At 51.0% G+C, this 57,004-nt stretch carries 60 protein-coding genes and 1 tRNA gene (2 of these 61 running past the window's edge); 8 read left to right on the top strand and 53 right to left on the bottom strand.

The annotated features are described in order from the left end of the window. Both GCD22_RS17450 and GCD22_RS17445 read right to left on the bottom strand, forming a co-directional pair. Positions 1–1,251: the 5' portion of an FdhF/YdeP family oxidoreductase gene (locus GCD22_RS17450; RefSeq protein ID WP_031573573.1), read on the bottom strand. The gene continues 1,017 nt to the left of window position 1, outside the view; the window shows 1,251 of its 2,268 coding nt (coding positions 1–1,251); its start codon is at positions 1,249–1,251; its stop codon lies off the left edge, out of view. Positions 1,252–1,281: 30 nt separating this feature from the next. After that, positions 1,282–2,163 (bottom strand): NAD(P)-dependent oxidoreductase, encoded by an 882-nt coding sequence (locus GCD22_RS17445; RefSeq protein WP_031573576.1) that lies wholly within the window; start codon positions 2,161–2,163, stop codon positions 1,282–1,284. Between the two features lie 190 nt (positions 2,164–2,353). Between GCD22_RS17445 and GCD22_RS17440 the strand changes: the two genes are divergently transcribed. Further along, positions 2,354–2,557 (top strand): cold-shock protein, encoded by a 204-nt coding sequence (locus GCD22_RS17440; protein WP_010642828.1) that lies wholly within the window; start codon positions 2,354–2,356, stop codon positions 2,555–2,557. A gap of 105 nt (positions 2,558–2,662) precedes the next feature. On the opposite strand, the gene GCD22_RS17435 is transcribed toward GCD22_RS17440, so the two are convergent. The 13 genes from GCD22_RS17435 to GCD22_RS17375 all read right to left on the bottom strand — a co-directional run bounded on the left by GCD22_RS17435 (position 2,663) and on the right by GCD22_RS17375 (position 19,046). Further along, positions 2,663–3,601, bottom strand: coding sequence for an NAD-dependent epimerase/dehydratase family protein (locus GCD22_RS17435; RefSeq protein ID WP_065974764.1), 939 nt, complete (start codon positions 3,599–3,601; stop codon positions 2,663–2,665). 20 nt (positions 3,602–3,621) lie between these two features. Then, positions 3,622–4,581: an HlyD family secretion protein gene (locus GCD22_RS17430; RefSeq protein WP_077273630.1), complete on the bottom strand. Its 960-nt coding sequence runs from the start codon at positions 4,579–4,581 to the stop codon at positions 3,622–3,624. Positions 4,582–4,624: 43 nt separating this feature from the next. Beyond that, a complete protein-coding gene (locus tag GCD22_RS17425) occupies positions 4,625–4,807 on the bottom strand; it encodes a hypothetical protein (RefSeq protein WP_153940885.1) in 183 nt (60 codons plus the stop codon). A 19-nt stretch (positions 4,808–4,826) separates the two neighbouring features. Continuing rightward, positions 4,827–6,041 carry an ISL3-like element ISAtc1 family transposase gene (locus tag GCD22_RS17420; RefSeq protein ID WP_012387019.1) on the bottom strand — a complete coding sequence of 405 codons (1,215 nt, stop codon included), beginning with the start codon at positions 6,039–6,041 and terminating at the stop codon, positions 4,827–4,829. Positions 6,042–6,096: 55 nt separating this feature from the next. Further along, on the bottom strand, positions 6,097–8,100 hold the full coding sequence (locus tag GCD22_RS17415; protein WP_153940884.1) for a TolC family protein: 2,004 nt from the start codon (positions 8,098–8,100) through the stop codon (positions 6,097–6,099). 1 nt (position 8,101) lies between these two features. After that, positions 8,102–9,427 carry a glycosyltransferase family 2 protein gene (locus GCD22_RS17410; protein ID WP_065974761.1) on the bottom strand — a complete coding sequence of 442 codons (1,326 nt, stop codon included), beginning with the start codon at positions 9,425–9,427 and terminating at the stop codon, positions 8,102–8,104. Further along, entirely contained in the window at positions 9,417–10,508 is a 1,092-nt protein-coding gene (locus GCD22_RS17405; RefSeq protein WP_170286760.1) for a TackOD1 domain-containing metal-binding protein, read from the bottom strand. The genes GCD22_RS17410 and GCD22_RS17405 overlap by 11 nt, the downstream gene beginning before the upstream one ends. 57 nt (positions 10,509–10,565) lie before the next feature. Next, positions 10,566–10,859, bottom strand: a complete 294-nt coding sequence (locus GCD22_RS17400; protein WP_153940882.1) for a hypothetical protein — start codon at positions 10,857–10,859, stop codon at positions 10,566–10,568. A gap of 2,337 nt (positions 10,860–13,196) precedes the next feature. Then, positions 13,197–15,827 (bottom strand): DUF3854 domain-containing protein, encoded by a 2,631-nt coding sequence (locus tag GCD22_RS17395; protein WP_153940881.1) that lies wholly within the window; start codon positions 15,825–15,827, stop codon positions 13,197–13,199. Position 15,828: 1 nt separating this feature from the next. After that, positions 15,829–16,572, bottom strand: a complete 744-nt coding sequence (locus GCD22_RS17390) for a hypothetical protein (protein ID WP_140391108.1) — start codon at positions 16,570–16,572, stop codon at positions 15,829–15,831. A gap of 545 nt (positions 16,573–17,117) precedes the next feature. Then, the gene (locus GCD22_RS17385; protein WP_031576126.1) at positions 17,118–17,606 is read right to left on the bottom strand and encodes a hypothetical protein; all 489 of its coding nucleotides are present in this window, start codon (positions 17,604–17,606) and stop codon (positions 17,118–17,120) included. A gap of 457 nt (positions 17,607–18,063) precedes the next feature. Then, positions 18,064–18,357, bottom strand: coding sequence for an integration host factor subunit alpha (locus GCD22_RS17380; RefSeq protein WP_031576128.1), 294 nt, complete (start codon positions 18,355–18,357; stop codon positions 18,064–18,066). After that, positions 18,354–19,046: a hypothetical protein gene (locus tag GCD22_RS17375; RefSeq protein ID WP_031576130.1), complete on the bottom strand. Its 693-nt coding sequence runs from the start codon at positions 19,044–19,046 to the stop codon at positions 18,354–18,356. Before GCD22_RS17375 ends, GCD22_RS17380 begins: the two co-directional genes overlap by 4 nt. Before the next feature lie 92 nt (positions 19,047–19,138). Between GCD22_RS17375 and GCD22_RS17370 the strand changes: the two genes are divergently transcribed. Continuing rightward, complete coding sequence (locus GCD22_RS17370) at positions 19,139–19,780, top strand: SOS response-associated peptidase (protein ID WP_031576132.1); 642 nt, start codon at positions 19,139–19,141, stop codon at positions 19,778–19,780. An 86-nt stretch (positions 19,781–19,866) separates the two neighbouring features. Next, on the top strand, positions 19,867–20,766 hold the full coding sequence (locus GCD22_RS17365; RefSeq protein ID WP_081577487.1) for a glycosyltransferase family 2 protein: 900 nt from the start codon (positions 19,867–19,869) through the stop codon (positions 20,764–20,766). Here the strand turns inward: GCD22_RS17365 and GCD22_RS17360 are convergent. Then, positions 20,759–22,051 (bottom strand): flippase, encoded by a 1,293-nt coding sequence (locus GCD22_RS17360; RefSeq protein ID WP_031573914.1) that lies wholly within the window; start codon positions 22,049–22,051, stop codon positions 20,759–20,761. The two genes, GCD22_RS17365 and GCD22_RS17360, sit on opposite strands and share 8 nt — an antisense overlap. 62 nt (positions 22,052–22,113) lie before the next feature. On the opposite strand from GCD22_RS17360, the gene GCD22_RS17355 reads away from it, so the two are divergent. Both GCD22_RS17355 and GCD22_RS17350 read left to right on the top strand, forming a co-directional pair. Further along, complete coding sequence (locus GCD22_RS17355; RefSeq protein ID WP_031573912.1) at positions 22,114–22,965, top strand: glycosyltransferase family 2 protein; 852 nt, start codon at positions 22,114–22,116, stop codon at positions 22,963–22,965. Positions 22,966–23,110: 145 nt separating this feature from the next. Next, positions 23,111–24,325: an ISL3 family transposase gene (locus GCD22_RS17350; RefSeq protein ID WP_065973572.1), complete on the top strand. Its 1,215-nt coding sequence runs from the start codon at positions 23,111–23,113 to the stop codon at positions 24,323–24,325. On the opposite strand, the gene GCD22_RS17345 is transcribed toward GCD22_RS17350, so the two are convergent. From GCD22_RS17345 to GCD22_RS17275, 16 genes are all read right to left on the bottom strand, one after another. Next, positions 24,314–25,021 (bottom strand): hypothetical protein, encoded by a 708-nt coding sequence (locus GCD22_RS17345; protein ID WP_153940880.1) that lies wholly within the window; start codon positions 25,019–25,021, stop codon positions 24,314–24,316. The two genes, GCD22_RS17350 and GCD22_RS17345, sit on opposite strands and share 12 nt — an antisense overlap. Continuing rightward, positions 25,018–25,368, bottom strand: a complete 351-nt coding sequence (locus GCD22_RS17340; protein ID WP_031573903.1) for a YbjQ family protein — start codon at positions 25,366–25,368, stop codon at positions 25,018–25,020. Before GCD22_RS17340 ends, GCD22_RS17345 begins: the two co-directional genes overlap by 4 nt. Next, on the bottom strand, positions 25,352–25,660 hold the full coding sequence (locus GCD22_RS17335; protein ID WP_051690687.1) for a TraR/DksA C4-type zinc finger protein: 309 nt from the start codon (positions 25,658–25,660) through the stop codon (positions 25,352–25,354). The genes GCD22_RS17340 and GCD22_RS17335 overlap by 17 nt, the downstream gene beginning before the upstream one ends. 48 nt (positions 25,661–25,708) lie before the next feature. After that, positions 25,709–26,062 carry a hypothetical protein gene (locus tag GCD22_RS17330; RefSeq protein WP_031573896.1) on the bottom strand — a complete coding sequence of 118 codons (354 nt, stop codon included), beginning with the start codon at positions 26,060–26,062 and terminating at the stop codon, positions 25,709–25,711. An 11-nt stretch (positions 26,063–26,073) separates the two neighbouring features. Further along, complete coding sequence (locus GCD22_RS17325) at positions 26,074–26,349, bottom strand: HU family DNA-binding protein (protein WP_031573893.1); 276 nt, start codon at positions 26,347–26,349, stop codon at positions 26,074–26,076. Between the two features lie 221 nt (positions 26,350–26,570). After that, positions 26,571–27,125 carry a site-specific integrase gene (locus GCD22_RS18660; RefSeq protein WP_226852407.1) on the bottom strand — a complete coding sequence of 185 codons (555 nt, stop codon included), beginning with the start codon at positions 27,123–27,125 and terminating at the stop codon, positions 26,571–26,573. A gap of 39 nt (positions 27,126–27,164) precedes the next feature. Continuing rightward, entirely contained in the window at positions 27,165–27,569 is a 405-nt protein-coding gene (locus GCD22_RS18655; protein WP_226852408.1) for a hypothetical protein, read from the bottom strand. A 125-nt stretch (positions 27,570–27,694) separates the two neighbouring features. Then, positions 27,695–27,771: transfer RNA gene (locus GCD22_RS17315), tRNA-Met, on the bottom strand. Between the two features lie 142 nt (positions 27,772–27,913). Then, a complete protein-coding gene (locus GCD22_RS17310; protein ID WP_176212034.1) occupies positions 27,914–28,348 on the bottom strand; it encodes a hypothetical protein in 435 nt (144 codons plus the stop codon). A gap of 281 nt (positions 28,349–28,629) precedes the next feature. Then, positions 28,630–29,064: a DUF6691 family protein gene (locus GCD22_RS17305; RefSeq protein ID WP_031573887.1), complete on the bottom strand. Its 435-nt coding sequence runs from the start codon at positions 29,062–29,064 to the stop codon at positions 28,630–28,632. After that, positions 29,064–29,489 carry a YeeE/YedE family protein gene (locus GCD22_RS17300; RefSeq protein WP_024893174.1) on the bottom strand — a complete coding sequence of 142 codons (426 nt, stop codon included), beginning with the start codon at positions 29,487–29,489 and terminating at the stop codon, positions 29,064–29,066. The genes GCD22_RS17305 and GCD22_RS17300 overlap by 1 nt, the downstream gene beginning before the upstream one ends. Positions 29,490–29,519: 30 nt before the next feature. Beyond that, positions 29,520–30,383 carry an MBL fold metallo-hydrolase gene (locus GCD22_RS17295; RefSeq protein WP_031573884.1) on the bottom strand — a complete coding sequence of 288 codons (864 nt, stop codon included), beginning with the start codon at positions 30,381–30,383 and terminating at the stop codon, positions 29,520–29,522. Between the two features lie 105 nt (positions 30,384–30,488). After that, on the bottom strand, positions 30,489–31,265 hold the full coding sequence (locus GCD22_RS17290; protein WP_031573881.1) for an ABC transporter permease: 777 nt from the start codon (positions 31,263–31,265) through the stop codon (positions 30,489–30,491). Beyond that, positions 31,265–32,197, bottom strand: coding sequence for an ATP-binding cassette domain-containing protein (locus GCD22_RS17285; protein ID WP_035211004.1), 933 nt, complete (start codon positions 32,195–32,197; stop codon positions 31,265–31,267). Before GCD22_RS17285 ends, GCD22_RS17290 begins: the two co-directional genes overlap by 1 nt. Continuing rightward, positions 32,175–32,909, bottom strand: a complete 735-nt coding sequence (locus tag GCD22_RS17280) for an alpha/beta hydrolase (RefSeq protein ID WP_031573876.1) — start codon at positions 32,907–32,909, stop codon at positions 32,175–32,177. Before GCD22_RS17280 ends, GCD22_RS17285 begins: the two co-directional genes overlap by 23 nt. Then, positions 32,909–33,226: a (2Fe-2S) ferredoxin domain-containing protein gene (locus GCD22_RS17275; RefSeq protein ID WP_024893179.1), complete on the bottom strand. Its 318-nt coding sequence runs from the start codon at positions 33,224–33,226 to the stop codon at positions 32,909–32,911. The genes GCD22_RS17280 and GCD22_RS17275 overlap by 1 nt, the downstream gene beginning before the upstream one ends. Positions 33,227–33,298: 72 nt before the next feature. Between GCD22_RS17275 and coq7 the strand changes: the two genes are divergently transcribed. Then, positions 33,299–33,925, top strand: coding sequence for a 2-polyprenyl-3-methyl-6-methoxy-1,4-benzoquinone monooxygenase (coq7, locus tag GCD22_RS17270; protein ID WP_031573872.1), 627 nt, complete (start codon positions 33,299–33,301; stop codon positions 33,923–33,925). A gap of 13 nt (positions 33,926–33,938) precedes the next feature. Here the strand turns inward: coq7 and GCD22_RS17265 are convergent, their stop codons facing one another. The 17 genes from GCD22_RS17265 to GCD22_RS17185 form a co-directional block, all read right to left on the bottom strand. After that, on the bottom strand, positions 33,939–34,424 hold the full coding sequence (locus GCD22_RS17265) for an RrF2 family transcriptional regulator (protein WP_153940879.1): 486 nt from the start codon (positions 34,422–34,424) through the stop codon (positions 33,939–33,941). A 10-nt stretch (positions 34,425–34,434) separates the two neighbouring features. After that, on the bottom strand, positions 34,435–34,860 hold the full coding sequence (locus GCD22_RS17260; protein ID WP_010641088.1) for an OsmC family protein: 426 nt from the start codon (positions 34,858–34,860) through the stop codon (positions 34,435–34,437). Positions 34,861–34,897: 37 nt separating this feature from the next. Next, on the bottom strand, positions 34,898–35,710 hold the full coding sequence (gene trpC, locus GCD22_RS17255; protein WP_031573869.1) for an indole-3-glycerol phosphate synthase TrpC: 813 nt from the start codon (positions 35,708–35,710) through the stop codon (positions 34,898–34,900). A 9-nt stretch (positions 35,711–35,719) separates the two neighbouring features. Continuing rightward, positions 35,720–36,730 (bottom strand): anthranilate phosphoribosyltransferase, encoded by a 1,011-nt coding sequence (trpD, locus tag GCD22_RS17250; protein WP_024893182.1) that lies wholly within the window; start codon positions 36,728–36,730, stop codon positions 35,720–35,722. Then, positions 36,727–37,302, bottom strand: coding sequence for an anthranilate synthase component II (locus GCD22_RS17245; RefSeq protein ID WP_031573865.1), 576 nt, complete (start codon positions 37,300–37,302; stop codon positions 36,727–36,729). The genes trpD and GCD22_RS17245 overlap by 4 nt, the downstream gene beginning before the upstream one ends. Positions 37,303–37,385: 83 nt before the next feature. Next, on the bottom strand, positions 37,386–37,805 hold the full coding sequence (locus GCD22_RS17240) for a type II toxin-antitoxin system VapC family toxin (protein ID WP_024893184.1): 420 nt from the start codon (positions 37,803–37,805) through the stop codon (positions 37,386–37,388). Continuing rightward, a complete protein-coding gene (locus GCD22_RS17235) occupies positions 37,792–38,049 on the bottom strand; it encodes an AbrB/MazE/SpoVT family DNA-binding domain-containing protein (protein WP_031573862.1) in 258 nt (85 codons plus the stop codon). Before GCD22_RS17235 ends, GCD22_RS17240 begins: the two co-directional genes overlap by 14 nt. An 87-nt stretch (positions 38,050–38,136) precedes the next feature. After that, positions 38,137–39,657, bottom strand: coding sequence for an anthranilate synthase component I (gene trpE / locus GCD22_RS17230; protein WP_031573860.1), 1,521 nt, complete (start codon positions 39,655–39,657; stop codon positions 38,137–38,139). A 105-nt stretch (positions 39,658–39,762) separates the two neighbouring features. Then, entirely contained in the window at positions 39,763–40,449 is a 687-nt protein-coding gene (locus GCD22_RS17225; RefSeq protein WP_031573857.1) for a phosphoglycolate phosphatase, read from the bottom strand. Next, positions 40,450–41,112, bottom strand: a complete 663-nt coding sequence (gene rpe / locus GCD22_RS17220; protein WP_010642498.1) for a ribulose-phosphate 3-epimerase — start codon at positions 41,110–41,112, stop codon at positions 40,450–40,452. A 63-nt stretch (positions 41,113–41,175) separates the two neighbouring features. Then, complete coding sequence (gene fba / locus GCD22_RS17215; protein ID WP_010642497.1) at positions 41,176–42,246, bottom strand: class II fructose-bisphosphate aldolase; 1,071 nt, start codon at positions 42,244–42,246, stop codon at positions 41,176–41,178. Between the two features lie 100 nt (positions 42,247–42,346). Continuing rightward, complete coding sequence (pyk, locus tag GCD22_RS17210; protein WP_031573854.1) at positions 42,347–43,786, bottom strand: pyruvate kinase; 1,440 nt, start codon at positions 43,784–43,786, stop codon at positions 42,347–42,349. After that, positions 43,783–44,988, bottom strand: a complete 1,206-nt coding sequence (locus tag GCD22_RS17205; protein ID WP_031573851.1) for a phosphoglycerate kinase — start codon at positions 44,986–44,988, stop codon at positions 43,783–43,785. Before GCD22_RS17205 ends, pyk begins: the two co-directional genes overlap by 4 nt. 27 nt (positions 44,989–45,015) lie before the next feature. Beyond that, entirely contained in the window at positions 45,016–46,023 is a 1,008-nt protein-coding gene (gene gap / locus GCD22_RS17200) for a type I glyceraldehyde-3-phosphate dehydrogenase (protein ID WP_010642491.1), read from the bottom strand. 30 nt (positions 46,024–46,053) lie between these two features. Then, entirely contained in the window at positions 46,054–48,051 is a 1,998-nt protein-coding gene (tkt, locus tag GCD22_RS17195) for a transketolase (protein WP_031573849.1), read from the bottom strand. Positions 48,052–48,078: 27 nt separating this feature from the next. Further along, positions 48,079–49,023 carry a class II fructose-bisphosphatase gene (gene glpX / locus GCD22_RS17190; protein ID WP_031573847.1) on the bottom strand — a complete coding sequence of 315 codons (945 nt, stop codon included), beginning with the start codon at positions 49,021–49,023 and terminating at the stop codon, positions 48,079–48,081. A 58-nt stretch (positions 49,024–49,081) separates the two neighbouring features. After that, complete coding sequence (locus GCD22_RS17185) at positions 49,082–49,915, bottom strand: inositol monophosphatase family protein (protein WP_031573845.1); 834 nt, start codon at positions 49,913–49,915, stop codon at positions 49,082–49,084. 79 nt (positions 49,916–49,994) lie between these two features. Here GCD22_RS17185 and GCD22_RS17180 point away from each other — a divergent pair, with 79 nt between their 5' ends. Beyond that, a complete protein-coding gene (locus GCD22_RS17180; protein WP_031573843.1) occupies positions 49,995–50,723 on the top strand; it encodes a 16S rRNA (uracil(1498)-N(3))-methyltransferase in 729 nt (242 codons plus the stop codon). Between the two features lie 3 nt (positions 50,724–50,726). Here the strand turns inward: GCD22_RS17180 and corA are convergent, their stop codons facing one another. From corA to ppk2, 3 genes are all read right to left on the bottom strand, one after another. Further along, positions 50,727–51,692 carry a magnesium/cobalt transporter CorA gene (gene corA, locus GCD22_RS17175; RefSeq protein WP_031573842.1) on the bottom strand — a complete coding sequence of 322 codons (966 nt, stop codon included), beginning with the start codon at positions 51,690–51,692 and terminating at the stop codon, positions 50,727–50,729. A 122-nt stretch (positions 51,693–51,814) separates the two neighbouring features. Then, a complete protein-coding gene (locus GCD22_RS17170) occupies positions 51,815–53,296 on the bottom strand; it encodes an MFS transporter (RefSeq protein WP_035211000.1) in 1,482 nt (493 codons plus the stop codon). A gap of 24 nt (positions 53,297–53,320) precedes the next feature. Then, positions 53,321–54,499 (bottom strand): polyphosphate kinase 2, encoded by a 1,179-nt coding sequence (gene ppk2 / locus GCD22_RS17165; protein ID WP_140391107.1) that lies wholly within the window; start codon positions 54,497–54,499, stop codon positions 53,321–53,323. 201 nt (positions 54,500–54,700) lie between these two features. Here ppk2 and ispH point away from each other — a divergent pair, with 201 nt between their 5' ends. Beyond that, a complete protein-coding gene (gene ispH / locus GCD22_RS17160) occupies positions 54,701–55,675 on the top strand; it encodes a 4-hydroxy-3-methylbut-2-enyl diphosphate reductase (RefSeq protein ID WP_029316446.1) in 975 nt (324 codons plus the stop codon). Here ispH and GCD22_RS17155 read toward each other — a convergent pair. Further along, on the bottom strand, positions 55,672–57,004 hold the 3' portion of the coding sequence (locus GCD22_RS17155; protein WP_031573835.1) for a DNA recombination protein RmuC. The gene runs 167 nt beyond the window's last position; only the last 1,333 of its 1,500 coding nucleotides appear in the window; the start codon falls outside the window, past its right edge; its stop codon occupies positions 55,672–55,674. The genes ispH and GCD22_RS17155 overlap by 4 nt on opposite strands.

The raw sequence follows: 57,004 nt of genomic DNA, 5'->3' as shown, positions 1-57,004 counted from the left end.
ATCCAGAAAATCGGCAGCGGGACGTTCCCATATCCCCATGGTGCGATCACCCTGAACATTACTGTGTCCGCGAATGGGGCAGGCTCCCGCTCCGGGCTTACCGATATTCCCTTTGAGGAGAAGCACATTGACCAGCATCTGAATGGTAGCCACGGCATGCTTGTGTTGGGTGATGCCCATGCCCCAGGTGATGATACTGGCTTTGCCCGAATCATAAATTTTACCGATTTCCATAAAATCGGCATGGCTGAGACCGCTTTCCGACTCAATTTCTGCCCAGGGGGTATCCAGGGTAATTTTTTTCAGAGCAGTGAAACCCTCAGTATGCGTATCAATAAAATCCTCATCCAGAGAGCCTTGCTCCAACAGATAACGCACTATGCCGAGGGCAATGGCATAGTCGCCGCCAATGCGGGGCTGATAGTAATGGGTAGCGATTTCGGTCCCATGATTGGTGAGCATCTCGCCGGGATCCTGAGGGTTAACAAAACGCTGCAGGCCACGTTCCCGAAGCGGATTGAAAACCAGAATCCGGCAGCCACGTTTGGCCGCATCTCGCAAGGTGCCGAGCATGCGCGGGTGATTGGTGCCGGGATTATGGCCAAAGAGGAGCAGTGTATCGGCGTGGTCAAAGTCTTCCAGGGTGACGGTACCTTTGCCAATACCAATAGACTCAGGCATTCCGAGACTGGTAGGTTCGTGACACATGTTGGAGCAGTCCGGCATGTTGTTGGTACCAAACTCACGGACAAAAAGCTGATAGAGAAAAGCAGCTTCGTTGGAAGTTCTGCCGGACGTATAAAAAATAGCCTGGTGGGGGGAGTCGAGCACCTGCAGGTGATGGGCTATCTGGGCAAATGCCTGCTCCCAGGAAACGGGTTGATAATGGTCGCTGGCGGCATCATAGATCATCGGTTCGGTCAGGCGGCCGAATTCTTCCAGATCATAATCACTTTGCTGGGCAAGCCAGCTCACGGAATGCCGGGCAAAAAAATCCGCTGTTACGCGTTTGCTGGTGGCTTCGGCAGCAACCGCCTTGACGCCGTTTTCACAAAATTCAAAGGTGGAGTGGGCATCGGGATCAGGCCAGGCGCAGCCCGGACAATCAAAACCTTCGGCCTGATTGGACTTCAGCAGCAGGGCTGTACCTTCCGAGAGAATACCTTGCTGGCGCAGGCTCTGCATGGAAGCACGAAGTGCTCCCCAGCCTCCTGCTGGTTGATGATAAGGACGAAATTTCAGTTCAGACATGGTTTTCTCCTTGTGAAGCATCACCGATATTCAGGACAGAAGACCGGCATCCTGCGCGGCCAATGCCCCTACGGCAGACCAGTCACGGGTGGTGCCGCCTTCGGCAGCGAGACGAATAAAGCGATCACGCAGGAGGCTTGCAAGAGGCAGTGGAACATCCAGATGTTCCGCTGCTGCCAGAACCAGACGCATATCTTTCTGGCCCAGCGGCGCGGCAAATCCTGGCGGCGTAAATTTCCGGTCGGCAATCAGTGCGCCATAATTTTTGTAGAGGGGCACATTGAACAGGCTGGAGGTCAGCAAATCCAGATAGGCATGGCGGTCTACTCCCCCTTTTTCCACCAGTGCCATGGCTTCACCCAGCGACTCAATGACCGAAGCTATCAAAAAATTACCACTGAGTTTGACCAGATTGGCCTTTTCCGGCGCATCTGCCACCACAAAACTACGTTGACCCATCACATCAAAAAGGTTTTGCAGGCGGGAGATGATCTCCGGCTTTCCTGCCAAGGCCAGGAACAGCTTGCCGGCAGCCGCCGCATCGGGCCTTCCGAAAACCGGGGCGGCCAGATACTCCTGCCCGGCTCGGGCATGGGCTGCGGCCAGCTGCGCTGAAAGGCTGACACTGATGGTGCTGCAGGACACATGCACGGCCCCTGTCCGCAAATGCGTTATCAGGCCGTTTTCCTCCAGAACCAGAGATGTTACGGCTGGATCATCGGCGAGCATGGTGAATACAACATCGGCATCGGCAAGATCCTGAAGGTTACCGGCGGCTTTTGCGCCCTGATCAACAAGCGCCTGTATTTTCTCGGGAGTGCGGTTAAATACCTTCAGATTTACTCCGGAAGTGAGCAGTCTGGCTGCCATTCCCGAGCCCATCTGCCCCAGTCCTACGAAACCCACTTGCATGGTGACCTCCTCGTTTTGCATCTGCTACATACCGGACGGTTGGTTCTAACCTTAGTCAGAATCCCTGTTTTCGTCAACATTGAATGATTTGGCGCGAAATTTTTGCGAAATGCCTTGCATGTCTCAAGAATAGTCCCTATGCTCGCTCATGGACACGTGGTCCGAATTTACGCAATAGGAAGTGCATCAAATGGCAACAGGTACAGTAAAGTGGTTCAACGATAGTAAAGGTTTCGGTTTCATTACTCCTGAAGATGGCAAAGAAGATGTATTCGTACATCACTCCGCCATTCAGGGCAGCGGCTTCAAGACCCTGGCAGAAGGCGCACGTGTATCGTTCAACAGTGTTCGCGGCCCCAAAGGCATGCAGGCTGAGGACGTGCGCGAGATCTAATCCCTAGCGGATGATCATCGCCCAGGGCGCCGCAATTGCGGCGCTTTTTTTTTTGGGCTCGTGAAATTAGGCTCAGGGCGCGCATGGCACCCAGCACTGCGTATGTCAGATAACCCTGGCCAGCAATAAATCCTGAATACCTTCAGATAGAGACCAGGACGGTTGGCATAAGTCCTTGCGCATTTGCTCGTTATCCGCAATGGAACGGAGGATGTCTCCTTCTACGGGTGGAACCCATTCAATACGGGATGGCGCATTGACAAGTTCTTGGATGGTTTTTGCCAGATTGAGAATAGTAGTCGCTTCTCCTCGGGCAATGTTAATGCTTCCCTGCACCCTTCCTGTTAGAGCCGCCACGTTGGCCTGAGCAACATCTTTTACATGAATGAAATCACGTTCCTGGTTGCCATCACCACGGATGGTCAGTGTCTGCCGGGATAGCGCCTGGGCCACAAAACGGGAAATCACCCCACTATAGGGGGATTGGGGATCCTGCCGGGGGCCATAAACATTAAAATAACGTAAGCCTAAATGCGAAAGTTGATGCATACGGCCATAGAGGTCTGCATATAACTCGTTCGTATATTTTTCCATTCCATAAGGAGAAATTGGCAAAGCTGGTTCATCTTCATTCAGAGGCAGTTTTGTGGGGTTGCCATACACGGCTGCCGAAGAGGCGTACACAAAGCGCGCTTGGTGTTTCCGCGCCTCTTCGAGAACACCAACATAAGCCAGAATATTCTGCTGACAGGAAAAAACAGGATCCTCCTGACTTCTGATGACGGAAACCTGGGCGGCGAGATGTAATATGTGGGTCACCCCTTCACAGGCGCTATGCAGTAGTGTGCGATCAGTCATGTCGCCCAATATAAAATCCAGGCGTTCATGGCTTGCGGGTAAGTTATCCCTTTTCCCGGTGGAGAGATTATCCAGGACACGGACGTGATAACCTTCAGAAAGCAGAAGTTCAACCGTGTGGGAGCCGATGAAGCCGGCACCACCAATAACAAGCATTATTGTAGGCTCTATGCTGAGCGTATCCATCCATTCTCCCGAATTTTAAGTTATGGCCAAGCCTGAAAATTTACCTTTACGGGCATATCCTTCACAACATCATGCAATTGTAATGGGTGCTTAAGACGGAGTTTTATCCGTAATGTATTTCCTCGCGTCGAGGAAAACACAGAAAACTGAGGGGGCAATCTACTCGCTTCAGCTGAAACACTCATAACGACACCCGGAATATGTTGTCCATTACTAAAAATAATGGTTGCAGGTGTGCCAGGATGTGCATAGCGTATGTCTTTTGGGCTAAGAAATGCCTCGATCCATGGCTGACTATGGCTAAGTAGAGTCAATATTGGGGTATCATGGGACACCCATTGGCCTGGATAGACAAGTGGACGGATAACCTGTCCAGTAAAAGGTGCCCTGGATGCCTCCGTGACCTGTGGAAGGACAGAAGTTTGCGCAGCCAATCGCTCCAAAGCTGCTTTGGATTGATCAGCCGATGATTCAGCGGATAAAAGTTGCTCTTGAGCCTCAGTAAGGTCCGCTGTCGTAGCTGCACCCTCATCCAAAAGTTTTTTTAAGGCCTTAACTTTGTTCTGCCGTATAACAACCACTCTTGCCTGCAGATTCAGCGCTGTCTGCAAGGATCGTAGAGCACTTTTGGAAATTCTATTGCTTCTGGAAGCTGCAATCGTATCATTCTGTTCATAGGGTTGGATACGGCATAAGGCTTCTCCGCTCTTTACGGTTGCTCCACTAGGTAAAACAAATAAAACATGCCCAGCGGTACCTGCAGTGATAGTGACTTGCTGCATTTGCACAAAACCTGGAGCGCTCACGACCAGTAAATCGTGGATAAACTGAATACCGTAGTATACTGGTAGGGCTAGCACGGCGAGCACAATAAGATACCATCGCCAACGTGGTACATGACGCCTAGAAGCTGCATACCGCACCGATAGATCGTTACTAGAATCGGGAGTTGCAGGTGGCATATCAAAACTGATTTTCAAAGGGTTATCCTCATCGAAGTGAAGCTTCGCGAAGCTGTTTCAGTCAAGGTTTTGCTTTGTAAAAATCTTCCCATGATTGTATATCTATGCCGTCAAAGTTTGGGAATGCATTAAGTGAACGTGATAAGTTTTGCCAATGAGTCATCGCAGCACTTTGTCCCTGTGGATATAGACTTTCAACCGCTGGAAGACCGGGTTCAATACTTTGCACGATACTGATAGACAAATTTGGGTTCCTCGTCATTTCAAGTGGGTAGCCTGAGATCCAGCTTGCCCAGGATCAGGTAGGCCATGTTGATAAAGTTCTTGTGCGTGCGGTAACCCCGAGCCTTGGCCTTGGCGGATTGAATGAGGCTGTTGAAACCTTCCAGAATTCCATTGGTGATCTGGCTCTCGAACCATCGGAGCACGCCATCCCAGTGATTCATGATGGTGTAGGCGACCCTGACGATAGGCGGCAGATCGCTGGTTCTGGCGTTTTCCAACCAGGCTTTCAAGAGGGTAGCCCCCTGGTGGCGATTCTTGATCGTGAAGATGTCCTGAAAGGTCAGGCGGAACTGGTAGGCCTGCGCCGTCTTGAGGTTCTGGTCTTTGAGCAATTCCTGCAGCTTTTCTTTCTGCTTCATTTTGAGGTTGCAATCGTTCTTGAGCCAAAGCCAGCGGGTCTTTTTGAGATTTGGCTGGGTGAGGACTTCCCCCTTGCGCACGTCGTCTACGGCCTCGTTGACGAGCTTCATGAGGTGAAAACGATCGAAAGTGATCTCCGCATTGGGCAGGTGCTCGGCAGCCCCTTTCTGGAAGGCCGGCGAGAGGTCCATGCTCACATCGGTGATCGCTTCCGCGCTACCACCATGGGCCTGTAGATCTGCGGAGAATTTCTCAAAGGTCTTGGCATCCTTGCCGGGAGTAGCGAACAAGAGTCGCCGGGCATTCAGATCCACGAAGAGCGTGATGTAGTCATGTCCATGCCGACTGCTGGTTTCATCGACGCCGACGGCATGGACATTGGCCATATCCACCGCAGCACGAGCTTCGGGCACATAATGGTCAATCACTCGCCACAGGAGCTTGTCGGTCTCACCGACCATGCGAGCTGCCGTCAATACCGGCATCTCCCGCACCAGGGTCATGATCAGCGCTTCAAAGAGCAGGGTGAAACGCGAGCCTTCCCGCGCCCAGGGAACAGATATCTGATGCACTCCATGCTCCTGGCACTTCACACGAGGTACACGGGCATGGAGATAGGCTTCATGCTGGAAGAAATCCATGTGCCGCCAGGTATGGTCACGGGTATCATGTACCGGACACTCCTCACCACAGACGGAGCAAGCAAAGCGACTACCTTTGGGAAAGTTGATGTGCAGATCCAGGCGTTTCTCCTCCACCGTGAAAGTCACATGATCCACCAACCACGGCGGAACCAATCCTAACGCGAGAGAAAACAGCTCTTCAGGGACCATCAGCTAACTCCTATTCAGGGCACGACCGCTCCACAGCATTCTACCCCCTACCCACTCAATCTGACGAAGAGCCCAAATTTGAATATTTTTGTAGTATTGGTATCACAATCTGTTTAACACGATTCGGATTGCTTATATAAATCATTATCGCAGCATTACTAAGTCCTGCTCCTATCAACTGATTGATTAGATTTTTATTTTTGAATTCTTTATAATTAATAGTCAAAGTGATAGGTCGTCCAGTTTCACTGTGAATCACAGCTATAGTTTTGATAATCCCAGATTTCCAGATATTTTGTTTATTCTTCGGAAGTTGACTGCGTTCAACATCAAGGTCTACACCATCGAAACCAAGTGCATAAATTGCCGGTAACCATTGCATTAATTTTCTGCGTCCATTTGCTGTAACTAAATCAGGCTCACCAATCAACCAATTCACAGTAATTCCCATATCTTTGGCTTTTTCCAAAAAATTTGCCAGTCCTGGTAATTTATGTAGCTCCATAATAGTTTGCATCTGCGAGGGAGTAAAAGATAATTCAACCCGTCTTGTTTGGTATAGAAATTTTTCATTATTGTGCCACTCACGAATAAAATCTGCAGCGTTCCAAGTGTACCATCCATAAATTTTAGCACTTCTATTGCTTATGGTTTTAATTGGCTTGTGACCAAGATATAGGGCAGCTTGGACTACTTTTTTCCAATTATGTTTCAGTGAATTAAGCGCGCTGTTTACATTATTATTTTGTATGTTTTCTAGTTGAATATTGGACGTTTCCGATTGTTCTTTGTCTATTAGTTTATTTGCAGATAACTTTCCCTCGAAATTTTCAGCATGAATAATGTTTTTTGCTAATAATTCTTGACTATAGCTGTAGTTTATTGCTGCTTGATAGAGCAAGTAAGTTTTTTTTAAGTCTTTCTCTATGGCGTCATCAGGAATTGCCTGAGCGCGAAGATGGGCTATCTGCCAAGCTGAAAATGCGGCTTCCAATTGTCGCCATGACGCTATTGTGTCCATGTCACTTTTTTGTACGTTATTTAAGGCTATTTGTGTATCCTGATTTGCTTTTAGTTGAGCTTTTCTTAAAGATAACTGCGCCTGATCGATCAATGCAGCTTTCTCGCGATGAATTACAGAACGTTCATGCAGGATATCTATAGGCATATCGACTTGTACACCAATGGTCGTAGCAAAGCCTGAAGGTACACCAATGCCTTTTGTGAGTGATTGTGAAAGTATAAGGTTTCCATTTATCCCTTCCCAATTTAGCTTTTCAGCAGAATTTTCTGAGGCAGCTAGTACAGCCTCAGCACTTTTCACGGAAGCAGCACTTTGAGCGGCACTTGAAAGCACCTTTTCAAAATCTGTTGGAGGAGAAACAGTCGGGGCTTGTGGCTGATAAGTGGTGAGGGTTTTTCCAGTGAGTTCCTGCAAAACTAACAGGGCCTCACTTTTTTCGGCTTCGTTTTTGATCAGTTCCCTCTTTGCAATGTCGAACATTGAATCAAAATCTAGTTGCCTTGATTTAAGTAAGTAATGCTCTTTTAATCTATAGGAAAGAATTTTTTTTGCGTTATCCTTCCTTGACAAAAATGAATTGTCAAATTGAATTCGCTCTTCGGCGTAATATAGTTGTGCATTAGCAGTAAAAAGAAGATTTAAAACGTCCCCCTCAATTCTCTTGTGATTTATCTGAGCTAGTTTAAGTGAAAGTTCAGTGTTCATTACCTTCTTTTCTAGTTTCTCTGCGGAGCCCAATAATGGTAGAGTCAATCCTAATTGCATATTTGCAGACTGATATGTGAGAGTGGATGTATTAGAAATTACCGCACGGTTATTTCCAAAACCTGATCCCAAAAAAAGATTTAAACCTTGATTGGCTTGGTCAATTTTTAATTGCTGTTGCAAAACGTCTATGTCTGCTTTGGCAAGCTGATTATCAATAGCCGAATAGTTTGCCCAATGAACAAGATCATCCACTGTTACTTCGGCAGAAGCTGGAGTGCAGATTACCAGGAGCCACATCATAATTAATCTAATTGGCAGTGTTTTCATGTTAGAATTTTGTTTTACGTAATACCCACCATGGTGCCATGGCAGAATCATAATGAGTACCAATAAATATTTCTTGGATGATTGCAAATGCACTGTTGACTCTGGTAATGAATGCAAAAAATGGATATAATAATAAAAATGGTAAGTATTTTATATCTTGACTAATGCGTTCTGATATCCCAATGATGTAAAAAATGAATAGTATTAATAGTGCAATAAGGTATACGCAGTATATAAACATGAGAAGGCCTACTATTACCCCTGTATCAAATAATATGAAAAGTGCTACAGTATAAAAAGTGATTATGAAGGGCATTAATATCTGCTGGATTAATCCGGAGTATAAGATAAAAAAGAAATTCTTCCAGCCTAATAGTTTTGGACGAATATTGTAACGATATTTTCGTATAAAAATATAAAAAAGATCACCGTCCCATCGCCATCGCTGTTTGATGAAATCTTTAAAAGTCACTGGTACATCCGTATGGCCTATAGCCATCGGATCGAAAACTATTCTTAAACGGCTATGCCGACCAAAGTGCTGCTTAATTCGCAGCGTCATATCCAGATCTTCCGCAGTACCAGCATCCCAACCTCCAGTTATTCGAATAAAAGATGTGCGAAAAACTCCAAAAGCGCCAGATATATTATTGACTACATCGAATTCGGAAAGTCCAGTTTTTCCCGCTGCGATGGAAAGCATGTATTCGATATTTTGAAATATGGTTGTCAGTGATTTATCTCTGTTGCGTACACGTAAACAACCAGCTACACCAATCACATTCGGATCGTCAAAATGCTGCGTAGCATTTTGTATCATATCATTATCAAAAGAGGTATCGCCGTCTAAAGCCATTATTATTTCCCCGGTGGCAAACATCAGGCCTGTATTCAGAGACGATACGCGTCCACCTCGTTGCCACTTCGGTATCACCTGTAGGCGTCTATTTGGTAATTTGTTTACCTCTTGTATGCAACTAAGGGCTGCGCTTAGAGTGTTAGCATTTTGCAGTGCGCCATCAATAACAGGAATTATTTGAATGAATCCAGGATATTCTTGATATGCGAGAGAAAGAATGGTTTTTATAACATCTCTTCCTTCTGAGTAGCAAGTGATTGTGCATGATACAGAAGGATATTTTTCACGCCATAATACTGGGCGAGTCTTAGCCAGAGTGTAACGAATTATTCCAATTAATACAAGTAGGTACAGTGGAAGTTCAAGTATGATTGCGAACGGAAAAAACTTTAATGCGAGATTCAGTCCGGAACCGTGCTTCGTTGTATCCATCAATCGCATAAATGTCCATACCGCTTCAGCCCACATGCTTTTGTACTTTTTTGCTGAGTTTTGCCATAACATCATTTACCGTAGTCTTAGGTATGATATCTTGTGGACATTGTAGTGAATGTATTTCCGCCTGAATATTTGATTGTTGGGGTATATTTAACGTAGATAATATGCCTTTAAGCCTATTCGCAAAGCCTTCTGCTGATGACATAGGTAAAAATATCCATAATCCATATTCACCAAACCGAGTTGCCAGGTCAGAATCTCGTTGCAATTCACTAATTCTCAATGATATTTCATCAAATAATGCATATGCACGCAATGCTCCAATCTGTTCGATGATTTCTTGAGCGTTTTGAATGTTAAAAAGTACAAGCCCAAAGCCTATATCTGGATGGCGTTCTTGGATGCTGAGTGACCATGCGATTGTTTGGCGAAAATAAGCACCTACTACATAGTTTGAAGTCTTCACATTGGTGAAGCTTTCGTTGGAGGCTCCTGAGCGAAGTAGCATCCGGCCTTGTACTGATAGTACTAGGGTCGATATATCATGGGGAATCAGTTGTTCAGGAAGATTTTCTGATCCACAATCCAAGCAATTCGCTCTGATCTTAGGCTCGATAAATATATGATGGCAACTTTGACACGCGTATTGAGTCAGTGGCCGATCATAGTCTACACCGATGTGTCGGAGTCTGGTGTTACATTGAGGACAAAGCATTCCACTGGGTGACTGAAAGTCTGTTTCCGGACCGACATGCCCGCAAGTAAAGCAGTGTAGAGCTGCTGTTTTGTGAATTTCTATACTTTCGCATTGTGGGCAAACATCAATAAAGTGCGGGTGTGCGCTTCCGCAATGCGGGCATTCTCTGGTTCGATCCAGCAATGTTCTTGGAATTAGCGTTTGCCTTTTAAGTAGATCGATTAGTACGATGTCTGCTAATTCTTCTGTTTTTGAAAGAACGTCTATCACAGGATATCGGTACAGTCGCTTGCTGTTTCGATCGAGTACCGGTCGAAGCTCAGACTGCTCACGAATATATTGGTAGAGCATTATTTTTTCATCAGTCTGCAGGGCTTGCGGGTCAAGCTTGAGGCTTATAAGTAATTCTTGCATTTGCTGTGCAGAACTCATCGCTTCAACAAGTGTTTTATGACCATCTAACAGAGGATTCTAGTTGTTGGTGTTATCTGTATATACAGGATGGACCCAGTACTGAGACTGACGGATATGCGAAACGGCCTTGTTTTGTTCAGCTTCAGAAAGCCCCTGTAACAAGAAGCCGAATAGATTGATATTCCCTTCAACTACAGCGGTCTGGTCTGTGACATGAATTACGTTTTCTGGAAGCTGGCCCGGCTTGTCGGGGCTGATCAGTACCAAAAAAAAGCGTTTTGAAGTTGGAAAGGAAGTCATACTCGAAACTGACTCATCTGAAGCTGTCATTTTGGTTTCAGGGGATTTCATAGGCTAATATCCATTGGACACAGCGAATAAAAATTCGAAGCATGGAAGCAACATCTAGTTTTCTCTTGAAAACTATACACGATTTTCATGGTAATTTCTATGGGTTATATAACTAGCAACTCAGTGGATAACGCCCATAAAATCAAAAGGATGATTACAGTAAAATGTAACAAGATAAGAAAAAAGCTCAGACCGAGGTCTAAGCCTTTGTAATATTTGGTGGCGCTTCAGGGATTCGAACCCCGGACACGCGGATTATGATTGCGCTGTAGCCCGTTTTTGGATCAACAACATACCAGATAAAAAATAATAAAAACAGTTAGATAAGCGTTATGTTATTCCCTGGTATCCCCTGCGATTCCCGTTTTTGGTGTGGTGCAATTACGGTGCAAAAATGACCTGCTGAGTACCGGCCCGCGATGGACCACCCGCCATTCTGCTGCTGTCATTGTCATGGTGAATCCTCTTCTGCCGTTACACGGTAACGAGATATTGCAATCTTACAGCGTAATGCGCAAGTCACCGTTACAGTCACCACCGTGCCGGATCGGGGCTGGGATGCTGCAGGACCACCATAACGCAGGGGTGATGCCCATAACGCATCCGCCATGATTAAAAATCTACATCTTTTGAACCCATCCTTTATCTGGCGTTCCTTTTAATTATTCAAAACAAAATAATAGAGATATAACTTTATTGGTAGGATAGTTTTAGTAAGAGGGATCGTGCTTGTGGGGATAACGCATCGGCGCGGGTGAAGGATCGTTCGAGTGTCGCTCATGGTGTAGTGCCGCAAACAATGCCGTGTAAAGACCCTAAATCTGCCCTGTGGGGCAATTTCTCGGCATTGGTGCTGCTATCCTGCCACCACCAGATTTGGCACCGTCTTATGCAGGCGGCTTGGGCGGCAGGCCTTTGTGTATTTTTCCAACCCTCACTGTCCGTTATAGAAGTTTTTTGGTTAAAAAAGTTCGTGAACGGTGTTTCTTGCCGTTGATGATTTGTTCTAAGCTGCTGATTTATAAGGGCGTAACCGGTGTAACCGGTTGTAACCAGCCTTGGTTACACTTTTTGGTCTCGCAAGGTACTGATTACATCTGAAAAAATAGTCACGAGTTCGAGTGTAACCAGTGTAACCAGAATACAATACCCATATACTATCATTTCACAGGATAAAATAGAGAATGAGAAACAATAGCAAATGAGAATTATTCTCTATCTTTTTTCCTCGCGTACGTATATATATTTCTGGTTACACTGGTTACACGGATATAGAGAGAAGAAAAGGCTAACAAAATCAACGAGGCAGAGAAATAAAAAGTGTAACCAAGGCTGGTTACAACCGGTTACACTGGTTACAGCCCAATAAAACAACAACTTACGGACACTCAATTTTCATAATTGCCGTTCACGAAATTTTTTTGGTGGTAAAAACTTCGATAAAGAAAAATTAGGATTGAAACCGAACCCGATATGCTGAACCGAAGCAAGCACTGGAACATACCCGATAAGGCCCTAAATTTGCCCTGTAGCGCAATTTCTCGGCAAGGGTGCTGATTACACCACCTTACCACTACCAGATTTGGCACCGTCTTATGCAAGCGGTTTTTGCAGGGCCTTGACGCATCGCAGAGGTGCAAGTTTGGTGAGCACCCCGTACTTCTTTGATGGCGTAACGAAATCGGCTGCGGCCTTGTTGCTTGTGCGGGTTTGTGCGGATTGTGCGGAACACCCGCACAGTATTTATATTGAATTATCAATGATGTGCGGATTGTGCGAATGTGCGGGCAGATATACGGATATATATACTGAAACAGAAGATAGAGAATGATAACCATTATCAATCTTATCGAAACGCGTAACTTGTGTATTTTTCGCCGCACATCCGCACAACTATACTAAAAATGGAAAACATATAATAAAATCATATGGTTTTAAGGCAAAAAAGTGTGCAAAACAATCCGCACAATTCCGCACAATCCGCACACCAATAAAATCAGTCGGTTACAGATAAAGTATGCTGCAACTATGTGTTTTCAGGATAGAGTGTGCCATAACCATTTCTATCCAATGTCAGGATATCGTTACGGTAACAGAACGTTTTGCGGGATCGTTCAAGCGCCGCTCATGGCGTAATGCCACCAACCTACCGTAAAGGCTCTATATTTGCCCTCTGGCGCATTTTCTGACGCAGGTTATTATCAAGCCACCCGAATAAATGAGGTGCCCTAGAAAGCGGCGCTGCCTTGCTGCCATCATGGGACAGTTCCCAACGGTATGCGGACATAAAAAGGCCGCCTCTTCAATCGGCGGCCATATAAACCAAAGGACGTTCAGCTAGTTGATGGTATGTGCCGTGTCAAAGCTGTTCGGACGCATGGGCATCGTGGCTTTGTTATCAGGCTGTAGGGCAAGGTGCCTCGCGGGGACCATAACACAGTGGGTGGACATCCCGTTGATACGCACGGTCTTGTCCCAGGTGGAACCCGGAACGTCCTTCAAACCGCCAGCCCACGCACCATTTTTGTTATACCGTGACCCCTTGAGCAAGTCGGTCAATCCGCTGTGCTTATGGGCGATGGCAAGACATAAATTTCCATCATTTTCCCATACCCTCAGCCCCACCAGCCCCAAGGCGCGGATTTCATCGCTGTTTGTGCCGCCATTCACCAGATTGCTTACCAGTCCACCAATGGAATGGGTTTCACGGTTAATATGTTCTCTGCCATTTTCATCGCATTCGTGATATTCGACCGGAATGTTTTTGGTGAGCAGGGTGTTCAATATGATCTCGTGTTCCGCCGTGCCCTGACGCATTTCGTCCAGTTGCGGCTGCAAACAGATAATCATGACTTTCAGAACCGTCAGTATCTGTTCATCCGTCTGTATTTTCGGGTTGGAAATCATGCTGGCGGCAATGACAGTACCAAAGGTTTCCGCTTCACGAGAATCCCCATTACCGGCATACGTGTTCCAGTTCTTCAGCGCCAAGTCATAGATGTGCTGAAACCTGCCCCAACGCTGAATCGTGCCCCAGAAAAAGATGGCGGATTCCTCTGGTGTCAGGTTTTCCGGTGGCTGACCGGTTGCACCCACGCGCGGGGATAGCTTGACCATTACGATCCGGCTGCGGTCGGCGGGTTCCAGTGCGGGTTCTGCGATACTCGCAGCCATCACTGAAGTCATGATGCGGAACTCGATGCCCTTTTGGTCTGCCGTTCCCTTGAAAACGGTGCTGGAAGCCGAATAAGCTGCACGCATGAGCTTCAGCACTTGTTCGATGGCCGAAAGAAGCTTCTGCCCGTTTTCCGTATTTTCTTTTTCCAGCTCGTCGATGATGAATGCGAAACAGGAATTTTGCAGAAATTGGCGCATACCCGCTTCGGTCATACTTGAACCCATGTCCGTATGCTTCAGGTAACCGATGAGCATATGTGCCAAGTACGACAGTAGTCGGGATTTGCCGCTGCCTCGCGGACCTACGACCCACATGTGCGGACGACGTTCCAGCAAGCCAAGATATACCACCATGGTCATCCAACCCATGACTAAGGATGGACCCATAGGGAAATTCTTGAGTCTGTCGTCCATGACTACCGGCTTTTCAAACGACCACGTACCTAAATCCCGATAAATCTTGGCGCAAACACGGGCGTACTCATCATCCGTGACGATGTGTTCCGGCGGCGGTGGCGGGGTGGCGGCACCGCCATTCACATATAATTCCCTGCGGTTTTCATCAATGCGGTCAATGGTGGAACCATCCTGCAAATACACCGCGTTATGCGTATTGATGACAATTTCACGTTTATCCGGCGACCAGACACCTGTACCGAAAATCCGATCACCACCGTGGAACGCGCCCTTGTTGGCACAAATGGACGCAATTTCCATAGACGCCTTTTTAACGTCAAATTCAACGGTGTCATGGACCATCTTGGTGAATTTCTGTTCCAGCCAGGACCTGCCGCAGATACCCGCCAGTGTCGCTGCATTGTTGAGGCTGGCTAAACTGGTTTTAATCAGACAGTTCTGCGGAATAGACCAGAGAGCCACCGTCAGACCGTCATTCGACATGCCCAAGGGGATGTAACCGCCTTCGCCATCCCCTGCAGTCGCCCGTTCACAGACCGTTTCAATCTGCTTAATCAGGTCATCTGTCTGACCATTCTGGATGGCGTCATCCAGACCTTGCTTTTCAACCACAACGAGCTTACCGCCTTTGGGTCCGGTCGTCGTGGAAAAGGCAGGATAACACCATGTATAAGCTACCCGCAGACCCGCTATGGATTGCTTGATTAAATTGGCAAACCGGAAAGCTTGATTGAATACGTCCCTATTGCGGACTTTCTTACCCCGATTAAGTGGTTCGTACTTGGCCGCTTCTTCTTCGTCAGAAGGCATTTGCTTGGTACTCACGGGGTAACCGTCAGAGTCAAACATGACCACGACATAGAAAATCTGCATGGAATCGTTCAGAGGCACCAGAAAATTGCGAATTTCCTTGGACAGCTTATCGCGATCTTCCGAGTCCCGATACATCGTAATGCCGGGGATGGCTACGCAAGGGATACCCGCTTTGCAGGCTGCTGCTGCTTTCTTTTCGCCTTCCGTGATGACCACCACTTTGGTGTCCAGACGTGAATTCATCAAAGCCATGTGGAACCGTTCTGGGATATACAAGTGCGCTTTGGAACCTGCCGGTGAGAGATATTTCCCAATTTCGCTGCCCGGTTCAATATCCAGTAACCGGAAGCGCTCGTAGGGGATACCGGAATCAATGAGCGGACTGCCATCGTAGTTGAAATACGGTATGGAATAACCACCACGACAAGGCAAGGCGTTTTCCAAGCCTATGCGCTGCTTCAATGCAGGCATACCCAATGGTTCTGCTTTCAATTCCTCTGCGGTCAAACCGGAATGGGCTAAATCGTCGTGCATAAAACTTTGCAATGCTTCATCTACCATGTCACACCCCCTTACCGCGAACAGCGGCTATCTGGGCGGATGTGGCAATCCTTGGACGGCCCCTCTTGCCGGTGGGCTTTCTTGGGGGTTTCATGCCACCGACAGGGAAGCTATTCAGCCATGCGATGACATCCCGAAGATGGTAGCGGGGACCGCGACAACCGGGGATGAAGACGGCGGGGGGTAGTGCAGACTGGGGCTTGTTCTGAAGCGTTTTAGGGCTAACCTGTAGCAGTACAGCCAGATCATGGACCGTGCAGAGTAAAGGCAGAGACGCAGGCGGTTCACCACCAGCACTATCGTCGGAACTACTGCTGGCTGACTTTTTATGACCACCAGCTTTGCGACCAGACTGACGACCGGCGGATTGCTGTTTGTGAGCATGGGTGACCAAATCTATGCCAATGGCACCCATTTCATGTAGACAATTGGGGCGTTTACCAAAGTGTCGGAATGCTTTTGCATAGGATAGCTTGGTTTCGTGCCACGCGTTGTCATACAGGGATTGCTTGGCTTTGTTACCCGTAAAGGAAGCCCACATTTCACCCATAATGCAGGCAGTGAAAACCAATATACCAAATGCGGCAACCATATCCGCAAGAAAGGATATGTCATGACCGGCGGTGCCGAGGATGCTGTTTGCCACACAAGCCAATAAACCCATGGTGAGCGTAACTACAGCCGATGGAACGATTATTTTTGCGCAAATTTTAGCCCATGCGCCGGGCATGTTTGTGTCTTTCATGTTCGTTGTCCCATTTAACAAGGTCAGCTACTTAATGGATGCCTCGGATGTGCTCACCCTTACAGGTGAACCCATCCGTGTCTGGCCCGTGGGACAACTCGCTTGGGCAGCGAAGAATCCGGGGACCAGCCGGGGCGGACCAGAGCACATCCGAGGCATCCGCCGTGTGGATGTTTTTCGCACCCACGTGTGGGTATAGGATGACGGGAAAGGGGATAGCACATTTCTAACCCGTTTTGGTTCAAAAACATCCTACATCAACACCTTTGACATGAATTAATTTCATAGGTTCCACTCATTTTATCCCTGATGAAAAATGTAACTATATGTTTTATTTAGATGACAAAACTTTTTACAGGATATTTTTTCATGTATAGCCATTTTTGCCAGAAAAACGCTTTTCGGCGTTTTTTGGTCCCTATCAGTGGGTACAGACTGGCTGCCAACTGGCACCAGTTTATGCCCAGTCACAAAGACGCGTCTTGATGGATACATACTGACACCACCCTATATCCAGATCATATCCAGCGATGGAACAATGCAAATCACAAGTGATTCAGGCGACGCTTCAGTTCCTTGATGAGCGGCGCGCTGTTCATCCGTAGTTCCAGATTGTCGGGTTGGCCCAGTACCCTCGACACGGCAAGGCATAAATCCCTATGGCCCATCAATGCCACATCAACAGGTAGCAAAGAACCATCCAGCGCACTCTGTGCCATCGTTTTCCGCTTCTGCCGATACCGCCTTGCTTTTTCGGTAGGGGTCAGTACATGGTCGGCATACAGCCTTGGACGGCCCGCTTTACGTTTTGGGGTGGGGGTATCAACAACAGGCTGGACCAAAGAGGGCCGTTCCATAACAGGTGCAGGCAGGTATGTGGGTTCCGGCTGACCTACAGGTTCCGGTGGCCTTATTGGCTGGCCACGTTCCGGTCGGGTTGATACCGGCTGTTCCGGCTTGCGCAGGGGTTCCCGCGTTACAGGTTTTAAGTTGAGTTCATCCAAACCCAGTCCTGCCAATAGGGATTTTTTCATGGCATTCATCCTCACAAATCTCATCACGGCTTATTCCGTCATGATTGGTATAGCCGAACCATATGGGGTATAGCTTTATTGGGTGATGGCCGACTATTTTGAGGTGACTTGATTGGGTAGCGGCAGACTATTCAGAGTTAACATTATTAGGTGGCGGCCTACTATTCAGGGTTGGCCTTATTAGGTGATCGTTTACCATTCAGGCGCAGACTTATTAAGTGATGGCCACTATTCATGTACGGCTTTAATTGGGTGGTGGCCGACTATTTATTAAGGATGGCGTAACCAAATGAATTGGTTCCGGTAGATGAAAAATGGTTGGTTAGCGTCGCTATATATTTAGTGATTATTGTTTTAATGGGATAAGGTGAACGCCAGATAAAGTAACGCATCAAAAGCTGTAGCTTTTTTATTGGTGCGAATGGCCAGCAGGGACAGCAGGAACCACCAAAATGGTTTATCCCGCGACAGGGTTGCTATCACGTTCCTTGACCTTCCGGCTGGCTTTAAATAGCACCACCCGCCTAGCCGCAATCTCGAAAGGTTCACCGGTCTTGGGGTTTCGGCCCTCTCTGGCAACCTTATCCCGTAACGTGAAATTCCCAAAGCCAGACAACTTCACGTCTTCACCAGAGGCCAGCATTTCCCGTATCGTATCAAACAAACTATTCACCAGTTCCAAGCTGGTTAGACGGGTCAGCCCCATTTCATCCATTAAAGAATAAGCTATTTCTGCTTTTGTAACGGTCATAGTTCTTTCATCACCTTATTCATTGCGCGTTGTGCCGAGGCCAGTTCTTTCAACAGATAGTCGTGGGCGTTTATGTGTATCTGGCAATCCTGAATCACTTCCCGATATACATCCACAAAGTCCATCATCATGTCTTTGCGCCGATCTTTCTTGGTCCGAATGAACTGCGCATCATAGTAACCCAGCAGTGATATGGCAAAACGACTCACCATGAGCATGGCGGCATTGGTAGCATATTCTGCCATGAATTCCGGTCCAAAGCTGTTTGGAGAAAGAATAAATTCATCCGTTGGAAGCATTGCATCCAGTTTTTGAATCAGCTTGTGCGTGGTCTTAGCTTGTTGATCTAGCCCATCTACGGATTCCTGATCCATGCGTTCTGGGTGTCTCTGCGCTTCATAGATCAGTACATTGGCCGCATCTATCAGGGTATCCAGCCCCTGGACGGTCCACAGGAACTGGGCGCTGGGTGCGGCTTCCAGATTCACATCAGACCGTGCATCCGAAGGCGCGAGGTACAGGCCACCCGCTTGAATAATCTTTTCAAGCACGTCTACGGGTCGGCCATCAATGTCTTGTATCAGCAGCGCCTCACCAATGGCGGCATGATGACCATTGGCGCGACCGCCTTTCTTGCGGGCTGATTTGGCGGACTTACCGCCTGCGGGGAATGGGTGGACATTGCTCATTGCGGGAATCTATCACGATGCAGCTTCCCAGAAAATCCTGATGATCAAAATCATGTACCATAATTTAACTAAACCGCATTTCTGAGGTGCCTATGTGTGGCCGTTATGCTTTGGAACCCCGCAAACTGAACCACATCATCAGGGAATTGGCTCTACCTCTACCTGGCTTCGATGCGCACTTTAATATCAGCCCCGGCCAGAATGTGCCGATTATCCGGGATGTCGGTGCTGGCCCTGAATGGATTACAGCGCGATGGGGACTGATTCCGCATTGGGCCAAAGAAGCCAAGGCCACCTACAGCACTTTCAACGCCAGAGTCGAAACCGCCAGCCAGAAGCCCACTTTTCGGGATTCATGGAAGCATCGACGCTGCATCATACCCGCCACGGGTTTTTATGAATGGCAAACCGGTGAATCCGGCAAAAAACAGCCGTGGTATCTGGGTAGCGTAGATGGTCAAGCGCTGGCTTTTGCCGGTTTATGGGACCACTGGACCGATGGGGATTCTACGCTGGATAGTTGCAGCATTCTGGTAGGCCCACCAGAACCTGCCGTTTCCGGTATCCATGACCGCAGTCCTGTCCTGTTGGGGGATGCGGCATTGTCTTTATGGATCAGTCCTGCCTTGAAGGTGGCTGACATTCCCAAGGTGTTTGCCTTGCCGCATGCTGAATTGAAAGCGCAGCGGGTGGAAAGGGTGTCAGATGATGGGTTGCATCTGCTGATGAACTGACGCTAAGGGGCTTCTGTGATATAACCACCCAACAAACAACAAGCATCAGATACCTGCTCAACAATATCCTCAATGAGAACGAACAGATGAGAACAAAAGAAAACACTTTGGTTAGCGTCGTACTTCCAACTTTTAACAGGGGGCACATAATTGAATTATCAATTAGAAGTGTTTTGGCGCAAACATACAATAATCTTGAGGTAATTGTAATTGACGATGCCTCTACAGATGATACAGAAAAGAAAATAGAGGAACTAAACGATTCCAGAATAAAATATCTCAAATTGAAAGAAAATGTGGGTGCTTCTGCTGCAAGAAATAAAGGAATTAGTTTGGCTAGGGGAATTTTTGTTGCATTTCAGGATAGTGATGACATTTGGTTTCCCAAAAAAATTGAAAGACAAATTGACTCATATAACGATATGTATAACCGGTATAAAACTGTAGCTGGCTGTTTTTGTAGATACATCAAAATTTCAGGTAATAACGGAACAAATGTTGTACCATTAAGTAGCGATCTATTGGCAAACGATGGGAATTATCACGAGAAATTACTAAATCGCAACTTAATTGGAACCCCGACACTTTTAGCAAAAAAAGAAGCTCTTGATAAAGTGGGTGGATTTGATTCATCACTATCAACAGATGAAGATTGGGATTTGGCATTGAAGCTTACAAAATTATACCGCTTTGCTTTAACTGATGAAATCCTAGTCTGCTCTTTAACGTCAAGCGATGGCGTGAACACCAAACCCAGATCAGAGAGCATTTTAAAGATAATTCAAAACAATATAGACTCTTTTGATAAAAATAAAAAATGTTATTCTCTACAAATAAGAACTGCAGCTATAGATTGTTTGATGAGAAACAACATATCAGAAGCTATAAAGCTGGCGAAGAGATCATTAATGATCAGGCCATCGGTGAAATCACTACTGATTTTTCTTGTGCCCAATATTTATATTAAAATTAAGAAATTTAAATAATAAACATACCAATACCGTACTTTTTATTGATATACACTGCTAAAGCAATATTTACAATAACCATACTAATTCCAGTGGAAAAAGCAGCACCAACGTATCCATAATCAGGGATCAGCATCAGATTTAGGAAAACATTAACTACAGATTCTATCATCAATCCTATGAATAAAACTTTACTTTTCTGGGTCATGCTTAGAAATGGACCTACTGCGCCTACAGAGGCATTGAAGAGCCGAGCCACAACCAGAATAACCATGACTTGGCCCGCTTCTATATATGAAGTACCAAAAGTAATTTGTAGTATAAGGCTTCTCATTGGGATCAATATGATAGAAATAGATAAAGCCAAAACAAATGCAATTCGACTTATAGACTTGCATTTTATTTTTAAATCATCCGTGTTTCCTGAAAAATAAGCTTTCGACAACAATGGCTGATAAACAACAGCGAGAGAACCTAAGCCAATTACAAGCACCGAAGCCATCTTCACGCCAACCTGATAAATGGCGGTATAATCAGACCCCTTAATTATACCCAAGAGTACCATATCAATTTGCGAATTTATTGAAAATGCAAGACCAGCCCCTAACAATGGGAAAGCTTCAGAAAGCCAAAACTTCCATGGCATTTCAAAAACATTAGCACTGGATTTCAAATTAATTATAGATCGCAACTGAATCGACTGAATAACAATAGACAATATTGTGGTCACCATTAAAATAATCAATACAATTGAGGTGTCTAGCTTTATATTGATTATCAAAATAACAAAAATTGATAAAAGAAACAGTAAAGAACTAATTAAAACAACTTTTGCAGAGCGTAAAGACTCTGATATGCCGTTTTGGACCGATATCAATAAATTATTTATTTGCACCACAAAAAGAAGAAAAATTGATATTAAAATTAGACCGCTTGAAGCTTTGATCTTAATTATAGAAAAAGAACCATCCATCAGAACAAAGAAAGCACATCCAACTAAAACTGTGCCTATTGTCAGCATAATAAAAGCTGCTATGATAATTTTTTTTACTTCTGAATTTAATTTATTACTATAAAATCTTGCAATCTCTCTGATTAGCAAAGTAGGCATTCCAAAAGAAGCTATAACGCTCGTTAGGCCAACTAACGATAGAATATATACATACAGACCATATGCAGGGGCGTTTAAATTACGTGCTAAAATTACCAACGAAAAAAGGTTTGTTGCTGTGGTGCCAATGGAAAATAAAAATTGGTATGAAATCTTTTTTGTTTCATCTTTTAAGAGACCTTTTATTGACATAATCCTAGAAACCTATATGCTTCAAAAGCATTCTAAATGAATTTTAACTATAAGGTTTACTTATGAGGCCAAAAGTATTTACTATAATTCTTAACTGGAACGGACATCATGATACCATGACCTGTCTCAATTCAATAAAAAAATCTACATACACTGACAATCAGGTAGTTGTAATTGATAATGGTTCCTCAGATGAGTCCATCAAAGCTATTGAGCATTTTGATGATTTCTATATTTTGATTAAAACTGGGGTTAATCTCGGTTTCTCTGGTGGGTGTAACGTTGGCATTAAATATGCCCTAGAACAACATGCTGAATATATCTGGCTGCTAAACAATGATACGGAAGTAGATTCTAATGCATTGCATGAGATGGTCAGTAAAGCAGAGTCTGATACTAGAATAGGGGTTGTCGGCAGCGTCATTCATGACATGGGCACAATCAATCACATACAGGCTTGGGGTGGTGGTTGGGTGAGCAAACTAACGGGACGAGCTGGACATTATTTTACTGTAAATGATGAACCTCACATTGATTATATTACGGGGACCAGCATGCTTTTAAGGGCCTCTGCAGTGAATGATGTCGGGTTATTTGATGAAAAGTCCTTTTTTATGTATTGGGAAGATGTCGATTTATGCTGTCGCCTTCGTAAAGCAGGATGGAAACTGGCTGTTGCGAATAATTCTAAAATATTTCATAAAAAGTCAGCATCTGTAGGCAACAACAGTCCACTTCTGGATTATTATTACAATACATCTGCCATTAGATTTTATCTTAAAAATTATAAAAATCCATTTATTCCGATTTTAGTTGGAACTTCAGGAAGGCTGCTCAAACGTGTATTGAGTCGAGATAAAAAACGGATTGTAAGTACCTTGAAAGGAAGTTGGGTAGGACTTACCAAGCGTTAATTCTCGTACTCGAAAGAAAGAGCTCATAAGGCGATTGATGATTCACTGTTCATACCATATTGAAGTAAAATCGGCTCTTCGTCAGATCGAGTGGGTAGGGTTTACAATGCAGCGGAGCAGTTGTGTCCCGAATAGGAGTTAGCTGATGGTCCCAGAAGAGCTGTTTTCTCTCGCGTTAGGGTTGGTACCGCCGTGGTTGGTGGACGATGTGACCTTCCAAGTGGAGGAGAAGCGCCTGGATCTGCACATCAACTTTCCCAAGGGCAGTCGCTTTGCTTGCCCCGTCTGTGGTGAGGAGTGTCCGGTACATGACACCCGTGAACATACTTGGCGGCACATGGATTTCTTTCAGCATGAAGCCTATCTCCACGCCCGCGTACCCCGTGTGATGTGCCCGGAACATGGGGTGCATCAGATCCCTGTTCCCTGGGCGCGGGAAGGCTCGCGTTTCACCCTGCTCTTTGAAGCGCTGATCATGACCCTGGTGCGGGAGATGCCGGTATTGACAGTAGCCCGCCTGATCGGCGAGACCGACACGCTCCTGTGGCGGGTGATTGACCACTATGTGCCCGAAGCCCGTACCAGAGTGGATATGGCCCATGTCCATGCCGTCGGCGTCGATGAAACCAGCAGTCGGCGCGGCCATGACTACATCACGCTCTTCGTAGATCTGGAAGCTAGGCGACTGCTGTTTGCCACCCCCGGTAAGGACGTCTCCACTTTTGCGCGATTTGCCACAGACCTTGAAGCCCATGGGGGCAGCGCAGAAGCTGTCACGGACGTCAGCATGGACTTGTCTCCCGCCTTCCAGAAAGGGGCTAAAGAGCATCTTCCCAACGCCCAGGTGACCTTTGATCGTTTCCACCTCATGAAGCTCGTCAACGAGGCCGTGGACGCGGTACGCAGGAGCGAAGCATTTACCCAGCCAGACCTCAAAAAGACCCGCTGGCTCTGGCTCAAGAATGAACGGAAACTCAAGGTGAAGCAGAAAGAAAAGCTGCAGGCATTACTCAAAGACCAGAACCTCAAGACGGCGCAGGCCTACCAATTCCGCCTGACCTTTCAGGACATCTTCACGATCAAGAATCGCCATCAGGGTGCTACCCTCTTGAAAGCCTGGTTGGAAAACGCCAAGACCAGCGATCTGCCGCCTATCGTCAAGGTTGCCTACACCATCATGAATCATTGGGATGGTGTGCTCCACTGGTTTGAGAGCCAGATCACCAATGGAATTCTGGAAGGTTTTAACAGCCTCATTCAATCCGCCAAGGCGAAAGCTCGGGGTTACCGTACCCACAAGAACTTTATCAATATGGCCTACCTGATCTTGGGTAAGCTGGATCTCAGGCTACCCACTTGAAATGACGAGGAACCGTAAAATCGTTTCTGAAATATCAGGCACTTTCCCAGTCGAGAATCCATCGTAGAAATGATCACGATACTTTCTGTGAGTGGTGTGGAAAATTTTACCAAAAAAGTCCTCAAACTCTACATAAATAACCAGAGAACTAGATCTTACAACATCTGTCGCCCGTAAATTACTGGTATTGCCTAGTAAGGGTAACGGGACAGAGTAACCATACTTGCTAGTAACAAAAAAGCTTCCATGCGCGTCAATAGGTCCGTAATTACAACGAAACTCATCTTTTTCTGGAAATCGCCTCAGAATCACAGACACATTCTTTGCGGGACCAAGTCCAACATTTTCTAAAGTACCATTTATAGATAATACCGGACCTACTGAGGCATTCAGGTAAGGCTCAAGATCGCCAAAAATATCATCACAAATATGGCCCATCCTAAGACTAGTCGGTTTTATATAACACAAAGGACGTAGATTTTCTTGATGGTGGCGCTCTTCGCTTTCAACAAGCGTTTTATTACTCTCGACTAATTCATGTGTTTCCGCCACGAGTTGCGCGTTTTGTTTAAGTGCATTCTCGGTAGATTTTGCCATCCTATAGGTGAAGTAAGCCAACACGCCTGTGAAAATTGCCAGCAATACCGTCACCCCCGGTAATAACCACGTCTGCAATAAATTTGTATGGTTGCTCACAGCACTTCCACCACCACCGCCGTCCCATAGGCCGTGACCTCATCCATGGCCTGCCCCTGTCCCGCGTCAAACTCACCAGAATCGAAGCGCATCCCCAGTACGGCATTGGCCCCAAGAGAACGGGCATGTTCGGCCAGCTGTTCAAGGGCATCATCACGGGTTTGGGCAATCATTTTGAGATAACCACCCTGTTTTCGGCCAAAGACGGCACGGATACCACCCAGAAGATTACCAACGATATTGCGGGACCGGACACCCGTACCGTAGACCGGCCCGATGACCCGAACCACGCGCATACCGGGGCAGTCGTTGATGGTGAGGATGAGGACATTATTTTCCACCATCATTTCCTTCATCGTTCATCACACGTCCAGCACCACCCCGCACTTGAGTCAATTTGTTAAAGCGTTCCCTTTTGGCAGCACATCTTACGCAGCGAACAGCCTGTACCGCCTGTATCCGTTCGGGGGGAATGATATCGGCACAATCCAGACAGTAGCGATTCCCCTGAGCGTCTTCGTCAGGTTCTTCGTGGGGCACCAAGGCTTTACGTTGTCTCGCCAAGGCGTCCATTAGGTGTTCTTCCGTATTCTTTGCGCCTACATCTGCTTCATCAGCCAAACGTTCACCCAGATTCATAATCGACCATGCTTGATTGAGAATAGGCGATTTTGCCTATAATCGTGCTTACCCAACTTTGGATCGTCGACCCCGTCTGGCTTTTCCGTGCTCTTCCAGCAAGGCTTCACCACGCACCGAGAGGTCGGCTGCATCAGCGGAATCCGCCAGCACCTTCTCAATGGCCGCAATGTAGTGCCGATGATCCCATTCTGGGGCAACGACCTTCGCAGCCCGTCCAAAGCGTTTTTCAAGCTCAAGGTTTCTTTTCTGCACGGCAGGGGTTTGCATGATCTTTTTCTTGGCGGACTCAATCTTGGCGAGCGCAGCCCGCTGACGTTCAAGAATTTCCGTCTGTTTCTTTTCCAAATCTGCCAGCCGTTCCTCTGCGGTACGACGAATACGTTTTTTCACTTCTGTCATGGCCTATTCCTCTAACTGTTCACTTTGTCTGCAAATTCTTTACCTGCCTTAAACTTTACACTCTTTTTGGCGGGAATATCGATTTCCTGTCCAGTCGCCGGATTGCGACCTTTACGGGCGGGTTTTTCCACGACCTCAAAGGTACAGAAACCCCGAAAGACAATCTTTCCGGCTGACGGCAATTCCGCTTCCAGCGTATGCCGAAAAGCCTGAAAAAACTTCTCGGCATCTGTTTTGGACATTTCACCGTGACGTGCCAGTGCGGATATAAATTCGGATTTGTTCATGGATGTCATCCTTTGGATGTAATAATTAGAAACAACTTAGACGGTAAAAGCCTAGTCTGCAATTCATGGTTTTTACACAGGCCCAAGACTTTTTCAAGAGGATAAACTACAAACCCCTCACAGCATCCACCAATACCTTACCCGAAATATGCGTGTACCGCTTCATCATTTGGGTGGATTTATGCCCCATAATCGCCTTCATAGTCATGATGGCTTATCCGTCACCCCAACAGCTTAACCAAATCTTCCGGTTTCAGGTGAGTGTACCTTTTCAGCATTTGCATGTCTTTGTGGCCGGTAATGGCCGACACTTGCATGAGGCCAAGTCCTTTCTCAAAAAAGCGGCTGGTACCCTCATGGCGCAGGTCATGGAAAGTCAGGCCTTCAATGCCTGCCTTTTTGACGGCTTTAATGTAGCTGGCGCGTAAGCCTTCCTGTGTGTAGGTCCATACCTTGCCGTCCAAGTTGCGTGGCAAGTCACGTAATATCTGAGTGGCTTTAGTGGTCAGCGGAACAATACGCTTCTCACCATTTTTGGTGTCTTCCAAGGTAACGGTCTGGCGCTTCAGGTCCACCTTGTCCCAAGTCATGCCCATGATTTCCCCTTGGCGCATAGCGGTTTCTGTGGCGACAACCACAATGGATGCCAATTCGGGGTTCATGGCTTGGCAAGTGTCCAGCAATCGGGTTTCTTCATCGCCCACAAGCCGCCGGTCGCGCCCTTGGGGCAGTCTGGGCTTGCGCACCAATTCCACCGGATTGGTGAGGGCTTCCATGCCCCATTCCTTGCGGGCGATGGTGAACAGATGGGATAGTTAGGGCCAGATACAGTCGGATAGTGTTGGGGGCCTTTCCTTCGGCTTCCATATCCCGTATGACCGCAGCAACATCCTTACCACGGATAGACGCCAGAAACATCTTAGCGATAGGTTTGGCCTGCCATTGGCGTAGTCGAACCAGTTCTTGTCGAGGGGTTTCTTGGACGGGACTATTTCTTCCGCATAACGGTCAAGGGCTTCCATTAGGGTCGTGCTTTCGCTTTCCGAGCGGTCGCGCCAGACGCCCCGCAGCATCTCACTTTCCGCCACCGTCGCCCAAGCATCTGCTTCCTTCCTTGTCCGAAAGGTCTTGTACTGTGCAGGGAATCCTTTTTTGCGAATGGCAACCTGCCAGCCGATATGCTCGCCTTCCCGGTTATAACTCGGTGTGATGGATGCCATACAGCCCCCCGCAATGAACACCTGACGAGAGGGTAAACCAGATCAGACTGTGGTGCAAATACGGTGCAAATTCAAGCAGGCAAAGAAAAAAGATGCTAGACGTAAGCCTAACATCTTGATTTTATTGGTGGCGCTTCAGGGATTCGAACCCCGGACACGCGGATTATGATTCCGCTGCTCTAACCGACTGAGCTAAAGCGCCAATAGCAGCAAATTAAAGCGTTTGCAGTCGCTGTTGTCAAGTTAACAATAGCGAACGAAGCAGGAAAATTCTCCATCCCGATGACCCGGTGCAGTCTTTTTATAATTCGCAATTAATTGATTTTAAATTGTTTAAAATATATTTACTGGTGGGTTGGATCAGGATCCCCGGCTTGTAACTGTTTTGCGAGCGCATCCAGTTTTTGCAGGGCAGGTATGACCGGTTTCTGTAGTTGCTGCAGGTTCGCTTCAGGAAGTTTTACCGGGCAAGTTGCTGATATCCAGCGACCTTGTTGAGTGAAGTGATCGCCGAGTTCAGGAGAGGAGGAAAAAGTCAGTCTGCCGGAACCCGACATGATGGCGCGGTGCAGGACACTACGATTGTCACTGAAAATCATGGTGATATTTTGTGTTGCCGTACCGTTGGGGAGATTTTGAAAACTGTGGAGATGCACCGTGGTACGGTGTGGAGAGTTGATGACGGCATTGTCGGTCTCCAGATTCCGGCTATTTCCAATGCTTGGGAGAAAGGCCTGCAGGCTTCCTGTTTGGGCGTTCCAACATTCATATTGAGTCATCTTACTCTGCTGCTGCCAAGGCCCCTGGATGATCGATACTATCCGCCACAGTCCCGATGCAATCATGGGCTGGGTATCGGGGCTAGCCGCAGCCGGCGACAATGACAGTGTGATAGCCAGGCCTAAAAATGAGAGTACCCATAGCCTGAGGGCTTTATTCATATACGCTCAATGGTAAGAATATTCTAATTGATTCAAAGTATAAACAGGCATACCAAAAAACGCAAAAAACCTTCCCGCGTTTAAAATCGGGAAGGTCTGCGAAATTCCGGCCTAGGTACTCAAGCCATGGCAGGCTTTTGAAAGTGTCGCCGCAAATACGGGGTGAGAGACATTCCCATTATCATAGTCAGGAAAAATAAGATGCCACTGATTCCGTTCAGGCCCAATCCAGCTACGGCCGGTCCGGGACAAAGACCGACAAGTGCCCATCCGGCACCAAATAAGGCAGCGCCGAAAAATAGCTCCCAATCAATACGAACCGAGGCTGGTACAGGCAGGACGTTGCCCAGCAGGGCTTTGCCTCGACGGGCGCTTAAGGGCCATGCGAGGAGCATGGGCAGAATGGCACCACCGAGAACAAAGGCGAGGGTCGGATCCCAATTACCCAGAACATCCAGCCAGCCCTGGACCCGATCGGCATTGAGCATATCAGAAACAATCAATCCCAGACCAAAAAGAGATCCTGCAAACAAGGCGCTGATCAGTCGTAACATTAAATCACCCCCAAAAGTTGCCGGAAAATAGAAATGGCGATGACCCCGCTCATTAAATAAACTGCCGTTGCGAAAATACTGCGTATGGAAAAGCGCGAGATCCCGCAGACACCATGTCCGGAAGTACAGCCATTGGCCAGACGACTACCGATACCGACCAAGAGGCCGGCGATGATGATCAGGCTGAGGTTGTTGGTGACGTGAGTTTCGACCGGGGCAATAAAGCGGACCCAGAGCACCGGAACCATGAACAGGCCGAACAGGAAAACGATTCGCTCCCGGCCATTTCCCCAACCAGAACGATCAATAAGACCGCCAATAAGACCACTGACGCCCATAATGCGACCGTTGACCACCAGAAAGATCAAGGCCGCAGTGCCAATCATCAAACCTCCGATAAAACCCATGAGCCATTCATGTTGCATCAGAATTTCTCCAGTCTGCTTCGGGGCAAATTAAACCGCATTGAGAGGAATGCGGAGGTAGGCGACGCCGTTATCCTCCTTCGGGGGGAGCTCGCCAGCGCGGATATTGACCTGAAGTGCTGGCAAAATCAGTTTGGGCATGGCCAGGGTTGCATCCCTTTTTTGGCGGAGTTCAACAAAATCGGCCAGACTCCGATGATTGCCGAGATGAATGTTGTGGGCTTTTTCCTCGGCGACTGTGCTCTCCCAGCGGTATTCGTCACGTCCCGGAGCCTTGTAATCATGGCAAACAAACAGACGTGTTTCCTCCGGAAGCGCAAATATGCGTTGAACCGAATGGTACAGTGTCTCGGCGCTACCACCCGGAAAATCACAGCGGGCAGAGCCGTAGTCCGGCATGAACAGGGTATCGCCGACAAAGGCCGCGTCGCCGATGACGTAAGTCAGGCAAGCGGGTGTGTGGCCGGGCGTATGCATGACCTGCACGGACAGTTTGCCGATGGTAAAAGTCTCGCCATCGGCAAAGAGATGGTCAAACTGTCTGCCATCCTGAGGAATCTGATCGGACTCGTTATAGATCTGGGCGAAAGTTTTTTGCACCCGGGTGATGTGAGCCCCGATGCCTATTTTGCAGCCGAGTTCCTTGCGGAGAAAATGTGCCGCACTGAGGTGATCGGCATGGGCATGGGTATCGAGTATCCACTCAACCTGCAGATTTTCCTCGTGGACGCGCGCAAGGAGTTTGTCAGCCGAGCTGTGCGAAGTGCGCCCGCTGGCATAATCAAAATCCAGGACCGGATCAATAATGGCGCAAGAGCGGCCCTCGGGTTCTTTGACCAGATAGCTGGCAGTGAACGTGGCTTCATCAAAAAAGCATTCAACAATGGGTTTCATACGCTCGCTCCTCATTTAGATCATATTTGTATATTTAATTATTCTAATTCTATAGTCAATATGGTCGCGAGTCCACAAGCTGTTGCCAAGGAGCAACTTAATCTGTCAGCGCAACAGGCGTCGGACCAGTAAACGCCAGGCGATCAGGTAGGGAATTACGGTATATAGCAGTAGAACGCCGAGATGGTAAGGCACTTGCCTGGGGAGTTGTCCGGTCAATAGTGGGCGCATCAAGGCTACTGCATGGGTCAGCGGCAATACCTGGGCAATATCCTGGGCAAAGGCGGGGAGTGAGTGCAAAGGATAAAATACCCCGCAAAATAAAAACATGGGGGTGACAGCCAGGGTGAAGTAGTACATGAAAAAGTCATAACTGCGGGCCATGGCGGTCATGACCAGGGCGAGGCTGCCGAAGCTTAATCCCGACAGCAGAATGACCGGAATGCTCAGCCATACCCAGGGTCCCTGAATAGCCCCGAAAAAGCTGGCCACGATGATAATGGCGATAGCACTGATCAGGCCTTTGATGGCAGCCCAGAGCACCTCGCCTGCCAGAATGTCGCTGACCCGTAAGGGGGTGGCCAGCATGGCGGCATAAGTATGTTGGGCGCTCATCCGGGTAAAAGCCGAATACAATCCCTCAAAACTCGCCGTATTCATGACACTGCTGGCAACAATGCCCGAAGCAATAAAAGTGATATAGGGCATGCCGTCCATGTGTCCGACAAAATGCCCGAGTCCATAACCCAAAGCCAGTAAATACAGTAATGGATCACCGAAATTGCCAAGCATGCTGGGGAGCAGGAGTTTCCGCCATACCCCGAAATTGCGCTGTACCACCGTCAGGGCTCCGGGATTGGGAATGGCATCTTGCCAGGACATCAGTGCTCGTCCTCACGCAGATTGCGACCTGTGAGTCTTAAAAATACATCTTCAAGACTGGCAGGACGCTGCAACCATCGGTAATCCGGGTTATGGACAAAATGCGCCAGCACTTGCTGCAGGTTCTGCCCATAACAAATGAGAGTGTCCCCGACTCTTTCACTGAGCGCTACCTGCTGTTGATGCCAGTTTTCGGGATCCGGGGTACTGCCGTCCAGGCGGCGCAACTCCAGCACTTCACCGGGAATATGAGATTCAATCAGACCTCTGGGGGTGTCCTGCGCGAGAATGTGACCCTGATCAATAATGCCGACCTGATCGGCAAGTCGTTCTGCCTCGTCCATGTAATGGGTGGTGAGCAACAGGGTGGTTCCCTGCCGGCGTAAGTCCCGCAGACGTTGCCAGATCAGGTGCCGTGCCTGCGGGTCGAGTCCGGTGGTCGGTTCATCCAGCAGCAGGAGCTGCGGCGCGTTGATGAGCGCGCGGGCAATGGTGAGGCGACGTTGCATACCACCAGACAGGGCGGAGATAGGTTGCCGGGCGTAGCCGCTCAGGGCCATGAAATCCAGCAATTCCGCACTGCGTTGACAGATTCTGGTCTTGGGAAGACGAAAATAGCGTCCGTAGGTCCAGAGGTTCTCTTCTACAGTAAAATCCGGGTCGAGGTTGTCCATTTGCGGAACGACGCCGATTCTGGCACGGCCCGCTGCCCCCAAGGTGGAAAGGGCCTGTCCATCCATGCGGATTTCTCCGCCGTCCAGGGGGGTGAGGCCCTGGATAGCCCGTACGGTGGTGCTTTTGCCCGCGCCATTGGGTCCTACCAGGGCATAACAACTACCCGCAGGAATGGAAAAATCCACCCCCCGCAGGACTTCACGGTTACCGTACTGCTTGTGCAGATGTTTCAGTTCAAGAAAAGCGGGATTGAGCACAGGGGCTTGTTCCCGTATAGCGCATTTTGGCTACGTCGTCTGCAAGGGATTGCAGCAGCGCTATCTGCAGGGTGTTGAGTTGACCATGAAAAAAATGATCCGCAGGCAGCAGCAGGGTTGTGGGGTTGACGGGTAAGGCTGCCAGCCACTGTTTGACGTTGGCTGCGGGTACCAACTCGTCCTGCTCACCCTGAATCAGGGTCCAGGGACAGCGGGGTGGCGACAGGTGCTGGAAGTCGAACAGATTGACGGGCGGGGCCACCGTCAGCAGGCGCGTGATATGGGGATGACGGTGTACGGCCCGATAGGCCACGTAAGCGCCAAAAGAAAATCCGGCCAGCCAGATATCAAAACCCGGACGTCTTTCCTGCACCCAATTCAGGACGGCCAGACAGTCTTCTGTTTCCCCCCGGCCGTCGTCATAACTGCCGGCGCTTTCGCCAACGCCCCGAAAATTGAAGCGCAGGGAGGGAATCCCCAGCAGGTTGAAGGTTCTGCTGAGATAGTGCACCACCTTGTTGTGCAGGGTGCCGCCATAGAGCGGGTGCGGGTGGAGAAGGACGGCCACTGCCCCCCGGGTTTCCTTTTCAGGACAGGCGGTAAGGCCTTCCAGATCACCTGCCGGGCCGGGGATGAGGACTTTCTGGCCGACGCATTCCAGGCCCGCCAGCTCCCCTCCGTCATACAGGTGACTGCGGTCTATGGGCAGCATCAGATGCGCAACCTGTCTACGGGAACCCCGTCACGCAGATGGGATTCGACAATTTCCCGCACATCATCTCCATCGACAAAAGTGTACCAGATGGCGTCCGGATAAACGACGGCCACCGGGCCTTCCTGGCAGCGTCCCAGGCAGCCACAGCGATTGACGCGGACCTGATGATCACCATGAATACCCAGGGATTTGGCATGTTTCTTGGCCAGATGAAACATTTCGTCGGCCAGCCCGCTGTTGTTGCAGGCCTGTTCACCATTGTCGCGATGATTCAGGCAAATGAACATGTGCCGTTGATAAAAACCTTCTTCCATAAGCGTTGACCCTTTCTCTGCTCAGGGACATCATACCCGAATCAGCTTTTACAAACAGCGTACGGAGAAATCATGCTCAGCGATTTGCTTGTCGCCAATCTGGATAATGCCCTGCGTACCCTGACCGGTCAGCACGTCGGGAGTAATCGCCCCTATCCCGGCCGGGCGGTGCCCGATACCTTGCTGCGTCCCTGGGAACGTCAGGAGGCAGGGCGAATGATGCGGGTCAATCATGCCGGTGAAGTGATGGCGCAGGCCCTGTATACGGGCCAGGCGGCAGGTACCTCTGATCCAGAATTACGCGCGCAATTGGAACATGCCCGCAGCGAAGAAGAAGATCATCTGCGCTGGTGCCAGACCCGGCTGCAAGAACTCAACAGTCGTCCCAGTCTTTTATCCCCTCTTTGGTACGGAGCGGGCTGGAGCATGGGCTTTCTCGCCGCCCGCCAGGGTCGTGCAGCCAATCTCGGTCTGGTGGTGGCGGTGGAAAATCAGGTGGAAGAGCATCTGAACGGGCACCTGGATACCCTGCCAGCTGATGATGATCGCAGCCGGGCCGTGGTGGCGCAGATGCGGGATGATGAAGTAGGACATGCCGAGACTGCAGAATCCCTGGGTGCCGGGAAACTGCCCATGCCGGTGCGGATGGCCATGGCGGCGTTTTCCAGGGTGCTGACGCAGGGAGCACTCTGGATTTAAGCCTCCCGAAAACTCAGGATGCCTGGTTTTTGGTGGCCAACGGCCGGATATGGAGTTCTGAACCCCCCGGCAGATGAATACGGTAACGACCGGCCCGTACGGCTTCTGCCATGCTGCCAATGGTTTGCTTGCCGAGTAAACTCATGACTTCGGCCTTCAGAGGCTTCCACTGATAGTGGACCGGGCAGGCGGTTTCGTCGGCACAGGCCTTGAGTCCCAGCACGCAACCCTGGCTGAAGGGTTGTCCTTCCACCACTTCGACAATATCCAGAATGTTCATCTGGTCGGCTCCCGGCCTCAGCACAAAGCCACCACCACGGCCCTTAAAAGAATCCAGTACCCCGCGTTTGGCCAGATCCTGAAGGATTTTTGCCAGATATTGGGCCGGAACCCGCAGATAATCGGAAATATCCCGGCTCAGCACCGGTTCGCCCTCCGGTTGGGCGGCAAGATAAATTAATGCTTGTAAAGCATATTCGCTGGTTTTACTCAGTAGCATGAAAACATCCTCAGGATTCGTCGACGACTGTAAAGTCGTGGGTGATTTCCGCTGTTTTCCCCAGCATGACGCTGGCTGAACAGTATTTTTCCGCCGACAGGCTGATGGCGTGTGCTACTCGCTTGGGATCCAGTGCGTTGCCGGATACCATAAAATGCAGGTGTATTTTGGTGAATACCTTGGGGTCGGTATCCGCCCGTTCGGCCTGGATGTCAACCACACATTGCTGGATGGCCTGCCGGGATTTTTGCAGGATCATGACCACGTCAATGCTCGCGCAACCACCGAGACCCATGAGCAACATTTCCATGGGACGTGCGCCGAGATTGTGTCCACCAATTTCTGCGGATCCATCCATGACCAAGGCATGACCACTGTCAGCATTGGCCACAAAACTCATTTGACCCGGGCCCATCCATTGTACGCGTGTCTGCATGCGTCGCCCCCTTTTACTTTTGAACAACAATCTATCATTAGATGACAATATGGGCGTCAAGTAAACCAAACAGCTTACTCAAAGCCGCACCGGGTTGCGCTTCGCGCATGAAGACTTCGCCGACGAGGAAAGCGTTGACGTCCGCCGCACGCAGTTGCAGGACATCCTCAACCTGGCGAATGCCGCTTTCGGTGACCACAATGCGGTCTTCGGGTATCTGTGGAAGTAACTGCAGGGTGGTTTCAATATCGGTCACGAAGCGATGCAGATCGCGGTTATTGATGCCAATCAATGGAGTACGCAATTTTAGGGCACGCTGGAGTTCTGCGCTGTTGTGTACTTCGACGAGTACAGCCATACCCAGGTAATGTGCAGATTCTTCCAGGGTTTGCAGTTGTTCATCAGACAACGCCGCGACAATGAGGAGGATGGCATCTGCGCCAATGGCGCGTGCTTCCCAGACCTGATAGGGATCAATGCAGAAATCCTTTCTCAGCACTGGAACGGAACAAGCTTCCCGGGCAGCCGTCAGGTAAATGTCGGCGCCCTGAAAATAATGTTCATCCGTCAGTACTGACAGGCAGGCAGCGCCGTGGGCTGCGTAATCCTGGGCAATGCTGACGGGATTGAAATCTTCCCGGATAATGCCTGCGGAAGGGGAGGCCTTTTTGATTTCGGCGATGACTGCGGCTTGCCCGGCGCCGATTTTACTGCGGATAGAACCGATGAAATCACGCGCTGGCCCGCTCAGGGCTACAGATTCCTGCAATTCAGCCAGGCCAAGGCGAGCCTTGCGTTCAATGATTTCAGCGTGTTTGCGGGTAATAATTTCCTGGAGTATGTCCGTCATACGGATCCTTTATTGGTTTTTGCCCAGTAATTCCTGCCATTTATTCCAGGCAGCTCCTGACTTCAAAATGTCTCTTGCCAACACCACACCAACCGCCATATCGGGTACCACATCTGCCGCATAAAGTGCCGCCCCCGCGTTCAGTAAAACCACATCCAGGCGCGGCCCAGCCCGGTTTTGCAGGACCTCTTCAGCGGCCGACAATGCTTCTGCTACGCTGTTAATTTGCAGGCTGGCAAGCGGTGCGCGCGCAATACCGAAGTCCTCCGGCTGAATACGGCTGCGCGAAATCACCCCATCCTTCAGTTCGGCCATGTCCGTGGGGGCAGAAAGACTGATTTCATCCAGGCCGTCATGACCATGAACCACCAGTACGTGACGGGAGCCCAGTTCCCGTGCCGCTTCGGCCAGTGGCATCAGCCAGCGTTCGGCATATACGCCGAGCACCTGATGCGGGGCTCCCGCCGGGTTACTCAGGGGACCCATCAAATTGAACAATGAGCGAATAGCCAGTTCCTTGCGCGGACCGACGGCATGGCGCATGGCACCATGATGCGCCGGTGCAAACAGGAAGCCGATGCCGATTTTTTCGATGCTCTGGGCCACCGCTTCGGGGTCCATATCCATGGGCAGACCCGCAGCTTCTAGAACATCTGCACTGCCACTGCGACTGACCATGGAACGGTTGCCGTGTTTGGCTACCCGGGCGCCCCCCGCTGCTGCGACGACGGCAGATACCGTGGAAATGTTGAAGGTGCTCAGGGCATCTCCGCCGGTCCCGCAGGTGTCGAGCAGATGATCGGTGGAAACTTCTACCCGGGTCATGCAGGCGCGCAGCGCCAGGGTGGCACCAACCAGTTCTTCGACCCGTTGTCCCTTCATGCGCAGGCCCATGAGGAGGGCACCAATTTGCGCAGGCGTCCAGTCACCGGCCATGATTCCGGCAAATACATGCTGGGCTTGCTCTCGGGACAAATCCTGCCCGGCGGCAATTTGTTCAAGAATGTCGCGGACCATCATCGGGTTGCTTCTCCCTGTATGAAGTGCTGGAGGAGGGTTTTACCACATTCGCTGAGAATGGATTCAGGGTGGAACTGCACCCCTTCCACGGCCAATGCGCGGTGACGTAAGCCCATGATTTCTCCCGCTTCCGTCCAGGCCGTAATTTCCAGACTCTCTGGCAGACTGTCGCGTTCGACAATCAGGGAATGATAACGGGTGGCGGGAAAGGGATCGGGCAGGTCGTGGAAGATTCCCTGACCATGGTGATGGATGGGCGAGGTCTTGCCATGCATCACCTGATCGGCGCGGATCACCTTGCCACCAAAAGCCTGACCGATGGCCTGATGGCCGAGACAAACGCCCAGCAGCGGGATTTTTCCGGCAAAGTGCTGGATGGTGGCAATGGAAATGCCCGCTTCATTGGGGGTGCAGGGACCGGGCGAGATGCAGATATGGCTGGGAGCCAGTTTTGCAATGCGGGCAATATCAATGGCGTCATTGCGTTCTACCCGTACTTCTGCACCAAGCTCACCAAAATACTGCACCAGGTTGTAGGTGAAGCTATCGTAATTATCGATCATGAGCAGCATAATTTCACCATCCTATTGATTTTTATGCATTCAACCATAAAACACTCGCGAATCATGCCCTTTCATACCCTCTTTAGCGACGGCTACTTGGCAGGGACAACGACTGCAGGTGTAACAGCAAGACGTTTGGCGCGGCGCGCAAAGCGACGGTCATCAAAGCTTATGAATTCCGTGCAGTGGCTGCTGGCCAGCAAGTGCAGGGCATCGGCGAAGTCCAGCCCCTCTGTGTGCCAGGCCAAGGCATCGGCGATGCGCGACCATTCCTCGACATTGACGTTGGGCAGACCAAGCAGATGTTTGACGACCCTGACGAAATCCTCGTCCGCGAAGCCATAAAAGGCGCGCAAGACCCATTCGAGCTCAAGGATTACGGTCAGGGGCACGAACACCTGGGGAGATTCGGTCAGGAGTCTATGGGCAATCGGTCGTTGTCTGGCGGCCTCGGGGTCAGCCGGGTCAGCCACATAGAAACGTGCCAGAATGTTGGTATCAAGGGCGATCATCTTTGCTTTCCCGCATGGCGAGGGCGACATCAAAATCGGCAAGACGGCGCTTGCCCGGCCGCGTGCAAACCAGCATGCCAAAGCCGTCTTCGGCAGTGGTTTGAGTGACTTGGCGCTTCACCTCGACGTGGATGACATGACCTTCCAGGCTGAAATCGAGTTGACAGCCGGGGGTGATGCCCAAGCGGCGACGGATTTCCACCGGAATGACAACTTGGCCTTTATCGGAAACAGTTGTTAACATGGCAACATTCCCCTCTTACCTAGTAAGAATATTTTAGCACAAGGCATTATTCCGACAACGGAATGCAGGTGGCGTAGTCTGTAATTGTCAATCATGAGCAGCATGATCTGCCCTCCCTTCGGGGTCGAGGCCGTTTTCGGCCAGGGCTACAGCGCGGAACATGGCGCGGCGCTTGTTCATGGTTTCTTCCCACTCTGCTGCGGGTTCGGAGTCGGCCACAATGCCTCCTCCGGCCTGAATATGCAGGGTGCCGTTTTTGATGACTGCAGTGCGGATGGCGATGCAGGTATCCATGTTGCCATTCCAGCCCCAGTAGCCCACGGCCCCGGCATATACGGCCCGGGATACCGGTTCGATTTCCCGGATGATTTCCATGGCACGAATTTTCGGCGCTCCTGATACGGTGCCCGCCGGAAAGCTGGCACGGAGGGCATCCATGGCATCCAGCTCCGGGCGCAGCCGACCAGTGACCTGGGAAACAATGTGCATGACATGGGAGTAGCGTTCAATGCCAAAGGAATCCGTCAGTGTGACCGAACCGACTTCGGCAATTCGGCCCACATCATTGCGGGCCAGATCAATCAGCATGAGATGTTCGGCACGTTCTTTGGGGTCTGCCAGAAGCTCTTTTTCCAGGGCTTCATCCTCTGCCCGGGTTTTGCCCCGGGGACGGGTTCCGGCAATGGGGCGTACGGTGACCTGCTGGTCTTCCACCCGGACCAGAATTTCTGGCGAAGAGCCCACCAGATAAGTGTCGTCCAGATCTACATAAAACATGTAGGGAGAAGGATTGACGCCTCGCAGGGCCCGGTAAAGGTCCAGAGGATGGGCACTCAGTTCGGTGGACAGGCGTTGCGAAGGCACGACTTGCATGACGTCGCCAGCAGCGATGTAATCCTTGATGTGATCCACTGCGGCCATGTATCCCTCACGGCTGAAACTGGCGGTGAAGTCTTCTTCCCTCACCCTGCGGGTTTGCACGGGGGGTGGCGGCGGCATGGCGCTTTGTCGTAGCCGCTTCTGCAGCGCATCCAGGCGCTGAAGACCCTGGTGATAGGCCTTGTCTTGACTGGGATCCACATGAACCAGAAGCCGGATGGTTCCACGTAAATTGTCAAAAATCAGCAGTTCATCGGCCACCAGCAACTGGATTTCCGGCAGATCGAGCGGATCAGGGAGGGTTGCGCTACGCGTCAGACGCGGCTCAATATAGCGAACAATATCGTATCCGAAGTAACCGACCAGTCCGCCACTGAAACGGTCATCAATGGCTTCTTCCAGGGGCGCGACCCGAAAGCGCGCGCGAAATGCGCTGATCCATTCGAGCGCGTCTTGCGGCTGGGCCCGTTCCGTTTCGACCCCCTCATTATGAACGGTCACCAACCCGTGATGCACGCGGATGATCTGCCGGGCAGGGAGCCCGATGATGGAGTAACGCCCCCATTTTTCACCGCCCTGAACGGATTCGAGTAGATAGGCATAGGGACCGTCTACCAGTTTCAGATAGGCGGAAAGAGGAGTATCGAGGTCGGCAATGACCTCGCGGGAAAGGGGAATGCGGTTATAGCCCTGGCTTGCCAGGGCAGCAAAAGTGGCTTCAGAAATCACGGATCACCTCGTTGGAACGATAAAAAGAAGGGCACTGCTTTTCAGCAGCAACGCCATCGTTTTCCCACACGTTCCAATTTCCGCATAATTTCCGTTACTCCTGTCTCAGGCGAGAATATCCAATAATTCACTCATATTGTCCAGTACAGCATCGGGATTGAGCGTGTGTACGGGTTCGTCACCATGATATCCATAGGTTACACAAGCTACGGGCATGCTAGCTGCGCGGGCTGCCTGGGTATCATTGCAGGAATCTCCGACCAACAAACAGTCACCTACCGGCTGATGAAAGTGGGCAGCAGCATGCAGGAGTTGCAATGGATCCGGCTTCTTTTTGGGAAGGCTGTCACCCGACAGGACCAGGCCAAAAAAGTCATATAACTCCAGACGTTTTAACAGGGGTTCGGTAAAAGCCTTGGCCTTGTTGGTGATGCAGACCAGCTCCCGGCCTTGCGCCTGAAGGGCTTTGAGGGTGTCGCTTACGCCTGGATAAATCTGACTGTGATCCAGCAGATGCTCTCCGTAGTATCGACTGAAATCGACCATGGCGGCGTCCAGTTCTGCTTCGCTGGGTTCCTGCTGAATACTCAGGGCCCGGCGCATCAGTTCACGAACGCCATTGCCGATGAAGCCGCGAATCACCGGCATCCCGGCAGGTTGACGCCCCAGTTTGCGAAGGGCGTGGTTGGCGGCTCCCGCCAGATCCGGAGCGGTATCAATGAGCGTACCGTCCAGATCCAGCAGTACCACCCGCGCCGTGAAGGGTGCGCTGACGTTCAGTTGCACCGTCATTTAACCCGCCAGTGCCTTGCGGAAAGCCGCAATGGTAGCTTTATAGTCTGGAGTGTTATAAATGGCGCTGCCGGCGACAAATACATCGGCACCAGCATCGGCGACCCGGCGCACATTATCGACTTTAACGCCACCATCTACTTCCAGTTCAATATGCTTGCCGGTAGCGTCAATGCGCTTGCGGATGGCTTCGATCTTACGCAGGGTGTAGTCAATGAAACTCTGACCGCCAAAACCGGGGTTGACGCTCATGACCAGTACCAGGTCCAGGTTTTCCAGGACGTAGTCCAGCACATCGAGGGGCGTTCCGGGATTGAGCGACACGCCAGCCTTGCAACCGAGGCTGTGGATCAACTGAATGGTGCGATCCAGATGAATGGTTGCTTCCGGATGCACGGTGATGATGTTGGCACCGGCCTTGGCAAACTCGGGAATGATGGCATCCACCGGGGCAATCATCAAATGCACATCCAGAGGCTTCTGGGTATGGGGTTTGATAGCCGCAGCGACCAGCGGTCCAATAGTCAGGTTGGGTACAAAATGGTTGTCCATGACGTCAACATGAATATAGTCGGCGCCAGCTTCATCCACTGCCCGCACTTCTTCACCCAGGCGGGCAAAGTCAGCAGAGAGAATGGAGGGTGAAATCTTGAATTGTGTCATACGGCCTCCAAAACAGGGCGAGAGCGCCGTGCGCCCTCGCCGGTTGCAAAAACCGGAATCGCTTCAGAGACCAGTGACGCGGGGATCCAGTTCACCTTTCTTGTAGCGTTTGAACATGTCATCCAGCTGAACGACCTTGATCTTGCTGGCATTGCCGGCCGTACCAAAGGCTTCGAAACGCTGACGGCAGATGTCGCGCATAGCATCCAGAGAAGCCGTGAGGAACTTGCGGGGATCGAAGTTCTTGGGGTTTTTGTAAAGGCTCTGGCGCACAGCACCCGTAGCGGCCAGACGCAGGTCGGTGTCTATATTGACCTTGCGCACCCCGTTTTTGATGCCTTCCTGAATTTCTTCGACGGGCACGCCGTAGGTTTCGCCAATATCACCACCAAATTCGTGGATGATTTTCAGCCATTCCTGGGGCACGGAACTGGAGCCATGCATGACCAGATGGGTATCGGGAATACGGGCGTGAATTTCCTTGATCCGGTCAATACGCAGTACCTTGCCGGTTGGCGGCTGGGTAAATTTGTAGGCACCATGACTGGTGCCGATGGCGATAGCCAGGGCATCTAGCTTGGTGGCCTTCACAAATTGGGCGGCTTCTTCCGGATCGGTCAGCATCTGGTCGTGGGTCAGACAGCCTTCGGCACCCACTCCGTCTTCTTCACCAGCCATGCCGGTTTCCAGGGATCCCAGACAACCCAGTTCACCTTCCACAGAAACGCCTACAGCATGGGCCATTTCAACCACTTTGGCAGTGACGGCGGTGTTGTAATCGTAGCTGGCCGGGGTTTTGGCATCTTCCATCAGGGAGCCGTCCATCATGACGCTGGAGAATCCGGAGCGGATGGCCTGAATACAAACGGCTGGGCTGGCACCGTGATCCTGATGGAGGACGACAGGAATATCGGGATATTCTTCAATGGCCGCCAAAATGAGGTGGCGCAGGAAGGGTTCACCAGCATATTTGCGGGCACCCGCAGATGCCTGCAGGATAACCGGCGCATCCACAGCAGCGGCGGCTTCCATGATGGCGCGAACCTGTTCGAGGTTGTTGACATTAAATGCGGGAATTCCGTAGCTGTGTTCTGCAGCGTGATCCAAAAGCTGGCGCAGTGAAACGAGGGCCATAGCACTTCTCCTAAACGTGAATGAAAAATGGTTGGTTTCTAATCAATCCTATAGACGGGATAGGCAAACTGCAAGCCGCCCGTCATTCCGGTGTTTCTGTCTAACCGCGATGGGTGACATCTCCTACGCGGACCAGTTTCAGGGTGTTGGTTCCGCCCGGAGAGCCAATGGGCTCACCAATGGTAATCAACATAAGATCTCCGTCGCGTACTGCACCACGACGGCGCAGTTCATCTTCGGCAGCGCGCATCACCTGCACAGGATCATCATGACGGCTTTGGGGGAAATTCACCGGATGAACGCCCCGGTACAAAGTCACCTTACGGCGGGTATACACCTGGGGCGTCAAAGCATAAATGGGTACCTTGGGATTAGCCCGCGATAACCACAATGCGGTAGAGCCACTTTCGGTAAAGGCGGCAATGGCGGCGATAGATGAGCGCAGGGTAGCCAGAAGCGCGGCAGCTGCGATGGTTTCATCCACTCCGGCAAGCGGGCGATCAATAATCTGCAGGGTGTTGGTGCTGGGGGCATGCCGTTCAACTTCGCGACAGGTACGGTCCATCGCCGCCACGGCCTCTACCGGATAAGCGCCGCTTGCCGTTTCTGCCGACAACATGACGGCATCCGTACCATCAAGAACCGCATTTGCCACGTCGGAAACTTCGGCACGCGTGGGTATGGGCTGATGAATCATGGACTCCATCATTTGGGTGGCGGTGATACTCAGGCGATTATGTTTTTGGGCCAGGGCGATAATGCGCTTCTGGACTGTAGGAACGGCTGCATCGCCAATTTCCACCCCGAGATCTCCCCGGGCGACCATGATGGCCTCGGATACTGCCAAAATTTCTTCAATCGCATCAACCGCTTCGGCACGTTCTATTTTGGCAATCAGGGCACCATGTCCTCCGGCTTCACGAAACAGGCGACGTGCTTCATCCATATCTGCTGCACTGCGCGGAAAGGAAACCGCCAGATAATCGGCTTCCAGTTGGGCGGCCGTGATGATGTCGGCCCGATCCTTATCGGTCAGGGCCGGCGCGGTCAGGCCACCACCGGCGCGATTGATCCCCTTGCTGTTGGACAATTCACCACCCTGTACTACCCGGGTATGAATTTCGCCGCCCTGAACCTTCTCGACCCAGAGCACAATCATGCCATCATTCAGCAGCAGTGTGGCACCACGATCAACATCGCTGACCAGCTGCGGATAAGTCACCCCCACCCGGGTTTGATCTCCCATGCTGCAGTGAATATCTAGAATAAAGGGTTCGCCTTCTTGCAGATGAATTTTGCCATCAGCAAATTTGCCGATGCGGATTTTCGGGCCCTGCAAATCGGCCAGGACCCCAATGGCGCGACCATGGGCACGTGCCCGTTCGCGCACCATTTCCGCTCTTTGCACGTGGTCTTCGGGGGAACCATGAGAAAAATTGAGGCGGACGACATCGACGCCCGCCTCGATCAGACGATCGATGACCTGCACATCAGAACTGGCAGGGCCTAGGGTTGCGACGATTTTCGTCCGGCGTATCAAGCGTTGTTACCTCGTGCACGTTCTTCAAGTATGGCAACGGCCGGTAAGGTTTTGCCTTCCAGAAATTCCAGAAAGGCACCGCCACCGGTACTGATGTAAGAAACTTTGTCTTCAATATGGAACTGATTGATGGCCGCGATGGTATCGCCACCACCGGCAATGGAAAATGCCGTGCTTTCGGCGACAGCCTGGGCAATGGCCCTGGTTCCCCCCGCGAAACTTTCAAACTCAAAAACGCCTACCGGGCCGTTCCAGACGATGGTCCCCGCTTTTCTGAGAATTTCGCCCAACGCCCTGGCGGTATCAGGCCCGATATCCAGAACCATGTCGTCTTCGGCAATGTCGGCTACTGCACAGGTACGAGCTGGTGCCGTGGCCGAAAATTCCTTGGCAACGACCACGTCCGTAGGCAGGGGAACCGCGCCACCCTTGGCTTTGGCAGCGGCAATGATGGCTTTTGCCTCGGGGACCAGATCAGCCTCGCAGAGCGACTTACCCACTCCATGACCTTCGGCAAGAATGAAGGTATTGGCAATACCACCGCCTACCACCAGCTGATCTACCTTATCGGCCAGTGATTTGAGAATGGTGAGCTTGGTGGATACTTTTGAACCCGCAACAATGGCCACCAATGGTCGTTTGGGATTCTGCAGGGCCTTACCGAGCGCATCCAGTTCACCCACCAGCAGGGGGCCAGCACAGGCAGTCGGTGCATACTTGGCGATGCCATGGGTACTGGCTTCGGCGCGATGGGCGGTACCAAAAGCGTCATTGACGAAAATGTCACAGAGTTTTCCGTATTTCTGCGCCAAAGTATCGTCATCTTTCTTTTCGCCCTTGTTGATGCGGCAGTTTTCGAGCATAACCACATCACCTGGCTTGACTTCAAAACCACCGTCCACCCAGTCCGCCTGCAAACGGACAGGACGACCGAGCAACTCGGAAAGTCGCTTGGCCACCGGAGCCAGAGAGTCTTCGGGTTTGAATTCACCTTCCGTGGGGCGACCCAGGTGTGAGGTGATCATGACGCCGGCACCGGCATCCAGAGCCATTTGGACCGCAGGTGCAGACGCCCGCACCCGGGTGTCGTCGGCAATGGCCCCTTCCTTGCTCAGGGGAACATTGAGATCAGCGCGGATAAAAACTCGCTTGCCTTGGGCAAGGCCACGCTTGCACAGGTCTTCAAAAGTCAAAACATGCATGATGGCATCTCCAGTTTGCAGTGATAATCAGTGACTGGCGACGTGCTTGACGAAGCGCATCATGTTGCAGGTATAACCATATTCGTTGTCATACCAAGACACTACCTTGACGAAAGTCGGATCCAGCTGCAAGCCAGCACCAGCGTCAAAAATGGACGGGGTCGGATAGCCACGGAAGTCGGTGGAAACCACTGAGGCTTCAGTGTAGCCCAGAACGCCTTTGAGCGGACCTTCACTGGCGGCTTTCATGGCCTTGCAGATTTCTTCGTAGCTGGTTTCCTTATTCAGCTCGGCGGTGAGGTCAACCACCGAAACGTCAGAGGTGGGCACCCGGAAAGACATACCGGTCAGTTTTTTGTTCAACTCCGGAATCACCTTGCCCACGGCCTTGGCAGCACCCGTGGAAGAAGGGATGATGTTTTCGAGAATGCCACGGCCACCGCGCCAGTCCTTGGCAGAAGGACCATCAACGGTTTTCTGGGTCGCGGTAGTAGCATGCACTGTACTCATCAGGCCGCGTTTGATGCCGAAATGATCATTCAGCACCTTGGCGATGGGCGCCAGGCAGTTGGTGGTGCAGGAAGCTGCTGATACGATTTTTTCACCGGCATACTTGCTGTGATTTACCCCGTAAACAAACATCGGGGTGTCATCCTTGGAGGGCGCAGACTGCACCACTTTTTTGGCGCCGGCATCCAGATGCTTCTGACAGGTCTCGCCCGTCAGGAAAAAGCCGGTAGACTCAATGACTACATCTACGTTTACATCGCCCCACTTGAGATTGGCAGGATCGCGTTCGGCGGTCAGGCGGATGCTCTTGCCGTTGACGACGAGATCATTGCCCTCAACCTTGACTTCACCCTGAAAGCGGCCGTGAACTGAATCATACTGCAGCATGTAAGCCAGATAGGCAGGCTCAAGTAAGTCATTGATGGCAACAACTTCAATGTTGTTGAACTCTGCTTCCTTGGCGATGGCGCGGAAAGCCATGCGGCCGATACGGCCGAAACCATTAATACCTACGCGAATGGTCATTATATTTACTCCTCAAAATTGCAAATGAATTCAAAGCGCCTGGAACTGGGCAATAATGTTGTCCACAGTGAAGCCGAATTTGGCGAAGAGCGTCGCTGCCGGAGCGGAAGCCCCGAAATGATCAATACCGACGACGGCTCCGTGCAATCCGACGTATTTGTACCAGAGTCCCGTGGTGCCTGCTTCAATGGCGACCCGCTTGCTGATGCCGGCCGGCAAAACACTTTCCTGATAGGCAGCATCCTGAGCGGCGAAGATGTCCATACAAGGCATGGAAACCACGCGAACGGCGTGACCCTGTTCAGCCAGTTTCGCCTGGGCGGCCAGAGCCAGTTCAACTTCAGAACCGGTAGCAATCAAAATGCCTTGTGCCTTACCACCCTCGGCATCCTTGATGACATAGCCACCACGACGGGCGTTGGCTACGGTTTCATCCGTATGGGGCAGTGCCGGCAGGTTCTGACGGCTGAGCGCGAGCAAGGAAGGCGTACGCTGCAGCTTGACGGAAGATTCCCAGGCAATGGCGGTTTCCACGGCGTCTGCAGGACGCCAGACGTTGAGGTTGGGGATCAGGCGCAAGCTATTGACCTGCTCGACCGGCTGATGGGTGGGGCCATCTTCACCCAGACCAATGGAATCATGAGTCATGACATAGACGACACGAATACCCATCAGGGCTGACATGCGGATCGCGTTGCGGCTGTAATCCGAGAAAATCAGGAAGGTGCCACCAAAGGGCAGGAAGCCGCCATACAATGACACACCGTTCATGATGGCCGACATGCCGAATTCACGCACGCCGTAGTGAATGTAATTACCCATCAAACGGTGCTTGCCGATGTCAATCGCTTCTTTCCAGCGGGTATTGTTGGAAGGCGTCAAATCGGCGGAGCCACCGAGAAACTCGGGCAGTGAGGCCGCAATACCCTGAATAGTTTTGCCTGAGGCAACACGGGTCGCAATTTTCGGATTTTCCTTGCGGAACTCGCTGATCATCCGGTCAATGGCGGCGTCAAATTCGGGGCTGGCTTCGCCGCTCAGGCGCCGTTCAAATTCGGCCGCTTCCTTGGGGAAGTTGGCCTTGTATTTGGCAAACTTTTCCTTCCAGTCGCTCTCCGCTTTTTCGCCCTTGGCCTTGGCATTAAAGCCGTGGTAAATCGCTTCCGGAATTTCAAAGGGTGCACCACTCCAGCCGAGATTCTTGCGCGTCAGGGCAACTTCTTCAGCGCCCAGCGCGGCTCCATGTACATCGTGGGTGCCGGCTTTGTTGGGTGAGCCATGACCAATGACGGTCTTGCAGCAAATCAGGGTCGGCTTGGTGGTCTGTTTGTGGGCCTGGGCAATAGCCTTTTTGATGGCTTCAGGATCATGACCGTCCACATGACGAACGACATGCCAGCCGTAGGCTTCAAAACGCGCCGGGGTATCGTCCCCGAACCAGTCGTCCACGTGACCATCAATGGAAATGTTATTGTCATCGTAAAAACAGACAAGCTTGTTCAGTCCCCAGACCCCGGCCAAAGAGCAGGCTTCATGGGAAACCCCTTCCATGAGACAGCCGTCGCCGAGAAACACATAGGTGTAGTTGCTGACGATTTCATGATCGGGGCGGTTGAACTGGGCAGCCAGCATACGTTCCGCCAGGGCCATACCCACACCGTTGGCAATGCCCTGACCCAAGGGGCCCGTGGTGGTTTCAACGCCGGGGGCATCGCGATATTCGGGATGACCGGGAGTTTTGCTGTGCCACTGACGGAATTGCTTAAGATCATCAATGGACAAATCGTAACCGCTCAGATGGAGGAGCGCATACTGCAACATCGAACCATGACCGTTTGAAAGAATGAAACGGTCACGTCCGGCCCAATGCGGATTGGCCGGGTTGTGTACCAGAAAATCATTCCACAAGACTTCGGCGATGTCCGCCATGCCCATAGGCATTCCGGGATGGCCGGAGTTCGCTTTTTCGACGGCATCCATGGCCAGAACGCGAATGGCATTGGCCAGATCAGTACGGGTTACAGTCATAACTCACTCCTTGGATAGATGAAAATGTCAGTCGGCGCGCTGGTGGGTGCGGACCCGGCGTAAAATACCGTCGTGACCGGAAATGACCAGGGTTTCGCTCTCTACAAAGTAGTGGGAACGGGTAACGCCATCAAGAATGTCGCCGGAAGTCAGGCCAGTCGCGACGAAAAGCACGTCGTCACTGGAAACCAGTTCATCACGGCTCAGCCATTGGCCTACTTTCAGGCCTGCTTCGGCAATCGCTTCGGCTTCGCCGGGTTTTTGCGGGGCCAGGCAGCCAAACATATCTGCGCCCATGGCACGGGCGGCGCAGGCCGAGATGACGCCTTCGGGTGTGCCGCCGATGCCCATCATCGCGTCCACTTTGGTACCCAGGGCTGCCATGATGCCACCACTGACGTCACCGTCTGTCTGCAGGCGAACCGTCGCGCCTGCAGCCTGAATTTCCCGGATCATGGCGTCATGACGGGGCTTCTTCAGAAGGAAAATACGCAATTCTTTAACATCTTTGCCGAGAGATTTGGCCAGTGCCTGCAGTTTGGCTTTCATAGGTGCTTCGGGATCGATTTTGCCGCGTGCCGGGGCGGGGACAATCAACTTGTCCATGTAATAGGCGGGGCCGGGCTGGAACATGCTGCCTTTGGGGGCTGCAGCCAGTACACAAATGGAACCGGGCATGCCCTGGGCTAAGAAGGTGGTGCCTTCGACGGGATCCACGGCGATTTCCACTTCCGGACCCGTGCCCGATCCGACCTGCTCACCGTTGTAGAGCATGGGGGCTTCGTCTTTTTCGCCTTCGCCGATGATAACCACGCCACGCATGGGGACTTGAGCAATGGCAGCGCGCATAGCATCTACAGCGGCTCCATCTCCCAGTTCTTTTTCACCTCGCCCAATCCAGGCGCTGGCAGCGCGGGCGGCAGATTCGGTAACGGGGAGTAGAGACAGCGCAAGACTACCTATGGATGACATAAGCTTGTTCCCTTCAGTGGCGGAATTAGATAGAAGACATAATTCGTTTTAGCATAAATCAAAGGACCGCGTTTGGGAACTCGGAGGCCTTATCGGCGGCATGCTCCAGCCAGTTTCGCCAGGTCTGGTGCAAATTCGGATCCAGTGTGGCCAGAACGGAGCGCGGTTTCAGGTCTTTTTCCTGAAGAGCCTGACCATTGAACTGGGAAATTTGCCCCCCAGCTTCCTGAAGAATCAATGCGCCTGCGGCGCGATCCCAGAGTTGCTGGGCACCATGCAAATAAAAATGATAGCGCCCCGCCGCCAGCCAACACCATTCCAATACGGATGAACCGAAATTACGTTGGCTATGAAAGGGGCGTTCATCAATGATGCGCAGGGCCAGATTTCGATCCAGTCGCTTGTAATCCACCACCCCTACGCAGTGTTTCAGTGTTGGCGCTTCGCGCGTGTGGAGCATAGCCCCATCGATTTTAGCCCCTTTTCCCTGTACGGCTGAAAAAAGTTCAGCGCGTACCGGATCATAAATCCAGCCCATGACCGAATGCCCCTTTTCCAGCAGGGCCAGAGAGATGCCAAAAATCGGTACCCCGGCGGCAAAATTACTGGTGCCGTCCAGAGGGTCCAGGCACCAGAGTGCATCACTGTTTTCCAAAAGGGATTGTTGTTCTGCGCGGGGCATCTCTTCACCCAGCAAGGGAATATCGGGGTAGCGGGCGGCCAGCATATCCTGAAGAAAATTCTGGCTGTCTATGTCGGCGCTGGTAACGATGCTGCCGTCAGGCTTGCGACTGCTGACTACGGTATGAAAACGCGGCAGAACAAAACGCTCGGCACTGGTACGCAGCAATTTCCCCACCCATTGCTGGTCGATTTCATTGATTCTGGACATGCCCATCTCCGTGAATTTTGACCCACTACTACGGCGCTGCGATGATATGCGGGTTATTTCTTGCTGAAAGCCTACAGTGATGCCGCGCATTCATTTATACGCTGATTCCGAATTACCCGAAAGCGGCGCTTTTCTTTTGCCCACGGAGCCCAGCCATCATTTATTGAAAGTGCTGCGCGCACGCATTGCTCAGGAGCTGACCCTTTTCAACGGGGATGGTTGCGTCTACGCAGGTACATTGAAAGGCATTTCCGGTAACCGCGCCGAAATCCTGATCAACGGGCGTTTTGTGCGGCAAACACGTTCTCCGCTCATGATTCATCTGTGGTTGCCCTTGATGCGCGGGGAGCGTTGGGACTGGAGTCTGCAAAAAGCCGTAGAGCTGGGCGTGCAGACGATTCAGCCGGTGGCTTGCCAGCATGCCGTGGTACAGATGAAAGAAACGCGCGGCGAAAAACGTCTCCAGCGTTGGCAGGATATGGTGATTGCCGCCTGTGAGCAGAGTGGCGCGACGTGCATTCCCAAGGTGCTGCCGCCTATGGCTCTGAGTGATGCCTGGCCCCTGTGCCGGGGGCGGGGTCTGGTTCTGGACCCTGCGCCGGAGAATGCGAAAATGCGTGAACTGCTGCACCCCGAGTCGGAAGTGACGTTGTTAAGCGGGCCTGAAGGTGGACTGAGCAGTTCAGAACTGGCGGCGGCAAGTGCCCATGGTTTTCAAAAGGTGCATATGGGGCCACGCATTCTGCGGGCGGAAACCGCTGCTGTTGCAGCAGTCGCCGTGTTGCAGGCGTTGTGGGGGGATCTCTGAAAACTAAATCCAGCCGGCTTTTTTGAAGCGACGGTAAAGGTAATAGGAGGATCCGGCCATGACGGTCAGGGCCATGGGGTATCCGAATTTCCAGTGCAATTCCGGCATGTATTCAAAGTTCATGCCCCAGATGCCCGTAAAAATGGTAATCAGCACCAGAATGGCACCCCAGCCCGCCAGTTTTTTATTGACCTCGCCGTGGTCGATGGCAATCAGGGAAAGATTGACCTGAATGGCTGTGGAAATGGTGTCACGGATGGTATCCAGTTGGCTGTTGAGCAACATGATGTGATCATGAACATCTCGGAAGTAGTTTTCTGCACCATCTATCTGGGCGGGGACCCGTCCGCCAAACAGTTTGCTGAAGCCGTCTGCCAGAGGCAGTAATGCATGGCGTAACACATTGCTTTTGTATTTGAAATCATATAGACGCTCCATGTTCTGGCGCGCATCCTGATTGTGAAACATCACGGTTTCCAGTTGTTCCAGTTCATCATCCAGCATATCTACGACCGGGAAAAACAGGTCGACAATGGCGTCAGACAGGGCATAAAGCACATAGGCAGAGCCGTATTTGAGCATATGCGGCTCGCGTTCGGCCCGGGCACGGACGCCCAGCAGGGTTTGCTCACACTCCTGACGGACGGAAAGCACAAAATTGCTGCCGACAAAAATATTGATCTGCCCCATATGCAGATCTTTGCCGTGGTAGGCCGGAGCCTGAAGTATGACGAAAAGATGTTCGTCGTACTCTTCCACCTTAGGCCTTTGCAAGCCATTAAATACATCTTCCACGGCCAGTTCATGCAGATTGAACTGCTTTTGCAGAATGCGCAGTTCCGGTTCCGTCGCATCCTGCAGGGCAACCCAGACAAAGTTACCGGCTTGCTGCAAGTACTGAGTAACGTCCTCCAGTGTGCTGTCTGCAACTTTATGTCCATCGTTATATACCACACAGTTGACCAGCATATATTTACTCCTTTGCGGAAGTTGTGGTCGTTTACCTCATAAACGGTTCCGCCGGAAACGCTAACAGCCATTTCCGGCGGAAAAACAGGCCCGCAAGCTGCGCGGACCCATAAGCAAAACCCTCAGACCTGGGGTTGCACGCGCGCCTCTTCAATTTTTTCGAGGCTACCACGGGTTTCGACCCGGAAAACCCAGGTCAATACGGCCCCCAGTATTGACGTGCACACCAGAATGATCAACAGGGTTTGGGTACCAATGGTGTGGAGCAGGATGGGGAACAAAAAGGCCGTCATGACCGCCCCAATTTTGGCGAAAGAAGCCGCAAAGCCGGCACCATAGCCGCGAATGGAGGTCGGAAACACTTCACCGGCCAGCAGATAGGTCTGGGCGTTGGGGCCGAGATTGGTCATGAAGTTGAAAAGCATGAATCCGGCAAAAAGCAGAATGGTTTTGTCCCCATCGGGCAGATTCAGAGAAATGGCGGCCAGACCCAGACCGACAGCACAGCCGATAAAGCCGATGATCTGCAACTTGATGCGGCCGGTCCCTTCCACGAAGAAAATGGCAGCAAGCACCCCCAGAATCAACAGCATATCGAGCAGGGCGGTTCCCTTGGCAGAGAGCATTACATTTTGTGCCAGGTCAGCAACGCTATGTACATCCCTGGAAGCACCCAGGGTGGTGGCCAGAATGATCGGGGTAAAAATACCGATACCGTAAGTACCTAAATCCTGAATGAACCAGGGGATGGCGGCGAGGAAAGTGGCGCGCCGGTTTTTGTTGTTGAAAAGCACAGCAGGACTGACTTTCTGGTGGTGATGGGCGTGTTCTCTGTTGAGGACCACTTCCTTGGGGTATTGGGGAACCCGCTTGAGCAGGCGGCGGGTTTCCTTTTCCGCTTCTTCCATACGCCCCTTGCTGGCCAGCCAGTGGGGGCTGTCGGTGATAAAAAACCGGCCGACAATCACCAGAATGGCCGGGATAACCGCTGCAGCGTACATCCAGCGCCAGGCATCCACTTCGGGATAAACATCGAGAATGATAATGCCCAGACCGGCACCGACAATTGCACCTACCGCCTGAAAGGCAAAGGCGCCAAGCACCAGGCCGCCGCGTCCCTTGCTGGGAACCGCTTCAGAAATGACCAGATGGGCGGTGGGGTAGTCACAACCCAGAGCCAGCCCAATCCCGAAGAGGCAGATCACCATCCAGAGATAACTGGGGCTCAGGGTGAGACCGATGAGAAACACCACAAAAATCACCATTTCGGCAATAAACATGCGTTTACGTCCGAATATGTCGGATAATCCGCCCAGCATGGTGGCACCAATCAGGATACCGAAAAGTGCTACGGCAGTGACTACCCCTTTTTGGGCTGCCTGCAGGGTAAAGTCCCGGACAATGAGGGGTAAGGCAATACCCGTCATGAAAATCACCAGGCCTTCAAAAAACTTGCCGGCCACGGCAAGGCTCCAGATGCGCCACTGCATGGCCGTCATGGGGGTTCCCTTGAGGGACGTGCCATCGGACCAGACAGGTGTTTCGTCAATATATTGCTGGATACTTTTCCCCGAAGGCGGGGTGTGAATTTTTTCTGTGCTCACGGTCAGGTGCTCCTTGGAGTGGATTTAGCCAGCGGATTCCGGTGAATGGTTACCATTAAAGGGATTGAGTTCCTGAGAATTGGTCTCGCCGTACATGACGTGGGCGCGGCTTACCACCAGTCCGTCGACGGGACCAATGGCATGGAGGTCCTTATTGTCGTAGGGAATGACCTGGAGCAGGTGCCGCAAGGCATTCAGTCGAGCCCGTTTTTTGTCATTGGATTTGACCACCGTCCACGGCGCATAAGCGGTATCTGTATGAAAAAACATGGTTTCCTTAGCGCGGGTATAATCTTCCCAACGATCCAGGGAGGCGAGATCCATGGGAGATAGCTTCCACTGCTTGAGGGGATGCACTTTACGCTCTTCAAAACGCCGGTGCTGCTCGTCACGGGTCACCGAAAACCAGAACTTGACCAGATAGATGCCGCTGTAAATCAGGTGTCGCTCAAATTCCGGAACCTGGCGCATGAATTCCTGATAATCAGCTTCATTGCAGAAACCCATGACCCGCTCGACGCCCGCGCGGTTGTACCAGGAGCGATCGAAAAATACCATTTCACCAGCAGTAGGCAGTTGTTCCACATAACGCTGGAAGTACCACTGTCCCTTTTCTCTTTCAGAGGGTTTATCCAGCGCAACCACTCTGGCGCCACGTGGATTGAGATGTTCCATGAAGCGCTTGATGGTGCCGCCCTTGCCCGCCGCATCCCGCCCTTCAAAAATGACGACAACTTTCTGACCGCTGGATTTTACCCAGGCCTGTAACTTGAGCAGTTCTACCTGCAGGCCATATTTATCGTGTTCATAGTCCCGGCGCGTCATCCGGAACTTGTAGGGATAACCGCCGCTACGCCAGTCGTCATTGAGGGCATCATCCGTGTTGGCGACGTGCTTGCGCGGATGGATGGCTCCACTCTCATGCAGATGCTCCAGGTCTTCCGGGCTGACATCCGAATGAATCACCCGAATGGCGTCATCCAGAGACTGGGCGGCCTGGGGATGGCTGTTGACATAGTCGGTGACGATGGCACTTTGCTGAGCCTGGGCTGCTTCTACGGCTTCATGGATGACGAAATCACGAATACCTTCAGGGCTTAAATCCGGGGCAATATCTCCCGAGCTGGTGAGGCTATGGGCGCTGTCCTCTGCGGAGAGAGCTTGTTCCTGCAGATTTTGGGTGGATTTGGAGCTTTCTGCCATGATGACCCCTGATAAGTGATTGGAATTGCAAAAGGATAATATCAGGTAAATATGACGCTTTTATGACAATCGTTTGAGTTTTATCGGCCCGGATGAAATTCCGGTGAGATGAATTTGAGCCTTGGTCAGACGGTGCCGCTTGGGTTGACAGCGCCTGCGGCAGGATGGACCATTCCCTTAAATCGTTTAGAGAACTTCAATATGGAAATTCTGTTAGCCAATCCGCGCGGTTTTTGTGCCGGGGTCAATCGTGCCATTCAAATTGTGGACCGCGCCCTGGAGCTTTTCGGGGCACCGATTTATGTACGTCATGAAGTGGTGCATAACCGCCATGTCGTCGAGGACCTGCGTGCCCGTGGGGCGGTTTTTGTGGAGGAACTGGACGAAGTTCCCGATGCGGCAACGGTGATTTTCAGTGCGCATGGGGTACCCATTGCGGTACGTCAACATGCGGCCGCCCGGGGGCTGAGCGTATTTGACGCGACTTGCCCGTTGGTCACCAAGGTCCATATGGAGGTCAAGAAATACAGTCGGGACGGGATGGAAATGGTGCTGATTGGTCATGCCGGGCATCCGGAAGTGGAGGGCACCATGGGGCAGGTGGAAGAAGGAATGATGTATCTGGTCTCCAATGTGACTGATGTGGCCAGCCTGACTCCGCGAAACCCGGAAAAGCTGGCTTATATTACCCAGACTACCCTGAGTATGGATGATACCGCCGAGGTGATTCAGGCCTTGCGTGCGCGTTTTCCCCATATTCAGGGCCCCAAAAAAGATGACATTTGTTATGCCACCCAAAATCGTCAGGATGCCGTCAAAACCCTGGCTCCCGAGGTGGATATTTTGCTGGTGGTCGGTGCGCCCAACAGTTCCAACTCCAGTCGTCTGGCCGAGCTGGGCGGAAGGCTGGATACCCCAACGCATCTGATTGAAGATTCGAGCCAATTGCGTCGGGAATGGTTTGCTGATGTCGGCAAAATCGGGATTAGTGCCGGTGCGTCGGCACCGGAAAGTCTGGTGAAAGGTATTATCGACCAGTTACAGGAATGGGGTGCTACAGCGCCGCAGGAAACGGCGGGGGTTGAAGAAAAGGTCATTTTCAGCTTGCCTCTGGCGCTCGTGCAGGCACAATCCCGTCGGCAGGATGCCGGGCAGGTGACCGGGGACTCCGCCTAATCGCTGGAGTCAGGCAGCTTTTCGCCGATCAGTTCGTCTGCCTGTAATTGACGCGGATTGAGTTCTACCGGCTCCGAGACAGATAATTCCTTGTTGTCTGCTATCGCCTTGAGGTCCCGGAACTTTCTGGCAGAACTGAGAACACGACCTTCCAGTGAGCCGGTGGCCTTGTTATAGGCATCAACGGCCTGTCCCAGATTTTTCCCTACCCTGCTCCAGTGTCCGGCAAGCGTATGGAGACGATCATAAAGTTCTTTGCCAAGCTCACTGATGGCTCTGGCATTTTCTGCCAGAGATTCCTGCCGCCATCCGTAAGAAACGGCTCGCAGCAGGGCAATGAGGGTGGTTGGGCTGGCAACAATGACTTTTTGTTCGACGCCAAATTCAATCAGAGCTGGATCGGCCTGGAGCGCCGCGCTGAAAAATACTTCTCCGGGGACAAAAAGCACCACGAATTCAGGGGTGGGCTGAAATTGTTCCCAATAGGACTTTTTGCCGAGTTGGGTCATGTGCGTGCGTAGTTCCTGGGCATGCTTGAGCAGGAACTGCTGACGTTTTTGCTCATCCTCGCTTTCCATGGCTTCCAGGTAAGCGTTAAGGGGCGCCTTGGCATCTACAATCAGGCGTTTGCCTCCGGGCAGTCGGACAACCAGATCGGGGCGTTGCTGCCCGGTTTCCGTCTGCACGCTTTCCTGTTCAGCAAAATCACAGTAGGCCAGCATTCCTGCCATTTCCACAACGCGTTTGAGCTGCATTTCGCCCCAGCGGCCTCGCGCGGCAGGTTGACGCAGTGCCTTTACCAAGGCTGCTGTTTCCTGATGCAGGCGGGGCAGATGGTCCTGAACGAGGCCACGCAGTTGTTCATTTAAAGCGCCATAAGCATCAATACGCGTTTTTTCCATGGCATCCATGCGCTGGCCCACTTTTTCCATGGATTCACGAATGGGCTCGATGAGTTGTCCCACGGCTTTCTGGCGGCCATCCCAGTCAGTTTTGGCGTTTTCCTGAAAGCGTTCGAGGTTTTCCCTGGCGAGATCCAGAAAAGATTGATTATTGCGGCGCAGGGCATCGGCAGAGAGGGACTGGAAAGTTTCGGTGAGGCGCTGCCGGGCTTCTTCCAGCAAAGTCAGTTTCTCATTACTGCGCAAGCGCTCCTGTTCCAGGCGTTCCTGTAATTCTGCCTGCTGACCGCGTATCTGATTGAGATTATTATGTAACTGATTGATTTCATCCTGAGCAGTTTTGAGTGCTTCATTCAGCAAGGGGATCTGCTGGTTTTCTGTCTCTGCCCGGACCCGGTTTTCATTTTGTTTCAGCAGCTCGGATTGT

The sequence above is a fragment of the Acidithiobacillus thiooxidans ATCC 19377 genome, from assembly GCF_009662475.1.
Lineage (GTDB): Bacteria > Pseudomonadota > Gammaproteobacteria > Acidithiobacillales > Acidithiobacillaceae > Acidithiobacillus > Acidithiobacillus thiooxidans.
Note: the sequence above shows the minus strand (reverse complement) of the source record. Positions and strands in the feature narration are given on the sequence as shown.

Bases quoted from the DNA above. Each gene is read 5' to 3' on its own strand.
- GCD22_RS17445 (WP_031573576.1), bottom strand. From the start codon at position 2,163: ATGCAAGTGGGTTTCGTAGGACTGGGGCAGATGGGCTCGGGAATGGCA.
- GCD22_RS17440 (WP_010642828.1), top strand. From the start codon at position 2,354: ATGGCAACAGGTACAGTAAAGTGGTTCAACGATAGTAAAGGTTTCGGT.
- GCD22_RS17435 (WP_065974764.1), bottom strand. From the start codon at position 3,601: ATGGATACGCTCAGCATAGAGCCTACAATAATGCTTGTTATTGGTGGT.
- GCD22_RS17420 (WP_012387019.1), bottom strand. From the start codon at position 6,041: ATGGTCCCTGAAGAGCTGTTTTCTCTCGCGTTAGGATTGGTTCCGCCG.
- GCD22_RS17415 (WP_153940884.1), bottom strand. From the start codon at position 8,100: ATGAAAACACTGCCAATTAGATTAATTATGATGTGGCTCCTGGTAATC.
- GCD22_RS17410 (WP_065974761.1), bottom strand. From the start codon at position 9,427: ATGTGGGCTGAAGCGGTATGGACATTTATGCGATTGATGGATACAACG.
- GCD22_RS17405 (WP_170286760.1), bottom strand. From the start codon at position 10,508: ATGCAAGAATTACTTATAAGCCTCAAGCTTGACCCGCAAGCCCTGCAG.
- GCD22_RS17400 (WP_153940882.1), bottom strand. From the start codon at position 10,859: ATGAAATCCCCTGAAACCAAAATGACAGCTTCAGATGAGTCAGTTTCG.
- GCD22_RS17395 (WP_153940881.1), bottom strand. From the start codon at position 15,827: ATGGTAGATGAAGCATTGCAAAGTTTTATGCACGACGATTTAGCCCAT.
- GCD22_RS17390 (WP_140391108.1), bottom strand. From the start codon at position 16,572: ATGAAAGACACAAACATGCCCGGCGCATGGGCTAAAATTTGCGCAAAA.
- GCD22_RS17385 (WP_031576126.1), bottom strand. From the start codon at position 17,606: ATGAAAAAATCCCTATTGGCAGGACTGGGTTTGGATGAACTCAACTTA.
- GCD22_RS17380 (WP_031576128.1), bottom strand. From the start codon at position 18,357: ATGACCGTTACAAAAGCAGAAATAGCTTATTCTTTAATGGATGAAATG.
- GCD22_RS17375 (WP_031576130.1), bottom strand. From the start codon at position 19,046: ATGAGCAATGTCCACCCATTCCCCGCAGGCGGTAAGTCCGCCAAATCA.
- GCD22_RS17370 (WP_031576132.1), top strand. From the start codon at position 19,139: ATGTGTGGCCGTTATGCTTTGGAACCCCGCAAACTGAACCACATCATC.
- GCD22_RS17365 (WP_081577487.1), top strand. From the start codon at position 19,867: ATGAGAACAAAAGAAAACACTTTGGTTAGCGTCGTACTTCCAACTTTT.
- GCD22_RS17360 (WP_031573914.1), bottom strand. From the start codon at position 22,051: ATGTCAATAAAAGGTCTCTTAAAAGATGAAACAAAAAAGATTTCATAC.
- GCD22_RS17355 (WP_031573912.1), top strand. From the start codon at position 22,114: ATGAGGCCAAAAGTATTTACTATAATTCTTAACTGGAACGGACATCAT.
- GCD22_RS17350 (WP_065973572.1), top strand. From the start codon at position 23,111: ATGGTCCCAGAAGAGCTGTTTTCTCTCGCGTTAGGGTTGGTACCGCCG.
- GCD22_RS17340 (WP_031573903.1), bottom strand. From the start codon at position 25,368: ATGATGGTGGAAAATAATGTCCTCATCCTCACCATCAACGACTGCCCC.
- GCD22_RS17335 (WP_051690687.1), bottom strand. From the start codon at position 25,660: ATGAATCTGGGTGAACGTTTGGCTGATGAAGCAGATGTAGGCGCAAAG.
- GCD22_RS17330 (WP_031573896.1), bottom strand. From the start codon at position 26,062: ATGACAGAAGTGAAAAAACGTATTCGTCGTACCGCAGAGGAACGGCTG.
- GCD22_RS17325 (WP_031573893.1), bottom strand. From the start codon at position 26,349: ATGAACAAATCCGAATTTATATCCGCACTGGCACGTCACGGTGAAATG.
- GCD22_RS18660 (WP_226852407.1), bottom strand. From the start codon at position 27,125: ATGGAAGCCCTCACCAATCCGGTGGAATTGGTGCGCAAGCCCAGACTG.
- GCD22_RS18655 (WP_226852408.1), bottom strand. From the start codon at position 27,569: ATGGCATCCATCACACCGAGTTATAACCGGGAAGGCGAGCATATCGGC.
- GCD22_RS17310 (WP_176212034.1), bottom strand. From the start codon at position 28,348: ATGACTCAATATGAATGTTGGAACGCCCAAACAGGAAGCCTGCAGGCC.
- GCD22_RS17305 (WP_031573887.1), bottom strand. From the start codon at position 29,064: ATGTTACGACTGATCAGCGCCTTGTTTGCAGGATCTCTTTTTGGTCTG.
- GCD22_RS17300 (WP_024893174.1), bottom strand. From the start codon at position 29,489: ATGCAACATGAATGGCTCATGGGTTTTATCGGAGGTTTGATGATTGGC.
- GCD22_RS17295 (WP_031573884.1), bottom strand. From the start codon at position 30,383: ATGAAACCCATTGTTGAATGCTTTTTTGATGAAGCCACGTTCACTGCC.
- GCD22_RS17290 (WP_031573881.1), bottom strand. From the start codon at position 31,265: ATGTCCTGGCAAGATGCCATTCCCAATCCCGGAGCCCTGACGGTGGTA.
- GCD22_RS17280 (WP_031573876.1), bottom strand. From the start codon at position 32,909: ATGCTGCCCATAGACCGCAGTCACCTGTATGACGGAGGGGAGCTGGCG.
- GCD22_RS17275 (WP_024893179.1), bottom strand. From the start codon at position 33,226: ATGGAAGAAGGTTTTTATCAACGGCACATGTTCATTTGCCTGAATCAT.
- coq7 (WP_031573872.1), top strand. From the start codon at position 33,299: ATGCTCAGCGATTTGCTTGTCGCCAATCTGGATAATGCCCTGCGTACC.
- GCD22_RS17265 (WP_153940879.1), bottom strand. From the start codon at position 34,424: ATGCTACTGAGTAAAACCAGCGAATATGCTTTACAAGCATTAATTTAT.
- GCD22_RS17260 (WP_010641088.1), bottom strand. From the start codon at position 34,860: ATGCAGACACGCGTACAATGGATGGGCCCGGGTCAAATGAGTTTTGTG.
- trpC (WP_031573869.1), bottom strand. From the start codon at position 35,710: ATGACGGACATACTCCAGGAAATTATTACCCGCAAACACGCTGAAATC.
- trpD (WP_024893182.1), bottom strand. From the start codon at position 36,730: ATGATGGTCCGCGACATTCTTGAACAAATTGCCGCCGGGCAGGATTTG.
- GCD22_RS17245 (WP_031573865.1), bottom strand. From the start codon at position 37,302: ATGCTGCTCATGATCGATAATTACGATAGCTTCACCTACAACCTGGTG.
- GCD22_RS17240 (WP_024893184.1), bottom strand. From the start codon at position 37,805: ATGATCGCCCTTGATACCAACATTCTGGCACGTTTCTATGTGGCTGAC.
- GCD22_RS17235 (WP_031573862.1), bottom strand. From the start codon at position 38,049: ATGTTAACAACTGTTTCCGATAAAGGCCAAGTTGTCATTCCGGTGGAA.
- GCD22_RS17225 (WP_031573857.1), bottom strand. From the start codon at position 40,449: ATGACGGTGCAACTGAACGTCAGCGCACCCTTCACGGCGCGGGTGGTA.
- rpe (WP_010642498.1), bottom strand. From the start codon at position 41,112: ATGACACAATTCAAGATTTCACCCTCCATTCTCTCTGCTGACTTTGCC.
- fba (WP_010642497.1), bottom strand. From the start codon at position 42,246: ATGGCCCTCGTTTCACTGCGCCAGCTTTTGGATCACGCTGCAGAACAC.
- GCD22_RS17205 (WP_031573851.1), bottom strand. From the start codon at position 44,988: ATGCATGTTTTGACTTTTGAAGACCTGTGCAAGCGTGGCCTTGCCCAA.
- gap (WP_010642491.1), bottom strand. From the start codon at position 46,023: ATGACCATTCGCGTAGGTATTAATGGTTTCGGCCGTATCGGCCGCATG.
- tkt (WP_031573849.1), bottom strand. From the start codon at position 48,051: ATGACTGTAACCCGTACTGATCTGGCCAATGCCATTCGCGTTCTGGCC.
- glpX (WP_031573847.1), bottom strand. From the start codon at position 49,023: ATGTCATCCATAGGTAGTCTTGCGCTGTCTCTACTCCCCGTTACCGAA.
- GCD22_RS17185 (WP_031573845.1), bottom strand. From the start codon at position 49,915: ATGTCCAGAATCAATGAAATCGACCAGCAATGGGTGGGGAAATTGCTG.
- GCD22_RS17180 (WP_031573843.1), top strand. From the start codon at position 49,995: ATGCCGCGCATTCATTTATACGCTGATTCCGAATTACCCGAAAGCGGC.
- corA (WP_031573842.1), bottom strand. From the start codon at position 51,692: ATGCTGGTCAACTGTGTGGTATATAACGATGGACATAAAGTTGCAGAC.
- ppk2 (WP_140391107.1), bottom strand. From the start codon at position 54,499: ATGGCAGAAAGCTCCAAATCCACCCAAAATCTGCAGGAACAAGCTCTC.
- ispH (WP_029316446.1), top strand. From the start codon at position 54,701: ATGGAAATTCTGTTAGCCAATCCGCGCGGTTTTTGTGCCGGGGTCAAT.